This is a genomic window from Candidatus Poriferisodalis sp., from assembly GCF_965203655.1.
Taxonomy (GTDB): domain Bacteria; phylum Actinomycetota; class Acidimicrobiia; order Acidimicrobiales; family Poriferisodalaceae; genus Poriferisodalis.
Genome location: NZ_CBDBDD010000002.1, coordinates 114,005 through 157,500, shown reverse-complemented (window position 1 = coordinate 157,500; position 43,496 = coordinate 114,005). Strand labels below are relative to the sequence as shown.

Below are 43,496 nucleotides of genomic sequence, written 5' to 3'. Positions count from 1 at the left end.
ACATTCGTGTCCGTGCGCGACAGCGTGCCTTTTGAAGAATGAGCCAGCGAGTTATGGTGTGTGGCAAGGTTAACCAGCGATGGGGAGCCGGAGCGAAAGCGAGTCTGAATAGGGCGCATAGTCGCATGCTGTAGACCCGAAGCCGTGTGATCTATCCATGGGCAGGGTGAAGCGGAGGTAAGACTCCGTGGAGGCCCGAACCGACCTAGGTTGAAAACTGGGCGGATGACCTGTGGATAGGGGTGAAAGGCCAATCAAACACGGTGATATCTGGTTCTCCCCGAAATGCATTTTGGTGCAGCGTCGCACGTTCAGCCATGGAGGTAGAGCACTGATTGGGCTAGGGGGCCCACAAGCTTACCGACCCCAGTCAAACTCCGAATGCCATGGCTCCAGAGTGCGGCAGTGAGTCCACGGGGGATGAGCTTCGTTGGACGAAAGGGAAACAGCCCAGAGCGCCGGCTAAGGCCCCTAAGTGTGTATTAAGTGGCAAACGATGTGGGATTGCCCAGACAGCCAGGAGGTTGGCTTAGAAGCAGCCACCCTTGAAAGAGTGCGTAACAGCTCACTGGTCGAGTGGTCCTGCGCGGATAATGTAACGGGGCTAAATACACCGCCGAAGCCGCGCCTTTGAGTACGCCTGCGGGTGTGCTTGAGGGGTAGGGGAGCGTCGTGCCTGCTGCGAAGCCGGAGCGTGAGCGCCGGTGGAGCGGGTCCGAGTGAGAATGCTGGCATGAGTAGCGAGAGAGGGGTGCGAATCCCCTCCGCCGTAAGCCCAAGGGTTCCTGGGGAAGGCTGGTCCTCCCAGGGTTAGTCGGGAGCTAAGGCGAGGCCGAGAGGCGTAGTCGATGCACAACCGGTTGATATTCCGGTACCACCGCGTGCGCGCCCAGTCCAAAATGCGGTTGCTAAGGGGCTGTCCTCCCTTCGGGGAACGACGAACCGACCCACCGCACCGAGGACAGCAATGAGGGGACGCAGGAGGATAGGTGAACCCAGGCGATGGTAGACCTGGGGTAAGCGAGTAGGACGGGGACTAGGTAAGTCCGGGCCCCATGAAGTCTGAGACGCGACGCCGAGCCGCTACAGGCGAAGTCACTGATTCCATGCTGCCGAGAAAAGCCTCTAGCGAGCTCACGTGGTGCCCGTACCTAAACCAACACAGGTAGGCAGGTAGAGCATACTCAGGCGAACGGGAGAACTGTGGTTAAGGAACTCGGCAAATTGCATCCGTAACTTCGGGAGAAGGATGACCCTGCGATGGTGACAGCACTTGCTGCTTGAGCCGGAAAGGGTGGCACAAAATAGGGGAAAGCGACTGTTTACTAAAAACACAGCAGCGTGCGAAGTCGTAAGACCATGTATACGCTGTGACGCCTGCCCGGTGCCGGAAGGTTACGGGGAACGGTTAGCTCTTCGGAGCGAAGCTGTGAACCTAAGCCCCGGTAAACGGCGGCCGTAACTATAACGGTCCTAAGGTAGCGAAATTCCTTGTCGGGTAAGTTCCGACCTGCACGAATGGCGTAACGACTTTCCCACTGTCTCAACCACAGACCCGGCGAAATTGAAGTACGAGTAAAGATGCTCGTTGGCTACAGAAGGACGGAAAGACCCCGTGGACCTTTACTATAACTTGGTATTGGGTTGTGGCACGTGTTGTGTAGGATAGGTCGGAGACGAGGAAGCGTGTGCGCCAGCATGCGTGGAGTCACCCTTGAAATACGACCCTGCTCATGTCGGAACTCTAACCTAGGACCCTGATCGGGTTCGGGAACAGTGCCAGGCGGGTAGTTTGACTGGGGCGGTCGCCTCCCAAATGGTAACGGAGGCGCCCAAAGGTTCCCTCAGACTGGTTGGCAATCAGTCGTCGAGTGCAATGGCACAAGGGAGCTTGACTGTGAGACATACAGGTCGAGCAGGTGCGAAAGCAGGGCATAGTGATCCAGCGATTGCGTGTGGAAGCGTCGTTGCTCAACGGATAAAAGGTACCCCGGGGATAACAGGCTCATCTTCCCCAAGAGTCCATATCGACGGGAAGGTTTGGCACCTCGATGTCGGCTCATCGCATCCTGGGGCTGAAGCAGGTCCCAAGGGTTGGGCTGTTCGCCCATTAAAGCGGTACGCGAGCTGGGTTTAGAACGTCGTGAGACAGTTCGGTCCCTATCCTCTGTGGCTGTAGGAGATTTGAGGAAAGCTGTCCGTAGTACGAGAGGACCCGGATGGACGCAGCTCTCGTGTGCCAGTTGTTCCGCCAGGAGCACGGCTGGTTGGCGACCTGCGGAAGGGATAAGCGCTGAAAGCATCTAAGCGCGAAGCCCGTTCCAAGATGAGATCTCCCACTGGTACAACCAGGTAAGGCCCGTGGCAGATAACCACGTTGATAGGCCGGATGTGTAAGCGCAGCAATGTGTTCAGCAGACCGGTACTAATCGGCCGAGGGCTTGGTATCGATACTCAGCCTTGAAGAAGCGCACCCGAGCGTGTGCGCTGCTCGTGCATCGCGTGCAGGAGTCTGCACCGACAGATCTCCGGTGGTTATGGCGGCAGGGCCACACCCGTTCCCATTCCGAACACGGAAGTTAAGCCTGCCAGCGCCGATGGTACTTGGGGGCAATTCCCCTGGGAGAGTAGGTCGCCGCCGGAACCCTGAACCCCCGTCGTGTTTGCGGCGGGGGTTCTTCGCGCTTGTGGGCCTACCCTCGGGGGGTGACGCAGAACCGGCGCCCGCCTCGTAAACCGACGCATGGGCGACCCGATCGCGATCGTGGCCAGCGGCAGGATCGAAGCCGTCGTGGTCAGCCTGATCGCGGCCCCCGGGGCCGTTCTGATGGCGATGATCAACAGCGCCGCAATCGCGGTCGGCGGCCCCAGCAGCGCCGCCCGGACGCTCCGCGGCGACCCGATAAGCCCGTCGACGAGGTTGCGTCCCGGGCGGCTCGCCGCACCGACTGGGGCGGGGTGGCCCGCAAGGGCGCGTCGGTGCTGCGGCCGATCCCCGGCGCCGACCGGGGCGGCGCCTACGAGGCGAACGTGCCCGAACGCCACAGCCCGCGACCTCAGCCACCGCCGGCGCCCGAGCGCACCGGGCGTGCGCCGCAGGGCTCGTCGTCCCGCCGTCGCCCCACGGTGCGCCTCGAGGTCCCTCAGCTCGAACCGGTCGGCGTGCGCGGCATGCCCGCCCCAGAGCAGCGGCGGCTGGCGCAGCGGCTGCGCGAGGCCGGCGAGGACTTCCTCGCGGAGCGCTTCGGCGATGCCCTCGTCACGCTGCGGCCGCTGGCATCGCGATACGCGGCTATCGCCGAGGTGCAGGAGCTCTATGGGCTCACGCTCTACCGGCTCGGCCGATGGACTGCAGCCGCGAACCGGCTCGAGCAGTACGAGCAGCTGACGGGCGCGATCGACCAGCTGCCGGTGCTCGCGGACTGCTACCGGGCGCTCGGACGGCTCAACGAAGTGCACGACGCGTGGGATCGGCTGAGGCACGCCGACCCGGACGCCCAGACCATCACCGAGGGGCGGATCGTGGCGGCGGGCGCTCTCGCCGACGAAGGCCGGCCGCGTGATGCCATCCGCCTGCTGGAGGCCGGTCCGCTGCGTCCCAAACGACCCAAGGAGCACCACCTGCGGTTGTGGTACGCGCTTGCGGATCTGTACGACCGGGTGGGCGATCTGCAGCGGGCCCGACGCGGATTTGCCCGCATCCACACGGTCGAACCCGGATTCGTGGACGTGCAGGAACGGCTTGCCGCACTCGGCTTGGGGGCCGACTAGCGACGGTGGGAATCGGCGCCGCTGAGCACGCTGTGACGGTCAGCCACTCGCCGCAGGCGCGCGGATAGAGTGAAGCCGTCGATCGGCGAGCGCCGTTGGGGTGTACCGACCCTCCGTACCGTTCCCGAGAACCGGTGACGACCGATCGTGCGACACACGCTGCCAACATGACTGCCGACCGTGACGATTGAGATCGAGCGACTGCTGGGCGATCAGGCCTCCTATCTGCTGGACCACAAGTGCGAAGGCATCGGGCGCGACCTGCTGACCCTGCCCGGCCCCGAGTTCGTGACCGACGTCGTCGCCGGCACCGACCGCTCCCCGCAGGTCATGCGCAGCCTCCAATCGCTGTTCGACCACGGTCGCCTCGGCGGCAGCGGCTACGTCTCGATCCTGCCGGTGGACCAGGGCATCGAGCACTCGGGCGCGGCCTCGTTCGCCCCCAACCCGATCTACTTCGATCCGGCCTCGATCGTTGAGCTGGCCATCGAAGGGGGCTGCAACTCGGTGGCCACCACGTTCGGCGTGCTCGGCGCGGTGTCCCGGCGCTATGCCCATCGCATCCCGTTCATCGTCAAGCTCAATCACAACGAGCTGCTGACCTACCCGGCGAAGTACGACCAGATCATGTTCGGGTCGGTGGCACGGGCTCACGAACTCGGGGCGACCGGCGTCGGGGCGACGATCTACTTCGCCTCGCCCGAGAGCGGCCGCCAGATCACCGAGGTCGCCGCCGCATTCGAGGAAGCCCACCGGCTGGGCATGTTCACGGTGCTGTGGTGCTACCTGCGCAACTCGGCGATCAACCTCTCGGGCCAGGACGGGGGGGTCGACCACCACGTGGCTGCCGACGCCACTGCTCAGGCCAACCACCTCGGGGTGACGATCGAGGCCGACATCATCAAGCAGAAGCTGCCGGAGAACAACGGCGCATTCGTCTCGGTGCCCGGGTTCGGCAAGACCCACGCCGCCGTGTACGACCAGCTCACCAGCGAGCACCCCGTCGATCTGTGCCGCTGGCAGGTGGCCAATTGCTACATGGGACGCGTCGGGCTGATCAACTCTGGCGGGGCCAGCTCCGGAGCGACCGATCTGGCCGAAGCGGTCACGACGGCGGTCGTCAACAAGCGGGCCGGCGGCATCGGGCTCATATCGGGCCGCAAGGCATTCCAGCGGCCGATGGCCGAAGGCGTCGAGCTGCTCGGCGCCATCCAGAACGTCTACCTGGACCCGGCGGTGACCATCGCCTGAGGTGATTCTGAACCCGGCCGCATCGCAGCGGCCGCGGCTAGCGTGGTCGCTTGGAGCGGCCGCTTCCCCCTGTGCCGTACTTCTTCGAGGAGAGCCCGTGACCGACACCGCATCGCGCGAACTGCCGCTGCAGGAGATCGACGAGGTCATCATCCGTTTCGCCGGTGACTCCGGCGACGGCATGCAGTTGACAGGCGACCAGTTCACAAGCATCTCGGCGGCCCTCGGCAACGACCTGTCGACGCTGCCCGAGTTTCCCGCCGAGATCCGGGCGCCGCAAGGGACGCTGGCCGGCGTATCGGCGTTCCAAGTGCGGATCTCCGATTTCGACATCACCACGCCGGGCGATGCGCCGACCGTGCTCGTGGCCATGAACCCCGCAGCGCTCAAGGCCCAGCTGCACAACCTCGCCCAGGGTGGAGCGCTGATCGTCAATACCGATGCCTTCAACGAGCGCAACCTGGAGAAGGCCGGATACGCCACTAACCCGCTCGACGACGGCACCCTCGACGACTACCGGACCTATCCCGTGCCGATGAGTCAGATCACCCGCGACGCGGTGGCTGAGCACGGCGTGAAGCCGCGTGACGCGGAGCGGTCCAAGAACTTCTTCGCTCTCGGGCTGATCTCGTGGATGTACACCCGGCCCGTCGAGCCGACGCTCGAGTTCATCAACACCAAGTTCCGGGGCCGCACCCAAGTCATCGATGCCAACACGTCCGCGTTCAAGGCGGGCTACAACTTCGGCGAGACCGCCGAGATCTTCGAGGCGCACTACGAGGTGAAGCCGGCGCCGCTGGCTCCTGGCGAGTACACCAACGTGAACGGCAACACGGCCCTGGCCTGGGGCTGCATCGTTGCAGGCCAGCTCGCACGCCTGCCGATCTTCTTGGGCTCGTACCCCATCACCCCGGCCTCGGACATCCTGCACGAGATGTCGCTGAAGAAGAACTTCGGCGTACGCACCTTCCAGGCCGAGGACGAGATTGCCGCTGCGGCTTCCGCGGTCGGCGCGGCTTTCGGGGGTGCGCTGGCGTTCACCTCCACCTCGGGCCCCGGCTTGGCACTCAAGGGCGAGACGCTCAGCTTGGCCGTGAGCTTGGAGCTGCCGCTGGTGGTGCTCGACATCCAGCGCGGCGGACCGTCCACGGGCCTGCCCACCAAGCCCGAGCAGGCCGACCTGATGATGGCCATGTACGGACGGCACTCGGAGTCGCCGCTGCCGGTGGTCGCACCGCGCAGCCCGGCCGACTGCTTCGACATTGCGATCGAGGCGTGCCGCATCGCGCTGAAGTACCGGACGCCGGTGATCGTGCTCTCCGACGGCTACCTGGCCAACAGTTCCGAGCCGTGGCTGTTGCCCGATGTCAATTCGCTGCCCGATATCGGCGTCGATTTTGCCACCGGGTTCAACGGCACCAACGAAGACGGTGACGGCATCTTCCTGCCGTACCTGCGTGACCCCGAGACGCTGGCTCGACCGTGGGCGATCCCGGGCACGCCCGATCTGATGCACCGCGTCGGCGGCATCGAGAAAGAGGACGGCACCGGCAACATCTCCTACGAGCCCGAGAACCACCAGCTCATGGTCGACCTGCGGCAGGCCAAGGTCGACGGTGTCGACGTGCCCGACGTGGAAGTCGCCGGCGACGTCGACGCCGACTTGGCGGTGCTGGGCTGGGGCTCGACGTGGGGCGCCATCGACGCGGCCGCGGGACGGCTGCGCGAGGCCGGCTTCGAGGTGGCACACGTGCACCTGCGCCACCTGAATCCGCTGCCGGCCAACCTCGGCGACGTGCTGGGGCGCTACCGCGCCGTGGTGTGCCCCGAGATGAACAAGGGCCAGCTCTGCGACATCGTGCGTGCCAGGTACCTGATCGACGTCGAGCACATCGGCAAGATCGACGGCGTGCCGTTCACCACCGGCGAGGTGACCGACGCTGTCCACAAGCGACTCGAAGCACTGTCAACGGTATGAGCACCGCGACCCCGATCAAGAAACCCGAGAGGCAAACAGCACGATGACCGACACGTCCTTCACGCCGACGACACAGCCCGGCGACTGGGCCTCCGACCAGGAGGTGCGGTGGTGCCCCGGCTGCGGTGACTACTCGATCCTCACAGCGCTGAGGATGCTGATGCCGAGCCTCGGCACCGAGCCGCGCAACACCGTGTTCGTCTCCGGCATCGGCTGTGCCGCCCGCTTCCCGTACTACATGAACACCTACGGCGTTCACGGGATCCACGGCCGTGCGCCGGCTATCGCGACCGGTCTGGCGATGGCTCGCCCCGATCTCGACGTGTGGGTGATCGGCGGCGACGGCGACATGCTGTCCATCGGCGGCAACCACCTGATCCACGCCCTTCGGCGCAACGTCAAGATCAAGCTGCTGCTGTTCAACAACCAGATCTACGGCCTCACCAAGGGTCAGTTCAGCCCCACCAGCGAGATCGGCAAGGTCACCAAGAGCTCGCCGATGGGTTCGCTGGATGCCCCGTTCAACCCGCTGGCAGTGGCGCTCGGGGCCGAAGCCTCCTTCGTCGCCCGGACGCACGACATGGATCGCCAGCACATGATGGACACGTTCCAGCGGGCCCATGCCCACGATGGGGCGGCGTTCGTGGAGGTCTTCCAGAACTGCAACGTCTTCAACGACGGCGCGTTCGAGGGCGTCACCAAGAAGCAGAACCGCGACGCCAATCTCATCCCGCTGCGCGATGGCGAGCCCATCCGATTCGGGGCCGACGGCGAATTCGGGGTGATCGATGAGGCCGGCTGCGCTCGCGTCGTCCATACCGCCGACGTGAGCGACGACGAGCTGCTGGTTCATGACGAGTCCAAGCACGACCCCTCCACGGCCTTCATGCTGGCCCGACTGGCGCGCGGGCCGTTCGAGCCGACGCCGATCGGCGTGTTCCGTGCCGTGCGCCGCAGCGAGTACGCCATGGCCACCACGCGGCAGCTGGCAGCGGCCCAGCAGAAGCAGGGCGCTGCGGACATCGCGCAGATGCTGCGCTCACGCGGCACCTGGTTCGTCTGAGAATTATCTCCCTCCCACGAAAATCCCTGCGGCGGCAGCGGGGCTCGCTGGTACTTTCGGCTTTATGACCGCCGTGCGACGACGCCTCGACAGCGAACTCGTGCGCCGAGCCATGGCACCGACCCGGACCGCGGCGCAGGCCCTCATCTCCGGCGGCCGTGTGCTGGTCAGCGGTGCGGTCGCGCACAAGGCATCGCGGATGGTGGCGGCGTCCGAACCCGTTCACGTCAGCGGCGAGGGTGCCCGATTCGTGTCGCGCGGCGGCGAGAAGCTCGATGCGGCGCTGGATGCCTTCGAGATCGACGTTCGCGGCCGGCGGGCGCTCGATGCCGGTGCGAGCACCGGGGGATTCACCGATTGCCTGCTGCAGCGTGGAGCAACCGGCGTCGTGGCGGTCGATGTCGGTCGGGGACAGCTCGATGCCGGGCTGCGAGCGGACCCGAGAGTCACGGTGCGCGAGCGCTGCAACGTTCGCCATCTCGACGCTGATGACATCGGCGGCCCGGTCGACATCGTGACCGCCGATCTGTCGTTCATCTCGCTGCGAACGGTGATGGCACGCCTGGCTGGCTGCACCGCGCCCGGCGGCGATCTCGTGCTGCTGGTCAAGCCGCAGTTCGAAGCCGGCCGCCGCGAGGCGTCGCGTGGCAAGGGTGTCGTTCGCGATCCGGCGGTGTGGCGGCGCGTGCTGGCCGAAGTGGCAGCGTCGGCGTCCGAGTATGGGCTCGTGCCGGCGGGCGTCATCCCGTCGCCACTGCGTGGCGCTGCGGGCAATGTCGAGTATTTCCTGCATTGCCGGCGCACCGAGACTGCCGGCGCAGCCGATTTCGTGCTGCACAGCGCCATCGACGCAGCGGTGCAGCACGCTGAGGATCCCCGCATCGACGCCGGGAGCTCCCGATGAGCGCCGTGCTCGTCATCGCGCACGCCGAGCGCGACGAAGCATTGACCGCGTCGAAAGGGCTCGTGGACTGGCTCGAGAATGCGGGCCATACAGTCTCGATGGGGAGCGTCGAGGCGATGGCCATCGGTCGCGGCGATCTGGTCGCAGCCGAACCGATCCGCGCGGCCCCCGACCTGGCCGTGAGCGTCGGGGGCGACGGCACGATGCTGCGCTCGCTCGACCTGGTCGCCGCGGCGGGAGTGCCGGTGCTCGGGGTGAACGTCGGGCACCTCGGCTACCTGACCCCCTTCGAGCCGTCCGAGCTGGTCGAAGCGGTCGCGGCTGCGCTCGCGGGCTCGCTGGCGATCTCCGAGCGGATGATGGTCAGTGCGTCAGTGCGCAGAGCGCCCGGAGGCGACGCCGACGACGGCGATGATGCGGCGGCGTGGACGGGCCTGAACGAGGTCGTGCTCGAGAAGCGCGATCCGGGCCACACGGTGCGGCTGGAGGTGTGGCTCGACGGCGACATGTTCGCTACCTACGCGGCTGACGGCATCATCGTGTCCACCCCTACCGGGTCCACCGCGTACAGCCTGTCCGCAGGCGGAGCTGTGGTGGCTCCGACGCACTCTTCGCTGCAGGTCACGCCGGTTGCACCACACATGCTGTTCGACCGGTCGCTGCTGCTGCCTCCCGACACCGAGATCGGCATCCGGGTGATGAGCGAGCGGCCGGCGCTCGCGGCCGTGGACGGCCGATCCGCCACGATGCTGCAGACCGGCGACGAACTCGTGGTCACGCGTGCTCCCTACACCGCCCGGCTGGTGACCGCCGGCGGCGACAGCTTCCACCGCGTGCTGAAGCACAAGTTCGGCCTCAAGGATCGCTGAGCTGGCGATGCTGGCCGAGCTGGCCGTGCGCAATCTCGGCGTGATCTCCAGCGCCCGGCTGGTGCTCGGCGCTGGCATGACGGCGCTGACCGGCGAGACCGGCGCCGGCAAGACGCTCGTCGTGCAGGCGGTGCAGCTGCTCATGGGCGGCCGCGCAGATCCCGCGATGGTGCGCTCAGGGGCTGACGAAGCGGTGGTGGAGGGCAGGTTTGTCGGCCCCGACGGCAGCGAGCGGGTGCTGCGCCGTGTCATCCCGGCCGCAGGCCGCAGCCGCGCCTACCTCGACGGCACCATGGCATCGGCACCCGAGCTTGCCGAGCTCGGCATCGGGCTCGTCGATCTGCACGGCCAGCACCAGCACCAGTCGCTGCTGCGTCCGCGGACCCAACGCGAAGCCCTGGATCGCTGGGGCGGCGCCGACCTGCGCCCGCTGAGAGCTGCGCGAGACGATCTGCGCGCCCTGGTCGACAATCTCGAAGCGATCGGCGGCGATGTACGTGCCAGGGCACAGGAGATGGACCTGCTGAGGTATCAGGTGGACGAGATCTCCGCCGCGCAACTGGACGACCCCGGCGAGCTCGAACAGATCGCCGAGCGGGAAGATCTCCTCGCAGACGCCACAGCCCACCTCGCCGACGGCCACGCTGCACGTCAAGCGCTGTCGGGTGACGACGGTGCCATCGACAAGCTGGGCAGTGCCGCGGCTGCCCTGGCCGGGCGCCCGGCATTCGCGCCCACCAGCGAACGGCTTGCCGCGGCGGCTGCGGAGCTGGACGACACGGTCGCACAGCTGCGCGGCGTGCTCGACATCATCGAGGACGATCCGCAGGCGCTGGCCGAGGTGCGGGCGCGGCACCAGATGCTGCGCGAGCTGACGCGCAAGTACGGCGACACGCTCGGCGAAGTGGCAGCGTTCGGAACTCGTGCCGCAGAACGCCTCTCGCAACTCCAGCGCCATGCTGAGCTTGCCTCCGAGCTGGAGGCAGGAATCGCTGCGGCGCAGCGCCGCGTCGACGACGAGGCCCGCGCAGTGGCTGCGGCTCGCCAGGCGGCAGCTCCCGGCCTAGCCGCCGCAGTGACCGGGCACCTGGCGTCGCTGGCGCTGGCCGGCGGGACGCTGGAAGTCCGGGTCACCGGCGATCCGCCGTGCGACGGCGTCGAGCTGCTCTTCAGCGCCAACCGGGGCTCGCCACCCGGAGCGATGTCGAAGGTGGCCTCCGGCGGAGAGCTGGCGCGAGTGATGCTGGCGCTGCGGCTGGTCCTCACGGCCGGTCCGCCCACGCTGGTGTTCGACGAAGTGGACGCCGGTATCGGCGGCGAGGCTGCCTTGGCAGTCGGTCAGGCGCTCACCTCGTTGGCCGAGCGCCACCAGGTCCTGGTGGTGACACATCTCCCGCAGGTCGCGGCGTTCGCTCACCACCATGTCGCCGTGCGCAAGTCTGATGACGGTGTGTCGGTGGCTTCCGATCTGGTTGCGGTGAACGGGACGGACCGCGTAACCGAACTGGCGCGGATGCTCGCAGGTCAGCCGTCGTGGGACAGCGGTCGCCAGCACGCGAGCGATCTGCTCCGCAGTGCCGAGGCGTCCCGGCCGCGCCCCCGAGATGGGCAGCCAGCGGCCAGCAGTCCAGTCCCGTGAGCACGACCCGGCGGCGAGTGAATCCGTCACGCCGTCACCTGCGTCGCCGCCGGAACAGCCGTCATGCGGGAGTGGCAGGACGGTGTCGGGTGGATCGCCGCACCAAGAACCTGCTGCCGCGTCTCGAACGCGGCGAGATCGCCGTCATTCACCACTCGGATCTGGATCGGGTTGCCGCGGACGGACTGCTTGCAGCGGGGGCTGCAGCGGTGGTCAACGCCGTGCCGACGATGAGCGGCAGGTATCCGGCGCTGGGCGGGCTCACGCTCGCTCAAGCCGGGGTGCCCGTGCTCGACGACGTCGGCGAAGATGCGTTCGAATCACTGCGCGATGGTGACGAGATCGCCGTGACGGACGGCGAGGTGCTGCGTGAGGGTGAGCTCATCGGTACCGGCTACCGCCGAGATGCCGAGTACTTCGAACGAGTCCTGGAATCGGCGCGTGTGGCAGTGCGCAGCGAGCTTGGCAGCTTCGCCCGCAACACGCTGGAGTACTTGGACCAAGAGCCGCAGATCCTCACCGACGAGCTGGAGGTCCCCCCGCTGCGCCACCAGCTGCGTCGCCGGCACGTGCTGGTGGTAGTGCGCGGCATCGACTATCGGGAGGATCTCGCGGCGCTGCGGCGCTCGGGCTACATGGCCGACATGCGACCCGTGATCATCGGCGTGGACGGAGGCGCCGATGCGCTGCTCGACGCAGGTCTCACACCTCAGATCATCATCGGTGACTTCGACTCGGTCTCGCCGCGAGCGTTGAACTGCGGCGCGCAGCTGATCGTGCACGGCTACCCCTCCGGAGGCGTGCCGGGAGCCCGCAGACTCGACGACGCAGGCCTCGACTACGACGTCATCGCGGCACCTGGCACCAGCGAGGACCTCGCGCTGCGGCTGGCGTTCGAGCAGCGAGCCGAACAGATCGTGGAGGTCGGGTCGCACACGTCGATGGTCGATTTCTTCGACAAGGGCCGCAGCGGCATGGCTTCGACGTTCCTCACGCGGATGCAGGTCTCCTCAGCGCTGGTGGATGCCAAGGGCGTGAGCCGGCTGTACCGAACACAGGTGCGCAAGCGCGACATGGCGATGCTCATCGTGTCGGCCCTCCTCACGATCGGAGTGATCGCGGCGGTGACCGAACCGGGCCGGCTGCTGCTGCGCACACTGTGGATCAACATGGGTTTCTGAGTGATCAATCTCCGCTACCACATCGTGTCCATCGCGGCGGTGTTCCTGGCATTGGCGATCGGCCTGGCGCTGGGCTCGACGTTCGTGGACTCGGTGCTCGTGAGCAACCTGGAATCGCGCGTGGACCAGCTCCAAGCCGATACCCAGGAGGCGATCGACCGGTCCGCTGAAGCTGAGGCAGCTCGTGACGAAGCTGTGGCAGCTCGGGATGAGGCGCTTGCGAGCGTCGAAGACGCACGCTCGGAGCGGTTCGAGGTGGAAGACCTCGTGCGGCCGTATCTCCCGCAGGGGCGCCTCAGCGGCACCACGACGCTGATCGTCGCGCCCGAGATCGTCGACCCCGCCGCAGTGGCCGCCGTCCGCAGCCGGATCGCCGAGACCGATGCGCAGCTCGGCGGGGTGCTCTGGCTCAGCGACGACCTGCGCCTCGACGACGCGTCGGTGCGCAACCAGATCGCCGACGCGTTCTCGTTGGCCGGCAACAGCCGCGCTGCGGTGCAGCGATCTCTGCGGTTCCTGGTGCCGCAGGCGCTGTTCCGGCCTGACGAGGCAGGATCCGGCGCAGTTCGCGACATCGATATCGACGCCATCACCGATTCCGGTGCCCTCGACGGCTTCTCGCGAGGATTCTCGTCGGTGCCGCGGACGCGCACTGCGCTCACCGTGCTGCGGGATCTGGAGCTGGTCACTCATGACGGCACCGGCGCCGTGGCGCTGCACCTGCTCGGCGGGGAGCAATTGCGGCTCGTGGTGATCACCGATGCCGCCGCTGCAGGCCTGAATCAGGCATTCGTGTTCGATCTGCTGCGTGCAATCGCAGATGATGGGCACGCTGGCAGCGCAGTCATCGTCGAGGTCCCCACCGGCGGCGCGGCGACGGCCGCATACGGCTCGGTGGTCGCCGGAGTCCGGTCCGATCCGCTGCTGTGGGAGTCGTTCTCGACCATCGACCGGGTGGACACGTTCTCGGGCGACCTGGCGTTGCTGGTTGCGCTGGAGGAGCTGCCTGCGGTCACTCACTTCTCAGCGGCCGCTCCCGATCACGGACTGGGCCCGCCATGACGCATGCGGTAGCGATCGTGCCTGCATACAACCGGGCCGACACCGTCGGTGCCACGGTCACGGCACTGCGCACAGTGCACGATGTGCTCGATGTCATCGTCGTGGACGACGGCTCCGCAGACCACACCGCAGCCGCCGCCGCAGCCGCGGGAGCCCGGGTCGTCGAGTTTGCCCGCAACCGCGGCAAGGGAGCCGCGGTAGCAGCGGGAGTCGTAGCATCGGGTGCCCCCGAGGCGTACCTGCTGATCGACGCTGACGTGGGCGACAGCGCATCGCTTGCAGGCGAATTGCTGGAGCCGGTAGCGCAAGGCCAGGCGGACATGGCGGTCGCCGTGTTGGGACCTCCGAGCCGGCCCAGCGGATTCGGTTTCGTGAAGGCGTTTGCGGCTCACGTCGTTCGCGCCCAGACAGGACTGACGCTGGCCGAGCCGCTGTCCGGCCAGCGTGCGGTGCGGGGATCGCTGCTGCGATCTGTCGAACTGGCCGGGCGCTTCGGCCTCGAGATCGGGTTGACGCTCGACGCTGCGGCACGCGGTGCCACCATCAGCGAGATCGAAGTCGCGTTCTCGCACATGCCCAGCGGCCGCGACGTCAGAGGGATCTCCCACCGGGCCCGGATCGGCCGCGATGTCTACCGGGCGGTGGTGTCTCGCATCGGCGGCCCGAGAACGCTCGTGCATATGGTGGCCTCGCTGGGCAGCCGAGTGCGGGTCCGAGGCCGACGGCTGCGTGCGGTTCGCCTCCCGTCGCTGCGGCATGCCGCGTCGCGGCTGCCGCTGGCGCGATGGCGGCGTCGAGCTTCACGACTCAGTGCTGGGTTGCCGAAGCGGCTGCGGTCCCTGCGGGGGCCACGACGTCGCCAGCCGTCGGACGAATCGTGACATTCCACCACTCCTCCTGCACCGCAAACGCGCAGCGATGACCGCAGGGCCGTTGTTGGGCCTCATCTCGGGCAGATTGACCGCGGCGGCGGTGCTGATCGCTGCCTTCGGCGGATCGCTGCTGGTGTCCGCCGGGCTCTGGCACTGGCTCGGCCCGCGCATGAACCAGGACCGCTGGATCCGGCCGAATTACCGCGGACAGCCGATTGTTGCGGTCTCGGGACTCGTCCTGCTCGCTGCCAGCGCCATCGTCGTCGCGATCACGACGGGCGTCATCGCGTCGTTGCCAGAGGGCGATCTTGAGTGGGCGGCATACGTGCCGGATCAGCTGGCGCTAGTTGCCCGCTCGCCTGATTCGGCGACCATTGCGGGTGGCATCGCTGCGCTGGTGCTGCTCGTGGGATTCGGGTGGCTCGGCTATCGCGACGACACCCGCGCAACGCCAGACGGTCATCATGCCGCCAGCGGATTCGCTGGACACGTTCGCCGCAGCCTGCGCCAGCGAGCACTCACGACCGGAATGGTGAAGGCACTCGGCGGCGGTTGCGTGGCCTTGGTGGGAGTCCAGATCGCCCAGTGGGGCGATCCGGCCAAGGCCCGGTACTTCGCAGGCACGAATCCCGGCGATTGGTTCGATCCGGTTCCGCACCTCCTGGGCTTGGGCGCCGATCCCGATGCGATGTGGAGCCTTGCGGCGCTTGTGCGTGGCGCTGTCATTGTGGCGCTCGCGGCCAACCTGTTGAACCTGCTCGACCGGGCACCGGGGCGCGCGACGAAGGCCGCGGCGGCGTGGTGGCTCGTCGGGCTCGTTCCAGCGGTGCTCCTTGCGACGGGCGCAACCCGTCCCTTCGACCTGGGACCAGAAGCTGCCAACTGGGCCGTATGGTCAGCGGCAGCAGCGGGCGCCGCGATCGGGCTGTTGAGAAGCGAGTTCGCTGAACTGCACATGCAGGGCGACACCGGTGTCAACCCGCTCGGTGCCCTGTTGGCCATGGCCACTGTCGCGACCTACCCGCCAACCGTCGAATGGGTGGTGCTCGGCTTGCTGGCGGTGCTCAACGTGGCCAGCGAACGCTGGTCGTTCAGCCGGATCATCGACGCAGTTCCGCCGCTTCGTTGGCTGGACCGGCTCGGCTCGCCGTACCGGGACTACTAGACGAGAACAGTTATGCCCGCTGCATGGCAGCGGGCCTGTGCCCTATGCCCGCTGCATGGCAGCGGCGCAGAGCCGATGTGCCGCCAGGCGTTCGTCGAGGGCGGGATGGACGATCTGGCCGCCGGCCACGACCGCACGGCCGGCCACGATCGTGTCGCGAGCCGACAGCGGGCCGCAGCGCAGCCACCCCTCGATCGGATCGGACAGCACGCCGGCGAACGCCGGACCGTCGAGTTGCCACACGACCAGATCGCCGCATGCGCCGGGCGTCAGCTCGCCGATCTCGCCCTCCCGACCCAGGCAGCCTGCACTGCCACGGGTCGCTACATCCAGAACATCGCGAGCGGAAAAGTAGACCGAGTTCCTTTCGACGGCGTCATCGGCGCCGCCGTCACGGTCATCGGCGGGCCTGCCGCTGTCCAGTCCCTTGTCGGCGCTCAAGTGCCGCTGGCCGTCGCGCAGCCGTCCTACGAGCAGCGCATTGCGTGCCTCGGTCCACATCGACGCTGAGTCAGTGCTGGACGAGCCGTCCACGCCGAGCCCCACCGGCACCCCAGCAGCCCGCAGTTCCCGCACCGGCGCCACTCCCACGCCGAGCAGCAGGTTCGAGCTCGGGCAGTGCGCCACACCGGTGCCCCATGCGCCCAAGCGGGCGATCTCGGCGGGGTTGGGCTGCACGCCGTGCGCGATCCAGGAGCGATTCGAGCCCCAGCCGCAATGCTCGAAGTAGTCCACCGGTCGCATGCCGAACATCTCCAGGCAGAAGCCGTCCTCGCCGGGGTCCTCGCACAGGTGGGTGTGCAGCCGCACGTCGAGCCGCTCGGCCAGATCCGCTGTGGCGGTCATCAGGTCGGTGGAAACCGAGAACGGTGAGCACGGCGCGAGCGCGATCCGGACCATCGCGTCCGCAGCGGTGTCGTGGTGCACGCCCACCAGTCGCTCGGAGTCCTCGAGGATCTCCTCGGGCGTCTGGCAGACCTCGTCGGGCGGCAGCCCGCCGTCAGACTGGCCCAGCGACATGGACCCGCGAGTCGGGTGAAAGCGCATTCCCAGCTCGGTTGCCGCAGCGATCTCGGCCGCGATCAGGTCGCCTCCACCGCGGGGGTGCACGTAGAGGTGATCGGTGCTGGTGGTGCATCCGCCCAGCGCCAGCTCGGCAAGGCCCACCCAGGCCGACAGGTACGCGCCTTCTTCGTCGAGGCGCGCCCACAGCGGGTAGAGCGTGGTGAGCCAGTCGAACAGGCCGCCCCGCAGCGCCGGTGCGTAGGACCGGGTGAGGTTCTGGTACATGTGATGGTGGGTGTTGATGAGCCCGGGCGTCACGAGGCACCCGCTGGCATCGATGCGCCGGCTGGCCTCGGGCGGCGTCTCGGAGGCGGTGCCGACCGCGCTGATCAGTCCGCCGGTGACGGCGACCCAGCCGCCGGCGATCTCGCGGCGCTGCTCATCGCATGTCGCCACCAGATCGGCGCTGTGCACGACCAGGTCGGCCGGCGTGCGGTCGCCGCCGGCGTGCTGGGTGTGCTCACCGCTGTCGCTCATGGCTTCCCTCCGGCATCAGCCAACCCTGCCCGAAGCGACGGTAGCTTGATGACACATGCCCCAGAGCCCATCGAAAACGCCGCGTGGCTAAGCACATTTTCGTCACCGGCGGCGTAGCCAGCTCCCTCGGCAAGGGGCTCACCGCAGCGTCCCTCGGGCGCCTGCTCGTGGCGCGGGGCCTGCGGGTCACCATGCAGAAGCTGGACCCGTACATCAACGTCGACCCCGGCACGCTCAATCCCTACGAGCACGGCGAGGTGTTCGTCACCGACGACGGCGGCGAGACCGACCTCGATCTCGGTCACTACGAGCGGTTCATCGACGTGTCGCTGACCCGCGACTCCAACGCCACGACCGGCTCGATCTACCAGAAGGTGCTCGCGGACGAGCGCCGCGGCGAGTATCTCGGCCGGACCGTGCAGGTCATCCCGCACATCACCGACGAGATCAAGGAACGCATCCGCAAGCTGGCGACGAGCGATGTGGACGTGGTGATCACCGAAGTCGGCGGCACCGTCGGCGACATCGAGATCCTTCCGTTCCTCGAGGCGATCCGCCAGATGCGTCTCGAGGTCGGCCGGCAGAACATCTGCTACGTGCATGTGACGCTGGTGCCGTTCATCGGTCCCTCGGGCGAGCAGAAGACCAAGCCCACCCAGCACTCGGTGACCGAGCTGCGCAGCCGCGGCGTGCAGCCCGATGCCATCGTGCTGCGCAGCGAGGGCCCCATCGAGGACGGGCTCCGCAACAAGATCTCCAACCTCAGCGACGTCGAACTCGCCGGGGTGGTCAACGCCCCCGACTCGTCGGTCCTGTATGAGATCCCGATGGTGCTGCGCTCCGAAGGACTCGACAGCTTCCTCTTGGGCATCTTGGGACTGGAAGACGGCGAGCCCGACCTTGCCGACTGGGAGGGGATGCTCGCACGCATCAAGGCGCCTGAGGCGACGGTCCGCATCGGCATCATCGGCAAGTACGTGACGCTGCCCGACGCCTACCTGTCGGTGGTCGAGGCGCTTCGCCACGCCGCCTCCTACCACGGCGTCGAGGTCGACATCGAGTGGATCCACTCCGAGGAGATCGAGGGTCTGCTCGCCGCCGGCAGGCTGCGACACCTCGACGGCATGGTGATTCCCGGCGGCTTCGGTTCGCGCGGCATCGAGGGCAAGATCGCCGCGGCCGCCTACTCCCGCCAGAACGACATTCCGTGCCTGGGCCTGTGCCTGGGCCTGCAAGTGATGGTCGTCGAGTTCTGCCGCAACGAGCTGGGTTTGCTGGGTGCCAACTCGACCGAATTCGACGCCAACACGCTGCACCCGGTCATCGATCTCATGCACGCCCAGCGCGGCATCCAGGACAAGGGCGGCACCATGCGGCTGGGTGCCTATGTCGCGCGGCTCGCGCCGCGCAGCCGGGTCGCCGCGATGTACGGCGACACCTTGGTCAACGAGCGGCACCGCCATCGCTACGAGGTCAACAGCGCCTACCGCGAGCGGATGGAAGAGGCGGGCTTGCAGTGCAGCGGACTCTCGCCCGACGGTCGTCTGGCAGAGTTCATCGAGCTGGACGGCCACTCGTTCTGGGTCGGCACTCAGGCGCACCCCGAATTCAAGAGCCGACCGAATCGGCCCGCACCGCTGTTCTGCGGCCTGGTGGGTGCCGCGCTCGCACGAGCTGAGGGACGCAACCCGCAGTTGCTCCCGACCTCCGCCGCGACAGGACCGCTGGGCGCTGATCCGCCCCATGCCGATCCGCTGAGGTGACCGTGGCCGCTGCGTTGGCGGTCGAGGCTGAGGACTATCTGGGCTGGCTGTCGAATGAGCGCGGGCGCGCAGCGCGCACGGTCGCGTCGTACCGGGCCGATCTGGATGCATTCTCGGCGTGGCTCGGCGAGCGAGGCCGGGACCTGCTCGCCGCCAGCTCAGGCGATATCGCTGCCTACCTTGCGCACCTGCGCGACGACCTCGGCCGCGCACCGTCCACCGTCGCTCGGGCTGCGGTCAGCCTGCGCGGCCTGTACCGGTTCCTCGTTGCCGAGGATCTCGCATCATCCGATCCTGCGGGTGCCCTCGATGTGCCCCGCACGCCAGCCGGGTTGCCACGATCCCTGCGTTACGACCAGGTTGCCGAGCTGCTTGCTTCCCCGGTCGGGGAGGACCCTTTGGCACGGCGCGATCGGGCGATGCTCGAAGTGCTCTACGGCATGGGCCTGCGTGCCAGCGAGCTGGTGGCACTGTCGCTCGGCGACATTGACCTCGACGAGCGTTTGATGAGGGTGTGGGGCAAGGGCGGCAAGGAACGAGTCGTGCCCGTGGGTCGTCACGCCGCGCATGCTGTGGTGGAGTGGCTGAGCGGCGCGGGCAGGGGAGCGCTGGAGCCCGCCGCATGGCGCTCTCGCGACGATGCCGCTGCGCTGTTCCTCAATGCCCGGGGGCGCCGGATCACCCGCCAGGGCGTGTGGCTGATCGTGCGGCGCCACGGCGAACGAGTCGGCCTAGGACCAGGCCAGCTCACGACGCATGTGCTGCGCCACTCGTGCGCTACTCACCTGCTCGACGGCGGTGCCGATATCCGCAGCGTGCAAGAACTGCTGGGACACGCCTCCATCACCAGCACCCAGCGCTACACCGCAGTCTCACAAGAACGCCTGACCGAGGTGTACCGCCAAGCCCACCCCCGCGCCCGTTACTGACGCGCGCAACTTCGGTGGGGTTACTTGGGCAGGAAGCCCATGGCTTCTTTGGCCCGGGCCAGGGTGACGCAGGCCACGGCTTCGGCCTTGTCGGCGCCGGCGGCGATGATGCGAGCGAGCTCGGCCGGGTCGGCCTCGAGTTCGGCTTTGCGTGTCGCGATGGGCTCGAGCACGGCGATCACCGCGTCAGCGGTGTCGGACTTGAGAGGCCCGTACTGGCTGTAGCCCTCGGCTGCGTCGGCGGGACTGCGGCCGGTGGCGGCTCCCAGGATCGACAGCAGGTTCGAGACGCCCGGCTTCGCCTCGGGGTCGTAGCGGACCTCGGTCTCAGAATCGGTCACCGCCCGGGCGAATTTGCGTGCGATGTCAGCCGGATCCTCGAAGATGCCGACGGAGCCCTGCGGGCTCTCCGCCGACTTGGACATCTTGGCCGTGGGGTTCTGCAGGTCCATGACCCGGGCGCCGACAGTGGGGATGGCCGCGTCGGGAATGACGAACGTGTCGCCGTAGCGGCTGTTGAAGCGCTGTGCCACGTCGCGCGTCAGCTCGAGGTGCTGGCGCTGGTCGTCGCCCACCGGCACCCGGTCGGCGTCGTAGATCAAGATGTCCGCCGCCATCAGCGCCGGATAGGTGAACAGTCCGGCGGAGACATGGTCGCCGCCCTGCTCGCCCCCCTCGGTGCGGGCCGCTTTGTCCTTGAACTGGGTCATCCGTCGCAGTTCGCCGAGCGACACGGTGCATTCGAGCAGCCATGACAGCTCGGTGTGCTGGGGCACGTGGCTCTGCACGAACAGCGTGCAGACCTCAGGATCGAGCCCGACCGAGACGAGCGTGGCCATCGTGCCCAATGTCGCGCTGCGGAGCTGCTCGGGATCCTGCTGGATGGTGACGGCGTGCAGGTCGACGGCGCAGTAGAAGGCGTCGGCGTCGTGCTGGTCGATCGCCCACTGGCGCAGCGCCCCGAAGTAGTTGCCGAGGTGGACGTCGCCGGTGGGCTGGATGCCCGAGAGCACTCGTGTCATGGCGCCGGACGGTACCGGCTGGCGTCGAGAGAAACCCGCGAAATATCCCGAGCGGCGCGAGAAGGTCGCGGTACCTTCGGGCCGCGTGACCTATGAGGTTCGCACCGAGGCCTTCGCGGGCCCGCTGGATGTGCTGGTGAAGCTGGTCGTCTCCCAGGAGGTCGACATCTGGGAGGTGTCGCTGACGCGCCTCGTGGACGATTTCGTGGCCGTGATGGCCGCAGTCGAGCTTCCCGGCGCCGCAGAAGGTGCAGACAACGGCGAGACCCCCGGCGAGCATCGGATCGACCCGATCGACATGGAGGCCGCCAGCGAATTCGCGCTGCTCGCGGCGACGTTGATCGAGCTGAAGTCCCGCCGGCTGCTGCCTGCGCCTGAGAGCGAGATGGATCTCGACGAGGAATTTGCGGCCTACGGGATCCGGGACGCAGCATTGGCCCGCTTGCTCGAGGGCCGGACCTTCGGCAGAGCGGCCCGGCTGCTGCGCGAGCGGTGGGACGCCGCTGGGCTGAGCTGGCCGCGCCGCGCAGGTCCCGAAGAACGGTTCATTGACTTCGCGCCCGACCTGCTTGAGGGCGCCACCAGCGACGACCTCGCCGCGGCGCTCGAACGTGTGCTGGCGCCCAAGCCTGTGCCCCGGGTCGATATCAGCCATCTGCGCGCTGCGGGCATCACGGTGGACGAGGCGCTGAGCCAGATCGCCGAACGGCTGGCCGGCAGCGGCACCATGACGTTCCGCGAGCTCACATCCGATCTGACCGAACGCATCGTCGTCGTCGTGTACTTCCTGGCGCTGCTCGAGCTGTTCGGATCCGGCCTGGTCGAGTTGGACCAGGCAGAGCGTTTCGGTGACATCGGCGTGGAGTGGGTCGGGGGCGACGACGCGACGCTGCCTGTGGCAGCAGGCGGCTGCTCCGAGGACGCTGCGTGAGCGCCGGAGGACCGCAATCGGTACCAGGTCGCGGCTTGCGATTGGTCAGCGACGAGGGGCGCACCGTCGCCGAGCCGCCGGAGCGGACAGTCCCCGAACCGCCGCCGTCACAGCCGGACTCAGGGCCGCCGCCTCACCCGTCGATGCCGGCGAGCAATGGCCATGCGTCGGGCGGCACGACAGGGACTCCCAATGGGCTCGCAGAGATCGCAGCCGACCTCCTCAACGGCGAGCGGCAGCTCAACGGGTCGCGTGCGGTCGACGACCAAGAGCTCTACGCAGCCATCGAGGCCGTGCTGATCGTGGCCACCGAGCCGGTGCCGGCCGACGTGCTGGCGTCAGTGACGGCGGCGCCGATCGCTTCGGTTGCGGTGATCTGCGACGAGCTCGCGGCAGAGTACGCCGCGGCAGGGCGCGGCTTCACCGTCGTACGAATCGCCGGCGGCTATCAGATGCAGTCGGCGGCCTCCTGCTCGGAATATGTCGAGCGGTTCGTCGGCGGCCGGCGTTCTGGGCGGCTGTCTGCTGCAGCCATGGAGACGTTGGCGGTGGTGGCCTACAAGCAGCCGATCTCCCGAGCGCAGATCAGCGCCATCCGTGGCGTGAACGCCGACGGGGTCGTGCGCACGCTCGCCGACCAGGGCTACATCGCCGAGATCGGGCGCGACCCGGGACCGGGCAACGCGTCGCTGCTCGGCACGACAGACCTGTTCCTCGAACGGCTGGGATTCGACGATCTCGACGACCTGCCCTCGCTGGCAGAACTCGACGTGGAACCCGACGAGGTCGAGGCCATGGACCGTCTGGCGGCCACCCGATCCGGCTAGCTGCCATGGCGTTTGACAGCCATCAGCGCAGCGAGCGGCTTCACAAGGTGATGGCGCGAGCCGGCGTCGCGAGCCGGCGTGCGTGCGAGGCCTTGATCGCCGCGGGGCGCGTCACGGTCAATGGATCGACTGCCTCTGTCGGCGACCGCGCCGCCGCCTCGGATCGCATCGAGGTGGACGGCGCAGTCGTCGCGTGGGATCCGCGCCTCGTCCACTACCTGGTCAACAAGCCGCCCGGCGTGCTCAGTGCGGCGTCTGACGACCGGGGGAGGCGCTGCGTCACCGACTTGGTGCCCCCAACCGAGCGCGTTTACCCCGTCGGCCGCCTGGACGCCGACTCCGAGGGCCTCATCATCGTGACGAACGACGGCGAGCTGACGCATCGGCTGACGCACCCTCGCTGGGGTGTCGACAAGGAATACCTGGCCCATGTGGACGGCGTTCCCTCGCGGGGGGCGCTGGCGCAGTTGCGCAGCGGCATCGAGCTCGATGACGGGATGACAGCTCCTGCGACGGTGTCGATGCCCCAGCCCTCAATGCTGCGCATCGCGATCTCCGAGGGCCGCAACCGCCAGGTCCGCCGTATGTGCGAGGCCGTGGGCCACCGGGTGCTGCGCCTGGTGCGCACGCGCATCGGGCCGCTCGCCGATCCGAGCCTGGCTCCCGGCGAGCACCGCGCGCTGAGCGCCGACGAGGTCCGCAAGCTGCACCGCGCTGCGTCGGAGCGCGGCGGCTGATACGGGCCTGCCACCGGCCCGCAGCGGCAACACAAGTGCGAACTGCTGCGGGACGATCGGCTGTTGCAGCACTCGCGCGTTCTGCCGGTGTCACAGCCAGCGACCACAATGGGCATGACGCTCCTGCAGTAGACAGGCGGCGGCGCTTCACGTACCGGAGAGTGCAGATGAGCCTCGCAGAGACGTACCGGCTGTCGGGGCGTTACACCGACGACAGCGGCACGACGTTCATGACGGGGCTGCAGGCACTGGCTCGCTTGCCCATCGAGCAACTGCGAGCCGATCGCAGGGCCGGGCTTCGTACCGCAGCGTTCGTCTCGGGCTACCCGGGCTCACCGCTCGGCGGCTATGACGCCGCTGTCGAGGCTGCCCGGGCAACGACCGATCTGCCCATCGTGCACTCGCCCGCGGTGAACGAAGATCAGGCCGCCACGGCCGTCATGGGCAGCCAGCTGGCCGCCACCCGGCCCGATGCCACCTATGACGGCGTCGTCGGCCTCTGGTACGGCAAGGCGCCCGGCGTCGATCGGGCTTCGGACGCGCTGCGTCATGCCGTTTTCGCGGGCACAGATCCCCATGGCGGCGCGGTGGCCATCGCAGGCGACGATCCTGCCGCCAAGAGCTCCACCATCCCCTCCAGTTCTGCGGGGACGATGGCTGACCTGCACATCCCGGTGCTCTATCCCGGCACGCCGGCCGAAGCGCTCGACCTGGGCCGCCATGCCATCACGATGTCCCGCACGACGGGTCTGTGGACAGGTCTGAAGATCGTGGCAGATGTCGCCGACGGTGCCGCGACCGTCGCGCTCGACCCTGACCGCTTCGATCCGATCATCCCGGACGTCGACGGCGTGCCGTACCGCCACGCCCCCGACGGGTACCTGCTGACACCGCACACCGTCGACATCGAGCAGGAGATCGTCGAGGTCCGCTACGAGCTGGCGATCGCATACGCCGCCGCCAACCGACTGAACGACGCCACCGTCGATCCCTCCGACGCCTGGATCGCGATCGTCGCGTCGGGAATCACCTACCGGGAGGTGCGCGAGGCGCTGAAGCGCCTGGGCCTCGATTCAGACGATGACGTGCGAGATGCCGGCATCCGGCTGGTGCGGATGGGCATGCCCATCCCCTTCAGCGCGGAACGAGCGCGGCACTTCGCACGCGGCGTCACCGAGCTGTTCGTGATCGAGGAGAAGAGCCCCAACATCGAGTCGCTGCTCAAGGACGCTCTCTACAACCAGTCGCACCGGCCCCGCATCGTCGGCAAGACCGACGAGGGCGACCGCGCACTCCTCCGATCCTTCGGCGCGCTGACAGCCGACGATCTGATGGCGCCGCTGCGCAGCCGCCTGGAGTCCCGCATCGGCGACCGGCTCGCCGCCCCTGCACCCGAACGCGTGCGCATCGAGCTCCCGCTGGCGTTGACGCCCCAGCAGCTCCGTTCGCCGTATTTCTGCTCGGGATGCCCCCACAATCGCTCCACCGAGGTGCCCGACGGGGCGGTGGTGGGTGCGGGCATCGGTTGCCACACCATGGCGCTGTTCATGGATCCGCAGCGTGTCGGCGACATCGTGAGCGTCACCTGCATGGGCCAGGAGGGCACGCAGTGGATCGGCATGTCGCCCTTCGTGGAGACGCAGCACATCTTCCAGAACCTGGGAGACGGCACGTACTTCCACAGCGGCCAGCTCGCGATCGCCGGCGCCGTGGCCTCGGGGGTGAACATCACCTACAAGCTCCTGTGGAACCGGGCGGTCGCCATGACCGGCGGGCAGGATCCGGCCGGCCAGCTCGAAGTGCCCGATGTCGCGGCAGGCTTGCTGGCGGGAGGCGCCGTCAGGGTGCTGATCACCACCGCCGATCCGGCGGTCTATCGCAGCCGCGCGCTGCCGTCGGGCGTCGAGGTGTGGCATCGCGATCGCCTGCTGGAGGCTCAAGAGTTCCTTGCCGGCATCGAGGGCGTCACCGTGCTGATCCACGACCAGCAGTGCGCAGCCGAAGCCCGCAGGGACCGCAAGCGCGGCACCCAGCCGTCGCCGACCACGCGAGTGCTGATCAACGAGCGGATCTGCGAGGGCTGCGGCGACTGCGGCCAGAAGAGCAATTGCCTGTCCGTGCAGCCGACCGACACCTTCTTCGGCCGCAAGACCCAGATCGACCAGACATCCTGCAACCTGGACTACTCCTGCCTCGACGGCGACTGCCCGTCGTTCATGACCGTGTCCAAGCCCGGCCCGTTGCGGAGCGCCGTCCGGGAGATGGTCGCACCGCTGCGACGGGGCCGTAGGGTCAGCATTGGGATCATCGAGCGAGCCGAGCCGCCGACGGACCTGCCCGATCCGGTCCTGCTCACCGACCCCGACGAAGTGTCGTTGCGCATGTGCGGGATCGGCGGTACCGGCGTCGTGACCGTGAACCAGGTGCTGGGCACCGCTGCGATGTTCGACGGATTCGAGGTGCGCGGACTCGATCAGATCGGCCTCTCGCAGAAGGCCGGCACGGTGGTGGGAGACCTGCGATTGCGACGCCTCGGCGGTCCTGCCACGGCACGCCTGGGCACGGGCCAAGCCGACGTGATCCTGGCGTTCGACTTGCTGGTGGCGGCGTCGGAGGCGGGACTCGACGTTGCCGATCCCGGCCGCACCATGGTGATCGGCTCGACGACTCCCACGCCGACCGGAGCGATGGTCGCCGATCCGAGCATCGACATGCCGTCTGTGGACTCGCTGCTCGAGCGGGTGGCGGCCGTCACCGTCGATGGACGGCGCCACTGGGCTGATGTCGGTGAGCTGGTGACCGCGCTGTGCGGCTCGGCGGTCACCGCGAACGTGTTCGTCGTGGGCATGGCCGTCCAGGCGGGCGGCTTGCCGATCGCACCTGCAAGCGTGGAGGCGGCAATCGAGCTCAACGGCGTGGCGGTCGAGCAGAACCTCGCGGCATTCCGCTGGGGCCGGACGATGGTCGCCGATCCGCAGACCGTGACCGACGCCGCGGCGGCTGCGCCGGCCGCAGACCCTGACACTCCGGCACCGGACGCAGGAACGGGCGCATCGACTGTGCCGGAGCTGCTCGGAGCGCGTATCGACCAGATCGTCGATGCACTGGGTGAGGAGAGTCTCGACGACGGCGCTGCCCTACTGCGAGCCGGTCTTCGCATCTACTCGGCTGAGCTGTGCGCCTACCAGTCAGAGCGCCTGGCATCAGAATTCCTCGACGCAGTCGATCGAGTGGCACATGCCGATGGCAGCGCGGGGGATGCTTCGGCCCGGCTGACAGAGGCATTCGCTGCGGGCCTGTACAAGCTCATGGCGTACAAGGACGAGTACGAGGTTGCACGCCTCATGCTGGATCCGGCCACTGATGCTGCGGCACGCGAGCTTGCCGCATCGACCGGCGGGGTGGTGTCCTGGAAGCTGCACCCGCCGCTGTTGCGGGCCTTGGGCCGCACCAGCAAGATGCGCTTCGGAACCGCATGGCGTCCGCTCTTTGCGCTGCTGGCGCGGGGCAAGCGTCTGCGGGGACGCTGGCTCGATCCCTTCGCCCGTACCGAGGTACGCAAGACCGAGCGGGCGCTCATCGGGGAATACCGAGCCGGCATCGACGCAGCCGTGACGGCGCTCGAACGTGATGCCGGCGCAGCCCGTTACGAGCAGGCAATCGCCATCGCTCGCCTGCCCGATCTGGTGCGCGGTTACGAGGACATCAAGATGGCCGCCGTCGAGACATTCCGCGCCGAGCTCGACGAGCGAGTCTCCGAACTCGGCCCCGCCGACTGAGCTTCGCTCGCCCCGTTGCCCGACGATTGCTGCAAGACCGCACCGGGGACGATCAGGAGCCATCGGTACCCTTCGGTACGTGGCAACCCAAGCTGGCACGGCTTCCCGCGCGCCCTCATTCGGCGCCGACGAGGTGCCCCGCGCCCAAGTGGTCGGAACCGGTCTGATCGGTGGATCGGTCGCTGCGGCGCTGCGCAAGACGGGCTGGCATGTCACCGGACGCGACGCCATCGACGCTCACGTGCAGCGCGCGCTCCAGCTCGGCTGTCTCGATGCCATCGGCACCGATCCCGACGCGTCGTTCTGGGTGGTCGCCGTGCCCGCTGCGTATCTCGCCGAAGAAGTCGCACGCGCGCTAGCCGACTCTGAGGCGGCCGGTGCTGTCGTGACCGACACGGGCAGCGTCAAGACACCGGTGGCTCGGGACATCTCCGACCCACGGTTCGTGCCGGGTCATCCGATGGCTGGCTCCGAACAGGAAGGTGTCGAGGGCGCGAACCCCGACATGTTCGCCGGCGCAGTCTGGACGCTGACGCCGACCGACACCACCGATGACGAGGCCTTGCGTGCGTGCCAGGCGGTGCTCTCCGGCATCGGCTCCGATGTCGTCACGATGACACCCGGGCGCCACGACGCGCTCGTCGCCGTGGTGAGCCACGTGCCGCACCTGGCCGCTGCCTCGCTGATGTGCCTCGCCGATGATCGAGCCCTCGACGACGCACCGCTGCTGCGTCTCGCCGCTGGAGGCTTCCGTGACATGACGCGCATCGCAGCAGGACATCCGGGCATCTGGCTGGACATCTGCGGCGAGAATCGCGATGCCATTGTGACCGTGCTGGACGAGCTGTCCGAGCGCTTGGACCAGGTGCGCGACGTGGTGGCCGGTGGCGACCGCGAGGGGTTGCGCTCCGTGCTCACCCAGGCCCGCCGCGCACGCACCAACTTGCCGTCTCGCTATGTGCGACCCCAGGAACTTCTCGAGGTGCGGGTGCCGATTCCCGACCGCAAGGGCCAGATCGCCGCCATCACCATGCTCGCCGCCGACTGCGACGTGAACGTGGCCGATATCGAAGTCGCCCATTCGCCCGAGGGCGCGGAGGGCGTGCTGGTGCTGGTCGTGGCGCGCACCGAGGCGCAGCGCTTCCTCGCAGCCCTCGCGGGGCAGGGATACCACCCCACGACGCGCGATCTGGCATGAGCGAAGGTCGGGTGATCGGGGTCATCGACCCGTTCACCAACGGCGCCACGGGCACGGTGCTGTTGCCGGGTTCCAAGAGCATCACCAATAGGGCGGTGCTGTGCGCAGCCCTCGCTGAGGGGCGCAGCACGCTCGACGGTGTGCTGTTCGCGGACGACACCGAGGCGATGATCGAGGCGGTCACGGCTCTCGGTGCGGTGGTGCGGGTCAATCGCGGGAAGCGTCGGCTCATCATCGACGGCATCGGCGGCCGGCACATCTCGCACTCGCAAGCCGCGGGCGAACCCATCGTCGTGCATGCGCGTTCATCTGGCACCACGGCCCGATTCGTGCTGCCCGTCGTCGCCGCGCTCGGCGGCCGCTGGCTGCTTGACGGAGACCCCCAGCTGCGCGCACGCCCGCAGGACGACCTGCTCGCGGCGCAGCGCTCGCTGGGCGTCACGGTGCGCGAGCTCGGCGAGCACGGCTGCCTGCCGATCGAAATCACCTCTTCCGGTGCCGACGAGACAGCAATGCTGCGCCATGTTCGGATCCGCGCCGACACCTCCAGCCAGTTCGCCACCGGACTGCTGCTCGCTGGGCCGCTGCGTGACGGCATCCACGTCGAGATCGACCCTGCGTTCGACACCGTGAGCCGGCCGTACATCGACATGACCGTGGAGGTCATGAAGGCTTTCGGTGCCAACGTCGTCGTACCCAGCGAAGACCGCTTCGTGGTGACCGAGGGCCAGTACCGCGCCGCGAACTACCCGATCGAGCCGGATGCCTCTGCGGCAAGCTACGTCTTTGCAGCGGCGGCGCTGTGCGGTGGCAAGGTGCGGGTCGAAGGCCTCGGCAGCCACAGCATCCAGGGCGACGTGCGCTTCGCCGAGGTGCTCGGCGAGATGGGAGCCGATGTCACCGTCAGCGACGAAGCGATCACTGTAGGTGCGCCGCCGAGCGGTGCACTGCAAGCGGGCTCGTTCGACTTGCGCGACTTCTCCGACACGGCGCAGACGCTGGCGGCGGTGGCGGCGTTCGCCGAAGGCACGACCTCCATCGGCGGCATCGGATTCATCCGTCGCAAGGAGACCGACCGCATCGCCAACACGGCGGCTGAACTGGCCAAACGCGGTGTGGACACGGTGGCCGAACTCGACGGCATCACCGTCCGCGCCAACCCATTCGCGCTGCGGGCGGGCTTGGTGGACTGCCACGGCGACCACCGCATGGCGATGGCAATGTCGCTGATAGGTCTGCGCGTAGCCGGGATCGACATCGACGATCCCGATTGCGTCGCCAAGACGTTCCCCGACTTCTTCGATGTGATCGAGGCGCTCCGGGGCTCGCCCGAGCCGGTCGCCGAGCCGCAGGTGCAGGTGATCGCGATCGACGGTCCCGCTGCCTCGGGCAAGTCCAGCGTGGCTCGAGCAGTGGCCGGCGAGCTGGGCATGGACTATCTCGACACCGGCGCGATGTACCGGGCGGTGGCCTGGGCGGCCTTGGGGGCGGGTGTCGGTCTCGACGATCTCGCGGCGGTAGCGAGCATCGCACGCAACGCGGAGATCGAGATCTCCAGCGTGAGCGACGCTCAGCGCGTGACCGTCGACGGAGACGACGCCACGGCGGCGATCCGCAGTGCAGAGGTGGATCGCTGCGTCAGCGTGGTGGCGGCCAACCCACAGGTGCGGTGGGTGCTGACCCGACGCCAGCGCGACTGGGCGATCCGTGTCGGCGGGGGAGTGATGGAGGGCCGCGACATCGGCAGCGTGGTGTTCCCCGACGCTGTGGTGAAGGTGTTCCTGACGGCTTCGCCAAGAATCAGAGCAACGCGCCGACTCGCGCAGCAGCGCGCGCGTCAAGAAGCGATTGATTCTGAGGATCTGATCACCGCGCTCACGGACCAGCTGAGCGAGCGGGATCGGCTTGATTCGGCAAGAGCCGACTCGCCGCTGCGCGTGGCGTCTCGAGCGGTCATCGTCGACACGAGCGAGCTTTCCGAGGCTGAGGCGGTCGAGACCATCGCTGCGCTGTACCGCCGTGCAGCCGGCCTCATCGGACCGATCCGCCCCAGCTTGGTCCAAGGCCGATGAGCGGACCGGACGGGCCCGAGATCGACCTGCGCGACAGACCGCTCAACATGGCGGTCTACAGGATCATGAAGTACGCGATCTGGGGTGTGTTCCGGGCGTGGAACCGCATCTCGGTCGATGGGCTGGCGAACCTGCCCGATGGTCCGTGCGTGTGGGTTCCCAACCATCGCAGCTATATCGACACGCCCATCCACGCGGCGATTCCTGCGCGGATGCGGGTGATGGGCAAGGACTCGATGTGGAAGTACCGGTTTCCGGGCTGGCTGTTCACGACGATCGGCTGCTTCCCGGTGAACCGCGACGCGCCTGATCGAGCTGCGTTGCGCACGGCGCTGGATGCGCTGACCCACGGCGACTGCCCGGTCGTGATGTTCGGCGAGGGCGAGCGCAAGGACGGCCCACGGGTGCTGCCGCTGATGGAGGGACCGGTGTACCTCGCAGCGCGCGCGCAGGTGCCGATCGTGCCGGTCGGCATCGGCGGCACTGCGGCAGCCATGCCCCGCGGCGCCAAGTTCATGTACCCCCGCCGCATCAAGTTCATCATCGGCGAGCCGATGGACCCGCCGCCGCTGGGACCCAGCGGCCGGGCGTCACGACGAGCGATACGCGAACTCACCGAAGAGCTGCGCGAGCGCATCCAGGCCCTCTACGACCAGGCCCAAGCCGACGCCGGCACCCCCAACGTCCACTGAGCCCGCCGCGCGGAGCTTCCTTCTCAGACTGAGGTGGCGGCGAGGGTGGCGAGGACGTTGCTGGCGGCGGTGGTTCGGTCGGCGGCTGCGAGGCGGGCGTGGGGCGGGACGGCAAGGGTGGCTTGCACGGCGGATTCCATGGCGGTGAGCAGGTCGCGCAGTTCTCGGGGCGGGGGAAAGTACTCGTCCTCGTCGGTGATGGTGACTTCGGTAGTGCCTTCGGTTGCGGCCATGCGGGCGATCACGGCGTCTACGAGCTCTTCGGGGGCCGATGCGCCGGCGGTGACGCCGACGACGCCGTACAGATCGTCGGGCAGTTCCGCGGCGGCGTTCACTCGCAGCACGCGGGCACAGCCCGACTCGGCGGCAACCTTGGCCAATGCCATGGTGTTCGACGAGTTCGCTGAGCCGATGACGACCACGGCGTCACAGGCCGCGGCGATCTCGGCCAGTGCGCTTTGCCGATTGGTCGTGGCGAAGCACAAGTCGGAGCGACCCGGCATCCAGACGTCGCCGAAGCGATCCTTCGCGGCTTCGGCCACGTCGGACCAGTCGCGGTGGCTGAGCGTGGTCTGGGCCAGCACAGCCACGGGTGCGTCGGTGTCGTCGAGCAAATCGACATCGGCAGGTTCCGAGACCAGTGAGATCGATTCGGGCGCCACCGCCATCGTCCCGACCGCCTCGTCATGACCCTCGTGACCCACGTAGACCACCCGGAAGCCCTTGCCCGCACGCACACGGACCTCATGGTGCACCTTGGTGACCAGGGGGCAGACCGCATCCACCACGTATCCGCCGCGCCGGCGGGCCTCGGCGACGACCTCGGGCGCCGAGCCGTGCGCCGACAGCATGAGCGGCAGGCCGGGCGGTACTTCGGCGACGTCATCGACGAACACCACGCCGAGCCGCTCGAAGCGATCCACCACGAGGCGGTTGTGGACGATCTCGTGGTAGCAGTACACCGGCGGCGGGAACGATCTGACGAGCCAGGCGAGCGCCTTGATGGCCATCTCGACGCCAGCGCAGAAGCCGCGAGGCGCCGCCAGCAGCACCCGGTCCACAGCCACCCAGTTGACGCTACCGACGCAGTGACATGTTCCTATCCTGAACCTATGTCCCGGCCGGTTGTGGTGGCGGTGGAGCCCGGCTCGGCGGCTGAGATCGCCGGGCTGGCCGCGGGCGACGAGGTGATGTCGATCTCCGGAGTCATCCCGACCGACGTGATCGCCTGGCAGTTGCTGGTCGACGAGGCTGATCCCACGCTGGAGGTACTGCGCGACGGGCAGGAGATGGCCATAGACATACCGAAGGACGCCGGGGTCCCGCTCGGCGCCGAGGTGCATGCCGCCATCTTCGACCGGGTGCAGACCTGCGACAACCACTGCGAGTTCTGCTTCATCTACCAGCTGCCGCCGGGGCTGCGCCGGAGCCTCTATCTCAAGGACGACGACTACCGGCTGTCGTTCCTGTACGGGAATTTCACGACGCTCACCCGCTTTACCGAATTGGACCTCGAACGGGTGCTGGATGAGCGACTGTCGCCGCTGTACGTGTCGATCCATGCCACCGATCCCGAGGTGCGGGCCCGGATGCTGCGCAACCCGCGTGGCGCGACGAGCTTGCGATGGCTGAGCGCGTTGCTCGACGGGGGCATCGAGGTGCACGGCCAGGTCGTGGTGTGCCCTGGCGTGAACGACGGGGCTGTGCTGGCCGACACGCTGGCAGGCGTGCTGGATCGATTCCCGTCGCTGGCGACGCTGGCGGTAGTGCCGCTCGGGGTCAGCTCCCACCAGCGGGAGCCGGCCATGCGCCCGCACACTGCCGCGGAAGCTGCGGCTGTCGTGGACCTGTGCGAGGAGTGGCAGCGACGTTTCGACGATGTGCTGGGCCGCCGGTTGGTGTTTGCCGCCGACGAGTACTACCTGCTGGCGGGCCGACCGTTTCCTGCTGCGGCAACATATGGCGATTTCCCGATGCACGAGGACGGCATCGGCATGGCGCAGGCGTTCTCTCAGGAGTTCTGGGCGGCCGGTGAGCCCCCGGACGACGGCAGTACCGGGCTCGACGGAGGCGATGCCGGTTCCGACGGGGTGCTCAAGCAACGCGCACCAGCCGCGGGTTTCTTCTCGTGGGTCGACGGAGCGCCAGCACAGGGCTACCGGGCCGTGCGAGTTCCCGGGCACGGCGCGAACCGCAGCGGCGAGATCGACCTCGAGGGGCTGCCGCTCAGCCTCGGGCCGGCGCCGACGCCGACGCCGGTGGCGGTGACGCTGCGGGGATCACCTCGTCGGGACCCTTCCCGAGCGATCCGCCCGGCTGACGGTGAGACCGCTCCGCAGCCCATCGGGATCCTGACGGGCGCCTACGGGGCTGCCGTGCTGGCGCCGCTGGTGAAACAGTGGCACGCAGCTGCCGTGTCGCAACAGGACAGCAAGTGCAGGGGCGTTCCGCAGCCGCGGGTCATCGAGGTGCCCAACCGGTTCTTCGGCGGAAATATCGGCGTGACCGGCTTGCTCGCCGGTGTCGACATCGCAGCAGCGTTGGCTGCCGAGCCGACCGAGCATCGCTACCTGCTGGCCGACGTTTGCTTGTCGGGCGGGAAGTTCCTCGACGGCATGACTCCTGCCGATCTGCCCCGGTCCGTCGAGATCGTCCCGACGAACGGCAGCGCACTGCGGGAGCTGCTCGATGCTGCCGCCGCAGCACAGGCCGCTGCGGCCCCTCCGAGCGGCGCGGCATCGCCAACTAACCCGGTATCGCACACAGCAGGCGTCCCGCAATGAGTGCCGGTCTGCCTGTCGTCGGCATCGTCGGACGGCCGAACGTCGGCAAGTCCACGCTGTTCAACCGGCTCGTTGGCCGCCGCGAGGCCGTAGTTGCGCCCGAGCCCGGTGTGACACGGGATCGAAAGGCAGCCGAGACTGCTTGGCGAGGGCACCCCTTCGTAGTGGTGGACACCGGCGGGTGGTCCGCAGACGGCGGCACGCTCGACGACAAGGTGTCCTCCCAGAGCGAACGGGCCATGGCCGACGCCGACGTGCTGCTGCTGGTGGTCGACCTCACCGTCGGCATCACCGAACCTGACGCACGCATCGCCGCCATGCTTCGACGCAGCGGCAGGCCGACCCTGGTGGTCGCCAACAAGGCAGACAGCGGCACCCGTGATGACGCTCGGTGGGAATTCAACCGCCTGGGGCTGGGCGAAGCGTGGGCCGTGTCCGCCCTCCACGGCCGCAACGTCGGCGACGTGCTCGATCGGGTACTGGACCTGCTGGAGACCGGCGCAGGCGAAACTCTCGCTGAGGCGCCAGCTTCTGACCGCGACGAGTCGACCAGCGAGGGTGAGGCCCCCGTCGAGGGCGAAGCGGACGTGCCCGCGGTGGCCATCGTGGGCCGGCCCAACGTCGGCAAGTCGACGCTGTTCAACCGGCTCATCGGCGACGAACGGTCCGTTGTGCACGACCAACCCGGCACGACACGCGACACCATCGACACGCTCGTGGAAACCGAGGCGGGCCCGGTGCGGTTCATCGACACCGCAGGCATGCGCCGCAAGGCCCGGGTCGACGCGGACACCGAGTACTACGCCAACCTGCGCGCCCTGCGGGCCATCGACGCCTGCGACGTGGCACTGCTGATCGTCGATGCCACGGTGGGTGTCACGGCGCAGGATCAGCGTCTCGCAGAGCGCATCGACGGCGCCGGGTGCCCGATCGTGGTGCTGCTCAACAAGTGGGAGACGCTCGACGCCGAGCAGCGCGAGAGCATCCTCGGCGAGCTCGCGCGCCGCTTGCACTTCGTGGGCGAGTCTCCCGTCCTGCGCATCAGCGCTCTGACCGGTCGGGGAGTCCATCGGCTCGTTCCGGCAATCGAGGCGGCCATGGAGGCCTACGAGTCGAGGGCGCCGACGGCCAAGGTGAACGAGATCGTGCAGCTCGCGCAGTCCGCACAGCCGGCGCCGGGCGGGGCACGGGTGCTGTACGCCACCCAGGCCGCAACGCAGCCGCCGACCTTCACGCTGTTCGCCAACCGGGAACTCCCGGCCACCTACCTGCGCTACCTCGAGCGCCGCCTGCGCGAAGAGCTGGGCCTGGCCAAGACGCCGCTCAAGCTGCGGGTGCGCCGACGATGAGACCGCTGTCCAGACGGGGCGCGCCCTCGACCGCTCAGCGGCAGAATCGCCGCCCGCGTTCCGACGGTCCACTCCATCGGGGCATCCGTCGCAGCGGCGACAGCGACCAGCTCCAGCAGCGCCGTGCGGGCGCGCCGTGGCATTTCTGGCTGGTCGTCGTCATGGCAACCGTGTACCTGGGCTGGCGCGCCGTCGAGGGCGTCGTGTGGCTGGTTCAGTGGTTCGCAGGCGTCATCGGCTGAGCGGCTCGCCGCACAGCCGTCGATCTGGTCCAGCCGGTATCGTGCTCGCCTGAACGGGCTGTGGCGCAGTCTGGTTAGCGCACTGGTCTGGGGGACCAGGGGTCGGAGGTTCAAATCCTCTCAGCCCGACCACACTCAAACAGACCTAGGTGATCCACGGCAACGGATGCTGCGACGGCAATTCCGCCAAACGGTCGCCGGATTGCTTTCCCGACTGGCCTTGCTCTGGGCCATCCGGGCGTCAGTCATCCGGGGTGCTCTACCCGACTCATGGAATTCGCGTACCACGGGTTGCGTTCGTGAACGTTGATGGCGACATGCACTGACTCTCCCCCCGACCCCCCGACGCAGACGTAGTCGCCATCGGTCATGGGTCCGTCGTCCCATACCCACAGCGATCGTGATTGGGAGTCGTAACGGGTCCCCGACCGCGGCAGGATGATCCAAGAGTGATCGACGCTGTCGCCCTCAACGCTGTCAAGATCAAAGTCGGCGCCAGGGACCCAATCGGATTCCGCGAACAGCACCAGAACATACGGCTCGTCGATGTAGAGCCAGCCGCACTGCTGGGCGCTGTGGTCCTCATCGCCGAGCTCGTAGCCCCACATGCCTCTGAAATCGGCCAGCGGAACGGTCGCAACAGGGGTCGAGGCGGTCGCGGACCTGTCTGGCTGCGTCGTACTGTTCTCACCCTCGGCGGGCCTTGCGCAGCCGATGAGGACGAGCGCCCACAATAGGAGCCATCCCGCTGCACGGATCACGGCTCTCCTAGCTGTTAGCGCACCACGGCCGGTGGCCAGGTCAGGGAATCGTCACATTTTCGTTGAGGAGGATTTCCGCGTCCAGGAAATCTTCAACTTCGTCGATCGCCGAGAACGTCGCATACACGCCCTTGCGGGAGCAATCCCTTGGGCTCGTGCCCGACTTTTGGATGCCGTATGCCTTGCTGCTGCTGAACCACGGGCCGCCGCTGTCTCCAACGCAGGCCTGTAGATCGGGGCCGTGAACGCGTACGAACACATTGCTGCAGGTCGTATCATCGCCACCGCTGGACACTCGGCATGCTCCGTAGTGCGTCGGCCGATGATGGATGTTGGTCACGGTCCCGCAGGAAAGTCCGCTCTTGGCGCCTTGGTGGCACAGGAAGCGGTCTTCCATGTCCTCCCGCTGGGCCTTGCTTCGGACTACCCGGGTGGTGAACGGTTCCTGGTCGCCGTAGACGAACTCTGAGCGCAACTCGTGATTCGATCCGCTGGGGATCTCGCGGAGCTCAGCGTCCGCGGTGATGCTCGCGTAGCCGTCCACCCAGGCCAATGCGACGCCCTTTACTTTGAGGGTCCCGTCGCAGTGGCCAGCCGTTATGAGGCCGTATTCGCCGCTGCCGTTCATTTGTGCGGCGAAGCCCGCGGTGCACTTGATGCTGTTCGCAGATCTCCCCGTCATTGGCTGGCCGCCGTTGAACGTCGACGTGTCGGCGATATCGCGGCCGTCGACAACCTCGAATGCGACTGTGATCTGACCGCCGAATGCTGATTCGAGCTTCGTAATCGCTGCTCGGAGTTCCGCATCCGTCGCGCCGCTGGCCCCGACCGGGGGCATGTCGTTATCGAGCAATCCGCCCAGCGAACCACTCGGATCCGTCGTGGGAGCGAGCGCCGGGTCGATGCCGATGTCCAGCGCGTTCGCCCTCATGTCTACCTCAGTGAACGTAATGATGGCCGAGTGATCGGCAACGGCTCCCGGTCCGTCCGACACTCGACCGACGGGACCGATACCGCTTCCGTCACCGAAACTGTCTTGTGCGTCGAGCAGATCCTGCAGCGAGTGGGAGGCCCCCAGACGGATCTCGACATCAGCATGTGCGTCCGCTGCAGCAGCCGCATCGGAACTCGGGGCACCTGAACCGGTCAGCCAAACCCAGCCTGTGAACCTGCCCTCGTGGTCGATGCCCCAGCCCGCCAAGCGTCCAGCCTCCAAGGTGCGGATCGAACCGATCACCTCATAAATCCCATCGAGGCGGTCAAGGCGACGCTGGGCCTCAGCCTCGCTGACCGAATAATCCCGAGCGTACGCTGCCACTGCGGGGTCACCAGCGTCCGTCGAAGCCTCCACATTGTGAGTGCTCGATTCCACCGACGCGCCGAGCAGCATAAGAGCGACTGTCGCAGCGATCACCCATCTGCCACGATGGGCACGGGGTCGGTCATGTTGATGTCGCTGGATCCACGCATGCAGTGATGAGGAAATATTCACGAATTAGAACGTAATGCACATATACCGCATATTTGGGCATGGCGAAGCCCGGTGACTCAGGCGTGGCGGCGACGGACCAGGTCGCGTCAAGCGAAGCGCATGGTTTCTGAGCGGCCCGCTGTGCGCCCGCCGAGCACCGCGTCGGGTCGTGCCTTACTCTCAGCCCGACCACAGCGAGGATGGTCATGGTGAACGATGTGCCCGCGGCCGCTCCCGGCGGGGGCGCGCCGCGGCGGCTCGCCACAGGTGTCTTCGCATTCGAAGGCGACGACTCCGATGCGGATCTCCGCCAGCAGTTCGGCGTGGCCACGCTGCTTCAGACCGTGCGCGAACTCAGCGGCCTGAAGTTCATCCGGCGTGACATCGGCACGGCGCCCGAGCTGTTCTACTACGTCCGCAAGTGGACCCAGCAGCGCTACCGGGAGTACCAGATCGGGCACTTCGGCTTTCACGGAAAGCCTGGAGAGCTCTGGCTGAGCGGCTCGACCAAGGTGACCCTCCCCGAGCTGGCCGAGGTGCTCGACGGGCGGGCCGGCGGTCGGATCATCTACTTCAGCTCGTGCGAGATCATGGGCACTGACGACGCAGCCCTGCGGCGATTCCAAGAACGATCGGGCGCCGACGCGGTGATCGGCTTCCTTGAGCGGGTCGGCGGGAGCCTGGAACTGCCGGCATTCGAGCTCCTGCTGCTGCAGGCACTCAACGACGACGTGAGGATGGAAGCGGTGGAGCAGCGCATCCGCCGCCAGCATCCCTATCTGTGCGAGTTGCTCGGCCTCAAGATCATCAACTGATCTGCGCTCGAACAGGGCGTCCGGCGCAGCGAACGCCCTCTCGTCAGGAAGCTCGGTGCCATGATGTGCCCTACAGCGACACACCGCCGGCGAAGGGGAGCGCTGATGAGCGAGACGGCAACTGAACATCGCAAGCCCGAGATTTCGGTCGTGCAGGAACCAGGGCAGGTCACCGTCCGGGTGGACGGCGTGGTCGTGGCCGAGTCGAATGCAGCGCTGGTCCTGACCGAGGGTCGGCTCCCGCCGCGCCACTACCTGCCGGTTTCAGACGTGAAGATGGAGCTGCTGCACCCGACCGTGCTGTCCACTCATTGACCGTGGAAGGGCGATGCCAGCTACTGGTCAGTAGCAGTCAACGGTCAGAGCTACGACGACGTCGTGTGGTCCTATCCCGATCCGATCCCCGAGATGGCCGAGATCGCAGGGCTGATGAGCTTCTATGCCGAGCGTGACGAGGTGGACCAGACCATCACCTAAGAGGCTGAGCCGATCAGTTCAGCGTGGCGGCGAGCTCCAGCGCCTCGTCCCACGTGGGGTGGTTGGCCAGCAGGCGGCGGAATCGCACGAACGGCCTGATCGCGTCGAGCGCCATCACCGCGCTCAGGTGGCCATTGCGCCGGTAACCGGCCAAGAACGAGCGATCTGAGTTGGAACCGCCTTCAGCCGATCCGACGAGCACCTCCACGTCGTCGTCGGCATCGGGATGTCCGGCGATCTGGATGCGGGCGTCGTACTGGTCGGACCACACGAACGGAACCGAGCTGTACGGCTGTGCTTCCGCGGGCGCCACCAGGTTGCGGCCCACCGCCATGCCGTGCTCCACCGCTGCGGTCCAGTGCTCGACCCGGACCGGTCCGGCCTCCGCTAACGGCCCCAGCCAGCCATTGGGCGCACGCGCGACATCGCCCACGGCGTAGATGCCTTCGGGCCCGCAGCACAGCGTGTCATCGCACACCACGCCGTTGTCGATCTGCAGTCCCGAGCCTTCCAGCCACGCCGTGTTGGGCACCACCCCGATGCCGATGACCACCAGATCAGCAGGGACGCGGCTGCCGTCTGCCATGGCGACCGCTTCGGATCGCTCAGCGCCCAGCACGCCCTCCACGCCGACACCGAGCCGCAGCTCCACGCCGTTGTGGCCGTGCAGCGCACCGACCCGCGTGCCCATCTGCGCGCCGAGCCCGCGCACCAGCGGTGCGCTGGCTGCCTCGATCACGGTGACTTCGCAGCCCCGGGCCTTGGCCGAGGCTGCCACCTCCGAACCGATGAACCCGCCGCCCACCACAGCGACTCGCGCGCCGGCCCGCAGACCGTCGCGGATGGCCTGCGCGTCGTCGAGGGTCCGCAGCGTGTGGACGCCCCTGATGCCCTCAGTGCCCGGCAACGACCGGGCCGCCGCGCCGGTCGCGATGACGAGGCCGTCGAATGGCACTGTCTCGGCGTTGCCGCCTGCCGCCGGGGCGACAGCGACCGTTCGAGCCGCCACGTCGAGCCCCACCGCGTGGGTGCTCAGCATGACCTTCACGTCGAGGTCGTCGTAGGCACCGTCTTGGTCGAGGGCCAGCGAGCTGGGGTCGCCCTCACCGGTCAGGAATTCCTTCGACAGCGGCGGCCGGTCGTAGGGGAGATGCGGCTCGGCACCGATGAGCGTCAGCGGCCCGTCATGACCCGCAGCGCGCACGCTGTGCACCGCGCGCGCCCCTGCCAGCGACGCACCGACGACGACTATGCGTTTCGGGGAATTCGACACGCCAGAAGTGTGTCATCTCCGAGGCGAAAGAAGGCTGTCAGTGCGGGCGCAGCGCGCGACGGCGCGCCGGCAGCGGCCTCGTACTCCGCCAGTTGGCAAGGGATCGGGCCAAGGTTCGCTGCGACGGCCAGTCCGCGCTATAAATGTTCCTCACACCTGTGTAACTACGACAGTGTGATTCGAGCAGGTGCCGTAGCTCCCAAGCACTCGAGACGGCACTGCATTCGGCGGGATGAGAGGGACGGAGACCGGCATGATCACCACACGTCGCACAGCGCACCTCGGTGCCTGCCTATGCCAAGGCGTCGGCAGATGAGCATCACCGATGCATCTGCAGCCGACACCGCTGCAGCCGACACTGCGCATCACGCTGATGCAGCCGAGACGCCCGGCATGCGCGTGCAGAAGCGCGACGGCTCCATGCAAGCCGTTGACGTCAACAAGATCGTCCGCGCCGTCGAACGCTGTGCTACTGAGCTGGCCGGCGTCGACCCGATGCGAGTCGCGACGCGGACCATCTCGGGACTTCATGACGGTGCCACCACCACCGAGCTCGACGAGCTGTCGATTCGCACGGCCGCTGCGCTGATCTCTGAGGAACCGAACTATTCGAAGCTGGCCGCCCGCTTGCTGGCCACCTATATCGACAAGGAAGTCCAGAACCAGAACATCTACTCGTTCAGCCAGTCCATCTCCGAGGGCGGCGAGTGCGGGCTCATCCATCCCGATGTGGTGGCATTCGTCGCCGCAAACGCCCGCAAGCTCAACGATGCAGTCATAGCGCAGCGCAACGGCGACTTCGAGTTCTTCGGGTTGCGCACCGTGTACGACCGCTACCTGCTGCGGCATCCGCAGCGCCGGACGGTCATCGAGAACCCGCAGTACTTCCTGCTCCGCGTTGCCTGCGGTCTGTCGCAGACCGCTGAAGAGGCCATCGCGTTCTATGAGCTCATCTCCAGCCTGCGCTACCTGCCGTCGTCGCCCACGCTGTTCAACTCGGGTACGGCCCACCCACAGATGTCGTCGTGCTACCTGCTCGACAGCCCGACTGATTCGCTCGAAGGCATCTACGACCGCTATTCCGACATCGCCAAGCTGTCGAAGTTTGCCGGCGGCATCGGCGTGGGCTGGCACCGGGTGCGGTCGCGCGGCTCGCTGATCAGCGGCACCAACGGCTTGTCGAACGGCATCGTGCCGTGGCTCAAGACGCTCGACTCGTCGGTTGCGGCGGTGAACCAGGGCGGTCGGCGCAAGGGCGCTGCGTGCGTGTATCTCGAGTCGTGGCACGCCGACATCGAGGAGTTCTTGGAGCTGAAGGACTCCACTGGCGACCATGCCCGGCGCACCCACAACCTGAACCTGGCGAACTGGGTGCCTGATGAGTTCATGCGCCGGGTCGAGAACGACTGGCAGTGGTCGCTGTTCGATCCCAAGCGGGTGCCCCATCTCACCGACCTGTACGGCGACGAGTTCACCGATGCGTACCGCGAGGCCGAGGCGGCCAGCCTGTACGAGCGGCAGGTGTCGGCCCGCGAGCTGTACAGCCGCATGATGCGCACGCTGGCGCAGACCGGCAACGGCTGGATGACCTTCAAGGACGCCTCGAACGCCAAGTCCAACCAGACCGGCGAGCCCGGCAACGTCATCCACCTGTCGAACCTGTGCACGGAGATCCTCGAGGTCACCAGCAACGCCGAGACGGCGGTCTGCAATCTCGGCTCGGTCAATCTCGCCAAGTTCGTGCGGGACGGCGCCATCGACTACGACGCGCTGGGAGAGGTCGTGCGCACCGCGGTGCCGTATCTGGACCGCGTCATCGACATCAACTACTACCCGACGCCCGAGGCGGCCCGATCGAACGAGCGCTGGCGTCCGGTCGGGCTCGGCGTCATGGGCCTGCAGGACGTGTTCTTCCAGCTCAATCTGGCGTTCGACTCGCCTGAGGCGGTCGAGGTCGCGGCCCGAATCGCCGAGGAGATCTACTACTGGGCAGTCTGGTCGAGCTGCGAGCTGGCTCGCCAATACGGGCCGCACGGCGCGTTCGACCAGACGCGAGCCGCGGCGGGAGAGCTGCAGTTCGACCTGTGGGGCATCGAGCCGTCCCAGCCCCAGCGCTGGGCCGAGCTGCGCGAGCGGATCGGCCAGCACGGGCTGCGCAACTCGCTGCTGGTCGCCGTTGCGCCCACCGCCACCATTGCGTCCATCGCTGGCTGCTACGAGTGCATCGAACCGCAGGTGTCGAACCTGTTCAAGCGAGAGACGCTCTCGGGCGAGTTCATGCAGATCAATCGCTACCTGGTGCGCGAACTGCAACAGCGCGGCCTGTGGAGCGAGGCCATGGCCAACAAGATCAAGATGGCCGAGGGCTCGGTGCAGGCCATCGCGGAGATCCCCGACGACCTGCGCTCGGTGTATCGCACGGCGTGGGAGCTGCCCCAGCGAGCGCTCATCGATATGGCTGCTGCACGCGGCGCGTTCATCGACCAGAGCCAGTCGTTGAACCTGTTCATGGAGAGCCCCAACATCGGGAAGCTCTCCTCGATGTACATGCACGCCTGGAAATCGGGCCTGAAGACGACGTACTACCTGCGCTCCCGGCCGGCTACCCGCATCAACCAGACCACGACTGACAGTGCATCTCCCAGCAATGGCACGCAGCGCAATGGCGGCCAGCCCAACGGCGGCACTGCAACGGAGGCGACCGTGTCGACCATGCCCGACCCAGCCGCGGCAGGCTCGGCCGTCGCGGTCATCGACACAGCCGCCGCCGAGGCCGTGGCGTGCTCGCTGGAGAACCCCGAAACCTGCGAAGCCTGCGAATAGGCGTCGCTGACACCAAGAGGCCCACGACCGACAGAGGATCCTCATGGCACTTGTCCAGCCAGAGCCCGAATTCACCCCACCCCTCAGCGACCCGGTGCCCGATGGCGCCCGCCAAGCCGACTCCGTTGGCGACGGGTCGCCGAAGCGCGGCAACATTTTGGAGCCGGGCTTCGAGTTGACATTGCGCCCGATGCGGTACCCGCAGTTCTTCGACATGTACCGCGACGCCATCCGCAACACGTGGACGGTCGAGGA

At 67.6% G+C, this 43,496-nt stretch carries 32 protein-coding genes, 1 tRNA gene, 2 rRNA genes and 1 pseudogene (2 of these 36 running past the window's edge); 30 read left to right on the top strand and 6 right to left on the bottom strand.

Translation table 11 applies throughout. The features are described from left to right. The 13 genes from ACOGW9_RS01135 to ACOGW9_RS01075 form a co-directional block, all read left to right on the top strand. Window positions 1–2,449 (top strand): 23S ribosomal RNA (locus ACOGW9_RS01135); it begins 634 nt to the left of the window's first position. A gap of 78 nt (window positions 2,450–2,527) precedes the next feature. Then, window positions 2,528–2,644, top strand: a 5S ribosomal RNA gene (rrf, locus tag ACOGW9_RS01130). A gap of 314 nt (window positions 2,645–2,958) precedes the next feature. Continuing rightward, window positions 2,959–3,771: a hypothetical protein gene (locus tag ACOGW9_RS01125; RefSeq protein WP_419907575.1), complete on the top strand. Its 813-nt coding sequence runs from the start codon at window positions 2,959–2,961 to the stop codon at window positions 3,769–3,771. 180 nt (window positions 3,772–3,951) lie between these two features. Then, window positions 3,952–5,022 carry a class I fructose-bisphosphate aldolase gene (locus ACOGW9_RS01120; protein WP_419907573.1) on the top strand — a complete coding sequence of 357 codons (1,071 nt, stop codon included), beginning with the start codon at window positions 3,952–3,954 and terminating at the stop codon, window positions 5,020–5,022. 97 nt (window positions 5,023–5,119) lie between these two features. Beyond that, window positions 5,120–7,000 (top strand): 2-oxoacid:acceptor oxidoreductase subunit alpha, encoded by a 1,881-nt coding sequence (locus ACOGW9_RS01115; protein WP_419907571.1) that lies wholly within the window; start codon window positions 5,120–5,122, stop codon window positions 6,998–7,000. A 43-nt stretch (window positions 7,001–7,043) separates the two neighbouring features. After that, window positions 7,044–8,063, top strand: coding sequence for a 2-oxoacid:ferredoxin oxidoreductase subunit beta (locus tag ACOGW9_RS01110; RefSeq protein WP_419907569.1), 1,020 nt, complete (start codon window positions 7,044–7,046; stop codon window positions 8,061–8,063). Window positions 8,064–8,127: 64 nt separating this feature from the next. Further along, a complete protein-coding gene (locus ACOGW9_RS01105; protein WP_419907567.1) occupies window positions 8,128–8,967 on the top strand; it encodes a TlyA family RNA methyltransferase in 840 nt (279 codons plus the stop codon). Continuing rightward, window positions 8,964–9,836: an NAD(+)/NADH kinase gene (locus tag ACOGW9_RS01100; RefSeq protein WP_419907565.1), complete on the top strand. Its 873-nt coding sequence runs from the start codon at window positions 8,964–8,966 to the stop codon at window positions 9,834–9,836. The genes ACOGW9_RS01105 and ACOGW9_RS01100 overlap by 4 nt, the downstream gene beginning before the upstream one ends. A gap of 7 nt (window positions 9,837–9,843) precedes the next feature. Then, on the top strand, window positions 9,844–11,475 hold the full coding sequence (gene recN / locus ACOGW9_RS01095) for a DNA repair protein RecN (protein WP_419907563.1): 1,632 nt from the start codon (window positions 9,844–9,846) through the stop codon (window positions 11,473–11,475). Then, a complete protein-coding gene (gene steA, locus ACOGW9_RS01090) occupies window positions 11,472–12,656 on the top strand; it encodes a putative cytokinetic ring protein SteA (RefSeq protein WP_419907561.1) in 1,185 nt (394 codons plus the stop codon). The genes recN and steA overlap by 4 nt, the downstream gene beginning before the upstream one ends. Beyond that, window positions 12,657–13,718: a copper transporter gene (locus tag ACOGW9_RS01085; RefSeq protein ID WP_419907559.1), complete on the top strand. Its 1,062-nt coding sequence runs from the start codon at window positions 12,657–12,659 to the stop codon at window positions 13,716–13,718. Window positions 13,719–13,735: 17 nt separating this feature from the next. Next, window positions 13,736–14,599 carry a glycosyltransferase gene (locus ACOGW9_RS01080; RefSeq protein WP_419907557.1) on the top strand — a complete coding sequence of 288 codons (864 nt, stop codon included), beginning with the start codon at window positions 13,736–13,738 and terminating at the stop codon, window positions 14,597–14,599. Window positions 14,600–14,636: 37 nt separating this feature from the next. Then, the gene (locus ACOGW9_RS01075; RefSeq protein WP_419907555.1) at window positions 14,637–15,755 is read left to right on the top strand and encodes a hypothetical protein; all 1,119 of its coding nucleotides are present in this window, start codon (window positions 14,637–14,639) and stop codon (window positions 15,753–15,755) included. A gap of 42 nt (window positions 15,756–15,797) precedes the next feature. Here the strand turns inward: ACOGW9_RS01075 and ACOGW9_RS01070 are convergent, their stop codons facing one another. After that, window positions 15,798–17,297, bottom strand: coding sequence for an amidohydrolase family protein (locus ACOGW9_RS01070; RefSeq protein ID WP_419907553.1), 1,500 nt, complete (start codon window positions 17,295–17,297; stop codon window positions 15,798–15,800). An 83-nt stretch (window positions 17,298–17,380) separates the two neighbouring features. On the opposite strand from ACOGW9_RS01070, the gene ACOGW9_RS01065 reads away from it, so the two are divergent. Together ACOGW9_RS01065 and ACOGW9_RS01060 are read left to right on the top strand one after the other, a co-directional pair. Beyond that, entirely contained in the window at window positions 17,381–19,060 is a 1,680-nt protein-coding gene (locus ACOGW9_RS01065) for a CTP synthase (RefSeq protein ID WP_419907551.1), read from the top strand. 2 nt (window positions 19,061–19,062) lie between these two features. After that, window positions 19,063–19,989, top strand: a complete 927-nt coding sequence (locus tag ACOGW9_RS01060; protein WP_419907549.1) for a tyrosine recombinase — start codon at window positions 19,063–19,065, stop codon at window positions 19,987–19,989. Window positions 19,990–20,009: 20 nt separating this feature from the next. On the opposite strand, the gene trpS is transcribed toward ACOGW9_RS01060, so the two are convergent. Then, on the bottom strand, window positions 20,010–21,011 hold the full coding sequence (gene trpS / locus ACOGW9_RS01055; protein ID WP_419907547.1) for a tryptophan--tRNA ligase: 1,002 nt from the start codon (window positions 21,009–21,011) through the stop codon (window positions 20,010–20,012). A gap of 85 nt (window positions 21,012–21,096) precedes the next feature. Here trpS and ACOGW9_RS01050 point away from each other — a divergent pair, with 85 nt between their 5' ends. From ACOGW9_RS01050 to ACOGW9_RS01020, 7 genes are all read left to right on the top strand, one after another. Further along, window positions 21,097–21,942, top strand: a complete 846-nt coding sequence (locus ACOGW9_RS01050) for a segregation and condensation protein A (RefSeq protein WP_419907545.1) — start codon at window positions 21,097–21,099, stop codon at window positions 21,940–21,942. 143 nt (window positions 21,943–22,085) lie between these two features. Next, entirely contained in the window at window positions 22,086–22,769 is a 684-nt protein-coding gene (gene scpB / locus ACOGW9_RS01045; RefSeq protein ID WP_419907543.1) for an SMC-Scp complex subunit ScpB, read from the top strand. A 5-nt stretch (window positions 22,770–22,774) separates the two neighbouring features. Beyond that, entirely contained in the window at window positions 22,775–23,506 is a 732-nt protein-coding gene (locus ACOGW9_RS01040; RefSeq protein ID WP_419907541.1) for a pseudouridine synthase, read from the top strand. Between the two features lie 167 nt (window positions 23,507–23,673). Beyond that, a complete protein-coding gene (locus ACOGW9_RS01035) occupies window positions 23,674–27,285 on the top strand; it encodes an indolepyruvate ferredoxin oxidoreductase family protein (RefSeq protein ID WP_419907539.1) in 3,612 nt (1,203 codons plus the stop codon). A gap of 79 nt (window positions 27,286–27,364) precedes the next feature. Beyond that, window positions 27,365–28,483 carry a prephenate dehydrogenase/arogenate dehydrogenase family protein gene (locus ACOGW9_RS01030; RefSeq protein WP_419907537.1) on the top strand — a complete coding sequence of 373 codons (1,119 nt, stop codon included), beginning with the start codon at window positions 27,365–27,367 and terminating at the stop codon, window positions 28,481–28,483. Further along, complete coding sequence (gene aroA, locus ACOGW9_RS01025) at window positions 28,480–30,555, top strand: 3-phosphoshikimate 1-carboxyvinyltransferase (RefSeq protein WP_419907535.1); 2,076 nt, start codon at window positions 28,480–28,482, stop codon at window positions 30,553–30,555. The genes ACOGW9_RS01030 and aroA overlap by 4 nt, the downstream gene beginning before the upstream one ends. Further along, the gene (locus tag ACOGW9_RS01020) at window positions 30,552–31,247 is read left to right on the top strand and encodes a lysophospholipid acyltransferase family protein (RefSeq protein WP_419907533.1); all 696 of its coding nucleotides are present in this window, start codon (window positions 30,552–30,554) and stop codon (window positions 31,245–31,247) included. Before aroA ends, ACOGW9_RS01020 begins: the two co-directional genes overlap by 4 nt. Window positions 31,248–31,270: 23 nt before the next feature. On the opposite strand, the gene ispH is transcribed toward ACOGW9_RS01020, so the two are convergent. Next, entirely contained in the window at window positions 31,271–32,314 is a 1,044-nt protein-coding gene (gene ispH, locus ACOGW9_RS01015) for a 4-hydroxy-3-methylbut-2-enyl diphosphate reductase (protein ID WP_419907531.1), read from the bottom strand. A 45-nt stretch (window positions 32,315–32,359) separates the two neighbouring features. Here ispH and ACOGW9_RS01010 point away from each other — a divergent pair, with 45 nt between their 5' ends. The 4 genes from ACOGW9_RS01010 to ACOGW9_RS00995 all read left to right on the top strand — a co-directional run bounded on the left by ACOGW9_RS01010 (window position 32,360) and on the right by ACOGW9_RS00995 (window position 35,753). After that, window positions 32,360–34,030, top strand: coding sequence for a DUF512 domain-containing protein (locus ACOGW9_RS01010; RefSeq protein WP_419907529.1), 1,671 nt, complete (start codon window positions 32,360–32,362; stop codon window positions 34,028–34,030). Then, entirely contained in the window at window positions 34,027–35,379 is a 1,353-nt protein-coding gene (der, locus tag ACOGW9_RS01005; protein ID WP_419907527.1) for a ribosome biogenesis GTPase Der, read from the top strand. Before ACOGW9_RS01010 ends, der begins: the two co-directional genes overlap by 4 nt. Next, entirely contained in the window at window positions 35,376–35,621 is a 246-nt protein-coding gene (locus ACOGW9_RS01000) for a hypothetical protein (protein ID WP_419907525.1), read from the top strand. The genes der and ACOGW9_RS01000 overlap by 4 nt, the downstream gene beginning before the upstream one ends. Before the next feature lie 54 nt (window positions 35,622–35,675). Next, window positions 35,676–35,753 (top strand) — tRNA-Pro (locus tag ACOGW9_RS00995). 113 nt (window positions 35,754–35,866) lie between these two features. Here ACOGW9_RS00995 and ACOGW9_RS00990 read toward each other — a convergent pair. Together ACOGW9_RS00990 and ACOGW9_RS00985 are read right to left on the bottom strand one after the other, a co-directional pair. After that, entirely contained in the window at window positions 35,867–36,229 is a 363-nt protein-coding gene (locus ACOGW9_RS00990; RefSeq protein WP_419907523.1) for a hypothetical protein, read from the bottom strand. Window positions 36,230–36,422: 193 nt separating this feature from the next. After that, window positions 36,423–37,700: a trypsin-like serine protease gene (locus ACOGW9_RS00985; RefSeq protein ID WP_419907521.1), complete on the bottom strand. Its 1,278-nt coding sequence runs from the start codon at window positions 37,698–37,700 to the stop codon at window positions 36,423–36,425. Between the two features lie 362 nt (window positions 37,701–38,062). Here ACOGW9_RS00985 and ACOGW9_RS00980 point away from each other — a divergent pair, with 362 nt between their 5' ends. Both ACOGW9_RS00980 and ACOGW9_RS00975 read left to right on the top strand, forming a co-directional pair. Beyond that, window positions 38,063–38,668, top strand: coding sequence for a DUF6642 family protein (locus ACOGW9_RS00980; protein ID WP_419907519.1), 606 nt, complete (start codon window positions 38,063–38,065; stop codon window positions 38,666–38,668). Window positions 38,669–38,728: 60 nt separating this feature from the next. Beyond that, a pseudogene (locus ACOGW9_RS00975) lies at window positions 38,729–39,145 on the top strand (DUF427 domain-containing protein). A gap of 13 nt (window positions 39,146–39,158) precedes the next feature. Here ACOGW9_RS00975 and ACOGW9_RS00970 read toward each other — a convergent pair. Next, window positions 39,159–40,418 carry an NAD(P)/FAD-dependent oxidoreductase gene (locus ACOGW9_RS00970; protein WP_419907517.1) on the bottom strand — a complete coding sequence of 420 codons (1,260 nt, stop codon included), beginning with the start codon at window positions 40,416–40,418 and terminating at the stop codon, window positions 39,159–39,161. A gap of 312 nt (window positions 40,419–40,730) precedes the next feature. Between ACOGW9_RS00970 and ACOGW9_RS00965 the strand changes: the two genes are divergently transcribed. Further along, window positions 40,731–43,241 (top strand): ribonucleoside-diphosphate reductase subunit alpha, encoded by a 2,511-nt coding sequence (locus ACOGW9_RS00965; protein WP_419907515.1) that lies wholly within the window; start codon window positions 40,731–40,733, stop codon window positions 43,239–43,241. Between the two features lie 190 nt (window positions 43,242–43,431). Next, a protein-coding gene (locus ACOGW9_RS00960; RefSeq protein ID WP_419856378.1) for a ribonucleotide-diphosphate reductase subunit beta crosses the window boundary here: on the top strand, window positions 43,432–43,496 show its 5' portion. Its footprint extends 895 nt past the window's final position; 65 of the gene's 960 nt are visible here — the first part of the coding sequence; the start codon lies at window positions 43,432–43,434; the stop codon falls past the right edge of the window.

What these genes read in the sequence shown, in the direction of transcription:
- ACOGW9_RS01110 (WP_419907569.1), top strand. Translation starts at nt 7,044, where the DNA reads ATGACCGACACGTCCTTCACGCCGACGACACAGCCCGGCGACTGGGCC.
- ACOGW9_RS01105 (WP_419907567.1), top strand. Translation starts at nt 8,128, where the DNA reads ATGACCGCCGTGCGACGACGCCTCGACAGCGAACTCGTGCGCCGAGCC.
- ACOGW9_RS01100 (WP_419907565.1), top strand. Translation starts at nt 8,964, where the DNA reads ATGAGCGCCGTGCTCGTCATCGCGCACGCCGAGCGCGACGAAGCATTG.
- recN (WP_419907563.1), top strand. Translation starts at nt 9,844, where the DNA reads ATGCTGGCCGAGCTGGCCGTGCGCAATCTCGGCGTGATCTCCAGCGCC.
- ACOGW9_RS01075 (WP_419907555.1), top strand. Translation starts at nt 14,637, where the DNA reads ATGACCGCAGGGCCGTTGTTGGGCCTCATCTCGGGCAGATTGACCGCG.
- ACOGW9_RS01070 (WP_419907553.1), bottom strand. Translation starts at nt 17,297, where the DNA reads ATGAGCGACAGCGGTGAGCACACCCAGCACGCCGGCGGCGACCGCACG.
- trpS (WP_419907547.1), bottom strand. Translation starts at nt 21,011, where the DNA reads ATGACACGAGTGCTCTCGGGCATCCAGCCCACCGGCGACGTCCACCTC.
- scpB (WP_419907543.1), top strand. Translation starts at nt 22,086, where the DNA reads ATGCCGGCGAGCAATGGCCATGCGTCGGGCGGCACGACAGGGACTCCC.
- ACOGW9_RS01040 (WP_419907541.1), top strand. Translation starts at nt 22,775, where the DNA reads ATGGCGTTTGACAGCCATCAGCGCAGCGAGCGGCTTCACAAGGTGATG.
- ACOGW9_RS01035 (WP_419907539.1), top strand. Translation starts at nt 23,674, where the DNA reads ATGAGCCTCGCAGAGACGTACCGGCTGTCGGGGCGTTACACCGACGAC.
- aroA (WP_419907535.1), top strand. Translation starts at nt 28,480, where the DNA reads ATGAGCGAAGGTCGGGTGATCGGGGTCATCGACCCGTTCACCAACGGC.
- ACOGW9_RS01020 (WP_419907533.1), top strand. Translation starts at nt 30,552, where the DNA reads ATGAGCGGACCGGACGGGCCCGAGATCGACCTGCGCGACAGACCGCTC.
- ACOGW9_RS01010 (WP_419907529.1), top strand. Translation starts at nt 32,360, where the DNA reads ATGTCCCGGCCGGTTGTGGTGGCGGTGGAGCCCGGCTCGGCGGCTGAG.
- der (WP_419907527.1), top strand. Translation starts at nt 34,027, where the DNA reads ATGAGTGCCGGTCTGCCTGTCGTCGGCATCGTCGGACGGCCGAACGTC.
- ACOGW9_RS01000 (WP_419907525.1), top strand. Translation starts at nt 35,376, where the DNA reads ATGAGACCGCTGTCCAGACGGGGCGCGCCCTCGACCGCTCAGCGGCAG.
- ACOGW9_RS00990 (WP_419907523.1), bottom strand. Translation starts at nt 36,229, where the DNA reads ATGTGGGGCTACGAGCTCGGCGATGAGGACCACAGCGCCCAGCAGTGC.
- ACOGW9_RS00965 (WP_419907515.1), top strand. Translation starts at nt 40,731, where the DNA reads ATGAGCATCACCGATGCATCTGCAGCCGACACCGCTGCAGCCGACACT.